A 57,671-nucleotide genomic window follows, 5' to 3' on the forward strand; every position below is an offset into this window, starting at 1 on the left:
TGTCCGTTTTCTATATTCATATAGACTATGTAGTTTTCAGGTCCGGTTAAGTTGTATTGTACGAATCCTGTTGTGTTTTTGTCTAATTCGACAGTTATGGTCACATATTCTTCATAGGTTGTTATGTTTGCGTCAATTGTTGTATTTTTAAGTTCTTCAGCGGTTAATGCAGTGCTTCCTAGTTTGTAATTGCTTTTTAAAACATTTCCATTCTTAAGGGAACTGTCTCCAGTTGAATCATAAGCATAGTCCTGAGTCAATTCAACTGCATCATTCAAATCATTAAAGGTGTCTGTACTATTAGTAGATACTTTATTGTCATCATTTTCAATATTCAAAACATTTTCGTTTGAATTTTCTTCTAAAATTATTTTTTCATTTTCATCTATACTGATAATGTCCGTTGCATTATCATCAGCAGCGCTTACTGCTGAAATGGCTATTAGGCCAATGACAATTATCAGAAATAGATAAATCTTTTTCTTGAACATATGATTTCACCAAATTCTATTCATTTATTATGTGTGAAGTTATATTTTTTTTAAGTATTAATAGTATTCCATTAAACTCTCGCGGTGTGAGGTTTTTTTTACCAAAATTAGAAATGTGGTTAAAAAATAAGCTTTTTTAGGTACGGGTGAAACTGTAAAAAAAATAAAATTGTAGATGAATCAATTCATCTACTCGATTAATCAAGAAGTATTTCAACAATCTGATTGAATGCCTCTTTTGCTTCTGGAACCATCGGATAGAGGGGATATACGTGGCTCATTTCCTCACCGACAATCAGTTCGGCATCAACGCCATTATCGTGCAGTTTGTTGTAAAATTCGACAATATCAGGATATATTATTTCGTGAGTCCCTACGAATACTGTGGTTTTAGGAAGCTTGTCCACTTCTCCAAACAGTGGACTTACCTTATAGTCTTTAGTGTCCAAATCTCCGGCCCATGCTTTGCCTATTTCACGAGCACCCTCAATTCCAAGCATAGGGTCATATTCAACATCGTCATAGTCTCCGGACATTGACATGTCAACCCATGGTGATATCAGAATTAGGTTTTCAGGCTGAGGCATATCCTTAACTGCCAGATATTCGCAGAATGCTGCAGAAAATCCTCCTCCGGCTGAGTCGCCCATGATTATAATTGGCTTTTCGGTTGTCAGGAGGTGATTATAGAGCTTTTCAACAATCTCATATGTCTCTTCGTAGGTATGGTTTGGAGCGAGAGGGTATATCGGAGAGAATACGCATGCATTGATTTTTTTTGCAAGCCTGTCGCAAAAGGAAATGTGGGGCAGTCTGATTTCGTTAACGTATCCTCCTCCATGAATATATATGACCATGCGCTCTGTATCTTCAACATCGTTGAAAGTCAGCATCTGGCATCCGAACAGGTTCTTGCTTTCAACATTTGTGTGATAGACTTTTTTTGGTATTTTATAGGTTTCATCCTCTACAGCGGAGCGTTCCTTCAAATGCTCTTCGGCCGCATCGGCATCATCCATATATTCCCGATGATTTTTTTCCAAAATCTTTTCTACAATTTTTGATCTCTTTGACATTTTGATACCTTTTGTGTTGATTATTATGAAGTATATTTATTAAATTATATAAAATCTAATAAATTCTGTAAAAATTGGACTCTTTCAAAAACGTTATTGATTTGAAATTTTTGATTAGAAAAAGGAGTTAAATATTATCTGCAGTCAACTCCCCATTCAATCTAAAATTACTTGAACAATGTGCTTGAATGCTTCCTTTGATTCTGAAACCAATGGGTAAATGGCATAAACGTGAGTCATTTCTTCACCAACATTAAGTTCGGCATCAACACCATTATCTTTTAGTTTGTTGTAGAATTTTACGACATCCGGATAGAATATTTCATGAGTTCCTACGAAGAGTGTTGTTTTTGCAAGATTTTCTACTTCTCCAAAGAGTGGACTTACTTTATAGTCTTTCGGATCAAGTTCGGCTGCCCATGTTTCACCCATTTCACGCAGTCCATCCACTCCAAGCATTGGATCAGCTTCCACTTCATCATAATCTCCAGACATTGACACATCAAGCCAAGGGGATATTAAAATTAAGTTTTCAGGCTGAGGCAAATCAATAACATCCAAATGTTCAGCAAATGCTGCAGACAATCCTCCTCCGGCAGAATCTCCCATGATTATGATAGGCTTATTCATTTCAAGCAAATGTCTATATAGCTTTTCAACGATTTCGTAGGTTTCTTCATAGGTATGGTTTGGAGCAAGAGGATATATTGGAGCAAATACGCATGCATTAACCTTTTTTGCAAGTTTATCGCAGAAATTAATGTGAACAGACTTAATCTCGTTAACATATATTCCACCATGAAGATATATGACCAGGCGTTCACAGTCTTCAACTTCATTAAAGATTACCATCTGGCATCCGAACATGTCTCTTGTTTCAACCTTAGTGCGATATATCCATTTTGGTATTTTATAAGGTTCGTCCTCTTCAAGAGAACGCTCCTGCATATGTTCATCAGCCTTATTGGCATCGTCAACATATTCACGATGCTTTTTGTCCAGTGCAGTTTCCACAATCTTTGACATCCTTGATATTTTTCACACCACAAATAATTTTTAATTGAATTTAGTCTCTAGATTCTTTGATTTCATCTAATTTTTCTTTAATTGTCTTTTTTTTATTCATCTGAGATAAATTTCATCTTTATATTAATATATATGTTTAAATTAAATAATAGTTGTTACTATTTTTATATTGCAGCTGTCGTTTGGTTGATTTTTCTACTGGTCAAATCAAATGAAAACTTTTAACTTCAATTTCTCCTGTGTTTTGACATTAACGGCAGGGCTTTAAAAATCGCAATCTCATTTTAAAAATGGATTATATGTAAGCATATTTTTAACATTGATTTCAAATGTAATACTGTGAATTTGACAGTTATTAATGCAAGTCCAAAAAAAGGGGAAACACTGCAGAGCTATGCAAAAATGTGGTTGAAGGGGCTCAAAACAACGGAACTAATGTGGAATACATTGATTTGTATAGCTATGATTTTAAAGGATGCATGAGCTGTTTTGCATGTCATCATAAGACATGTTTTAAAAGATTATAATAATTTTTGACATTAACTGCAGGACTTCTGAAAAACTGTCAAAGTTAAATATTCAATATTATTTCAGGCTTTTGAAATCGGCATCGTCAATGTCGGATAGGCCATGTTAAATGCCTTTGATTTGATTAGCATTCACAAATCAAATCAGATAGGCACATTTGGAATTCTTTCGTTAGTGTTTTGTCTAGCCCAATTAGGACCCATACTTTTATAATAATTCTTAATTTCAGTTTTGACTTTTTTAGACAATTTATAATTAAGTTTAACGACCAATCCAACACCAGCAAATTTTGCTTTGAACTTGCTTAATGACACCCAGCCTGTCGGAATTCTGGAATTGCCGCCAACATTATATGCTCCATAGGAATTGCTCACTAAAATCTTTTTGCCGTCCTTGCTCACATCTATAACAGAAACGTAATGGTTAGGCAGGAATGCAATCAGCGCAACTCCACCTTTGGACAGCTGGCTTACGCCGCTGTCCACGGAATAATAATAGGATGCCTTGAACCCGTTATCTTCCAAAACGTTTTTAAGATCTGGAATGTTGATTCCGTCAGTCACATGAGCCTCTGTCTGGAAATATTTTTCAGAATAATACTTCTTCAGAGCCTGACTGCAGACACTGGCAGATGTAGGTCCGCAGGTATATCCGTAGTTTTGAATATCCCTAACTTCGGAATATGTAAGAGATTTGCCCTTAAGGGATGCGGTAACTGAACTTGGCCAGTAGTTATAGCCGTTCTTTTTAACCAGTTTGATGTTGATTGCCTGTTCAATCACGTTCCATTTGCTTCTATGGAGAATATGGTAAGTTTTAGGAGCTGATTTTGATTTAAAGCAGACATATTTTGATAGTTTTCCATATAAAAACAAAGCATAACTGTCTCTTTTAAGCACTTCCTGATATTGCTCTTTTGTGAGAGTGTATTTGGCATCGCCAATTCCCTTGACAAAATTTGAAGGCATGGAATCGATATCCGGAGCGCCATTTACCATTGCAACTTTTGTCTTGAATGGATTTTTTACATCACCCTTGATGCATTTGACCTTTTTGGTTTTGGAATACTTGTTGATATCTACGGTAACTGTGTATTTTTTGGCACTTAACTGAGGTTTTATGACAACGAATCCCTCTACATTTGCCTTTTTCTTAAATACCTTGCCGCCAATGCTTATTTTAACTGTATTGTTTGCAATGAACTTTTTGGAAGCTGTAATATATATTTTCAGGTAGCCGTTGGTGAGCAGTTTCGCATTTGCGATGTTGATTGAAAGCATATTGACAGTATATAGTTTATATGACTTTGAAAATGCATTGTAGGTCTTGTCCCCATTAAATGTGACCTTCAATGTCCCTGAAGTTGAGGTTGTCTTGGTTGCAATTCCAAATTTGCCATTGGAATCAGTAGTTTTTGCATATGTTTTTCCGTTGAAGCTTACGCTCAATTTTTTATTTGCAACTGCCTTGCCGTTAGAAGTGGTCAATTGAAGAGAATATGTATTGCCCTTCTTAACAAAATTAGAACTTTTAACGATTTTCAAATCTTCCTTTGTCGAATTCGAAGCGACTTTATTTACATTTTTGCTGTCTGCTGATTGTGCTGATGCACCCAAAACATCACTATCTGAAATGTTTTCCGTTTGTTGGACAGGTTCAACATTTTCAGTGCTGTCTATTGAAGTTTCATCGGATTTTGTTAAATCCAACGTTTCATTGACTGAATTGTCAGATGCATAAGCAAAGCTGATGCTTAAAAACAATACAGCAAACAATATTGCTATTTTAACATACTTCATTTATTCACCACTTATTATTAATTTAAAGTTGCCCAATCAGGAATTGGGTTCATTATATAAAATTATTTGTTCAATAATATATGTTTTATTGTTTAGATATTGGTTGTGATATTGGAATATTAAAAGAATTTTTGAATAAAGTTTTGACTTTACTCCACTTATATTGACATTGCAATAGATATATTAATATGAAATACAAAAAGCTACTTTTCGCTTTAATTTTACTGGTCCTAACTATTGGGGCGGTCAGTGCAGGCGATTCAAACAGCACTGATGAAACAGTTAGCGATACATTGGAATTAAGCGATGAAAATTCAAATCTGGAGACAGGCAGGGGAACTTTCACTGCTCTCAATCAAAGCATTGCCAAAAGTTCAACTGTAACATTGTATAATGATTACGAATACGACTCCACTGAAGACAGCGAACTGTTTGGCGGAATAAGCATTGACAAGGACATGACAATCAACGGTAACAATCATGTAATCTACAGTAACTCTGCACGTACATTCGTAATTTCCGAAAACTCAAAAGTAACAATAAATGACCTGAAAATAATAAGCTCAAACCAAAACAAATTCTATTCCGGAGGAGCCATCTTCAACATGGGGTCTTTGACACTGAACAACTGTACAATTGAAAACAGTACCGCCGCAAGAACCGGAGGCGCAATATATAACTCCAATCTGCTTTCAATAATAAACTGCCACTTCAACTACAACACAATAAAAGTTGTCGATGATGAAGATGAGGCCATCGGAGGTGCAATCTACAATACCAAAACTTTAGTATCCATTGGAAACTGGTTTTTCGAGAACAGCGCCCAATTCGGTGGAGCTATTGCAGATATGGGAACCTCCAGCATATTGAACACCAATTTTTACATGAACATAGCCCGAGCAAGTGGAGGTGCCATCTACAACAATAGAGATACCAAATGTTATGTCAATGATTCCGTATTCATGCTCAACAAGGCAAAATTCGGAGGCGCTTTATATAGGTGTGATGCTGTTTCCTGCGTATTTTTGTCAAATACTGCTGATTATGGAAACAACATGCTGTGGGGAAGTGCGGACAACTGCACCGAGTCAAGAATCGACAACGATTATGTAAATGTAACCATGTTGCCTGAATACAATAAGAAGGTCACAATCACCCAATCCGGAAACTACAAAAACGACAAAAAGATATCCATTAAGGTCGTTGACAAAAATGGGGATCCTGTGGCATATGAAGAGATGGACATTTTCATCTTCAAGGAAAACAATATGGATGAAATTTATCTGACTGATTTTGAATACACATTGTCAAACGGAATAGCAACCTACAGGATGAATTTGAACCCTGGAAACTATGTTGTTGCATCAAGATGTGCTGATGAAGATTCAAACATTGCAATTCTTACAAACGTTAAAATCTCTAAAAAATCAGTCACCCTAAAGCCGACAAAGCTTACAACAACATACCAGTCCGGAAAATCATTTGCAGTGAAAGTGGTTGACAATAACAACAAGCCTGTAAGCGGTGTGACAGTGAAACTTAAAGTCTACACAGGCAAAAAGTACAAAACAGTTACTTTAACCACTAATTCAAAAGGAATTGCATATTATGGAACTTCATCACTTGCCGTAGGAAGTCACAAGGTTGTCATAAGCGTTGGAACCGGATTCAGTGCAAAATCTGTTTCATCCAGCATAAAAATCAACCCTAAAAAGTTAAAAATTATAACACATACCTCTGCTTCAAAGGATTCAAGCCTACTTGTCTGTGGAATATATGACAATGGTGCTAAAATGTTTCTAAACAAAGTAAAAGTGCAGGTGAAAGTCTACACCGGCAAAAAGGCCAAGACATTCAATCTGGTAAGCGGCCCGGAACACAAGCTGGTCAACAGCAATGGAATCTGTGCAATTCAGACAAACAAGTTTTCAGCAGGCACACACAAGGTCAAAATCATTGTGAAAGGCCCTAAATACACTGGATCTGCCACTACAAAACTTGTAATCAAAAAATCCGCAAAAAAATACCCACAATTCAACTATGCCATGACAAACGGTGTGGGAAGATATGTTAAATAACTTGACTTTGACTGGTCGCTTCCGGCACTGTATCTCATACATTCAAGTTGAGCGACATTAACGCAAGGTTATTTCAATGCAATGTAAATCATTGCAACTTTTTTTATTTTTTTCCATATGGGATGATTCTTGAGACATTAACGCCAGCGTTTTTGGAATTTTGAGTGATTTTTGCTCCTGGATATATATCCTCAAGTTTTTTGAATTTGAATTTGGGAATTGGTGACGTTAATGTTAATGTATGTCTGATTAAAGTGGAGTTGCGTTGAATAATTTCAATGTAATCAATCATTTACAAAATAAGAATAAAGCTCGTCTTTTACTTCTGTGTCTATCTTGAACTTGAAATTGACGATTGGCTGATCCTTCCCGTTAATGTTTCTGTAAACCTGCCTGTAGGAAATCGGAGTCAGTTTGCCGATGTAGTAGAATTCAATACCTTCATCATTGCTTTTCTGAATGAATAACTGAGTATCGACTCCATTGTAGTTAATCAGAGGTTCCAGTTCCGGTGAAGAGGTTTTCCTGTTGTTTCTGCTCATCCAATTGAACACTTCCTTTGAAATGAAATGATCTTCGTAGTTGATTGTTTCTGAAATGTCTTCCGACTTGTTGTAGGTTACAAAAATCGGACAGGTGTCGTATTTGATTTTGTATCCGCCGATGTTTTGTCCGTTCATGAACCTTTCCCAGTTCATGAGCCTCAATACGTCTTCCCTTGAGTATTTTTCATATAATTTGAACGGCTTTTTGTCTGCATAGACATTTTCATACTTGTAAAATCCGTATTTGATTGCATCCTTTATCTGGCTTAAGGAAAATGGATTTGTTATCGCATCCCTGAATGTGTCGGATATTTCAAATCTGTAGTCTTCATTGTCCTTGAGGTTGCGGTAGATGCTTTTGTCGAATTTGAAGAACAGATTTTCAATGTCAATGTCATCCTGTGATACGAACTGTATGGTGTTTGCCTGATAGTCGTCGCTTGTCTCCTTTCTGTAGAAGTTCATGCTCAAGATATTGATTGCGCTTTTGATTGATTCGAACTGGTTTTCAAGTCCATAAGTTTCATATAGGTATTTTTCCACCTGGCTTACTGTGAAATACCTATTGTATATGAGGCAGCTTAAAATCACAAGCTCGTGGGGTCTTATTCCCTTGATTAGCTTTTTTGAAATGAATCTCAATGCGGCAAGCTCCTCATCTTTAAGTTCGCTTGAATAGTCATCTTCGACATATTTCAGGAATGTGTGGAATGTGTCAAACTTGTTGTGGTTGAGGATGATTTCGGGATTGAATTCTCCTTGAATTGCGAAGTCATATAATGAAGGAATTCTTCCAAGTTTGTATTTTAATTGATTGTACTTTTCTTTAAACAGTGCCACTTTTGAAAATGATGAGTTGTTGATTGAATCATATATACGCTTTTTAGAAATTTCATCAAAATTGATTGATGAAGCTCCGGGAATGATCTTGTTTCCCTCCATCACATATTTCCTGTACTTGTCCTTGTCATATGACCTGTCACCGGATAGGGCAATAGGAATCATGAAGTTGTTCTTGTAGTTGCCGATGAAATCCAGAATCACCACAAACTCCTTGTTCTTGTATTTTCTAAGTCCTCTTCCAAGCTGCTGGATGAAGATGATTGGAGACTCGGTTGGCCTTACAAGCAATACCTGGTTGATTTCTGGAATGTCCACACCCTCATTGAAGATATCAACCGTGAAGATATATTCAAGCTTATTTGGATTGCTGTCGTTTGTAAGGCGGTCGATTGCTTCAAGACGCTTTTCCTGCGGATCATCACCTGTCAGTACAATTGAAGGGTGGCCTCTTTTTGTAAATTCCTCTGCTAAAAGTTGGGCTTCCTTTTTTCTGGAACAGAATACTAGTGCCTTTATCCTGTCTCCCGAATATCCGTAAAACTCGGACTTTTCCAGAAGGTAATTGACTCTCTTTTCCGATGCAAGCAGATTGAAGTCCCTGAAATCATCATCGATTGTGTTATCGTCAAATTCCACGTCAGTGATTCCGAAATAGTGGAAAGGACAGAGCAAATCCTCTTCCAAAGCTTCCTGAAGTCTGATTTCATGAGCGATGTTGTTGTCGAAAAGGTCATAGATGTTGAAGCCGTCAGTCCTTTCAGGTGAAGCGGTCATTCCAAGATAGAATTCCGGCTCGAAATAATTGAATATCTTTTGATAGCTCAATGCACCTGCCTTGTGAACTTCATCAATGATGATATAGTCAAAATAATCTTTGTCATATCTGGTGTAGACGTCATCCTTGCTCATTGTCTGTATTGTCGAGAAAAGATAAGGCTTTTCAAAGTCCTTTGAGTTTCCAGATAATAAACCGAACTTGTTATGGTCTGTAAAAACGTTTTTATAGGCTTTTATAGACTGCTTTGCAATCTGTTCACGGTGAACCAAAAACAGAAACCTTTTTGGCTTGAAGTCATTTACCGCAAAGGCGGAAGCATAGGTTTTTCCGGTACCTGTGGCAGAAACAAGAATCGCCCTGTTTTCACCCTGTTTGATGAGATTTCTGACATTGTCCAGAAACTGCTCCTGCATATAGTTCGGCGTTAATGTGACGTTAGTTTCCTTGATGCTCTGGGTGATTTTTCTAAGGTCTGAGAATTTCCTGCTGTCATCGTAAATCTTTTCATATTCCGGAAGCACGTCGTCCAGATTTTCCGCCTCATCCCACAATGAGTTGAATTCGGATTTCAGGTCACTCAGCATTTCCCCTTCTGTTAGTGAAGTAAACTCAACGTTCCACTCCTTGTTGACGGAAAGTGCATTCATGGTCAGGTTGGAACTTCCCACAATTCCTCTGTAGATATTGTCCTTTTTGAAGAGGTATCCCTTGGTGTGAAATCCTTCCTTTTCCTGAAGGTAAAGCTTTACTTCAATGTTTTTAAAGCTCTGAAGCTTTTTCAGCGCTTTAGGTTCGGTGAAGTTCAGATAATCAGTCGTAAGGATTTTTCCCTTGATGTTGTTTTCCTCAAGGTAGCGAAACTCCTCCAGAAGCGGTGTTATGCCTCCCATGGTGATGAATGCTGATGAAAATATGAACTCGTCGCAGTTTCTAAGCTCATCCCTTATTGAGTTTATGACCTTGGAATTTCTGTCATTGTACAATAACTTTGGCTTAAAGTCAGAGCTGGAGCTGATGTGTTCGTCAATGAAAGCTGTTCTTGCTCCGTTAATGATGTCGTCGGTGTTCAGGTTATTCATTTTCAAGATGTTCTATCAGTTGGTTGATTTTGTCAAGCTGCATTTGGAATTCCTCTTCCCTTGGAGTTCCCTTTACTTTTTCGAGTTTGCCTTCAAGTTCGGCCTTTTTGTCTTTTGCCATTTGTAATCTGTCCATGCTAATCCTCCATGGTCTTTTTAAGATAATCCACAGCCTCAATGTCGGCTGGAATCCAGTTAACGTCGTCAAGTTCGTCTTTGGAAAGCCACTTTGCATCGTTGTGTTCTAGGAGTTTTGGAGTTCCTTCAGTTATTATAGCTTCAAAGCAGCTCATCTTGAGATAAAAAGTAGGATATTGATATTCCAGATTCAATGCGAATTTTGTGGGTTTTATTGTGCAGTCAAGCTCTTCTTTTATTTCCCTTATTAGAGCTTCTTCTTTGGTTTCGTTGGTCTCTATTTTCCCGCCCGGAAATTCCCACATGTTAATGAACTCGCCATATCCTCGTTTTGTGGCCAAAATCTTATTGTCCTTTTTGATAATGGCTGCTACAACATTTAAAGTTTTCATGATACTCTGGTTAAATATTTGGCAGCTTACGTTATAAAGTTTCAGGAAAAAATAACACAATGACATTAGGGAAACATTAATGACTATGGTTTATTATCTAAATTTATGACATCAGTGATGTTCAGTCATGTCAAACATGACGAAATTTGTGGAAAAGGATGGGATTTTCCCATTCTTAATGTTAAAACTTTTTTTCCTAAAAAACAATTATATTAGTCTTAAAATTTTATTTTGTTGTAAAGCTTCCGATAAATTCTTTAATTTACACTATCCCAACTAAATGGCATCAAACCATGATTGAATAGAAGTGTCTTAAGAACTTCTTTAATAAAAATTGCTAAATTATCTTCTTCAACATCATCATTTCCAGGGGTTAATGAAAATGCTCCAACAGATGGAATAATCAATTCAGACTCTCTAAATCTTTTTGTTTTGCTTCCAGGATATAACACATATGACCCTTCAGTTTGTAAAATAGAATCTTTATAAGTGTGCATTTTATATATATCTCCATCTTTAAAGACATATTCCTTTTCTTCAAGTTCATCTCTTTTATTGATTTCTTTATCTAACTCTTCATTGGATTTTCCAATTTTTGAGTAAAAATCGATGATTTCAAGTTCTGAACGGTATTTGGCATCGAAATGAATATAATGCATATGTTCACCGATTGTGACCATTAATGTGTAATCTGGTCTAAAAGCAAGTGAATATGATCTGTATGGAGAATTATCTGAAAATCTTAAATTGTAAAACAGTTTGATTTTAATGTCATTGCCATCGAAATTTAATTTAAAGTTTTTTGCTGATTGAACTCCTTTTTTAATAGTTATAGACCAGTTGTCTTTATTGATTTTGAAAACATCTTCAAAACTTATTTTATCAACGCTTAATTCATTTAATACTTTTAATAGTTTGAAATAACACCAATATTCATATAACTCTGATAATTTTTTCTCAAATCCTTTAAATTGATCATTTACTTCATCCCAACTTAACCTGAATGAAAATTCAAGCATTAAAAAGTAATGAAATATTTCTCTGTAACCCTCCTTTTTCTGCAAAATTTGGGAGTTGAAGGGAACATAGTCCATTGCTGAGATATGATTAAAGAATTTGTTTGACAGATAATATTCAATTTCATCTCTAAAATACAATAATTTATCTTTAATGTATCCTTCTTTTGAGCTTTCAAGTAATTTTTCAACCAGATTTTGAATCAATTCCAAAAAGTATTTGAAAAATCTGTTTTCGGGAATGTCAATAATATCCTCATGCTTGATTTGGTCTATATCACGAGGAATATAACCATTTAATTTGTTAACAATACCAAAATCAGCATCAGACTCGAACAAATTGCTGGGTTTTGATACAATATTTCTTAAAGTATTCTGATTAATATTTGATGCCAATGACAATGGTACTGTTTCAACATGGCTTTTGAGTTGTGAATGCAGATTTTTAGACAAATATTCAAATATTGACGGTAAGTTGTCCTCTCTAAACAAATATTCCAAAAACATGAAATCTTCATAATATGTTTCCTTCTGATTATAATCAAGTTCAAATTCCTGATACAATGGGGAATTTACTTCAAAAATTAGGCTTAATGCATGTTGGGATAAATCAGCTATCATTGCTGAATATTGGGTAAAATAATCTATTTTTTTAGATCTAACTTCAATAGGAATTTTAATTGAATTAATTCCATTTTTTCTTACATCCAAAAATGATTTGCCGACGTAACTTCTGAAATTTAGTGTTCCAGCTATTTTAAATTTGTTATTGTCTCCCAAATCAAATCTGAATGGTTTAAAATGACTGTCATTCATTTTGACAAGTGAATATAATACATCATAACTTGCATTAACATCTTGGGATTCAAATAATATCTGATATTCTGTTTCCTCTAAAAACATCAATTTGGCAAAATTTGTGGAGATGTTTTCACAATATTGGATTGGAGTTTCATTATCGGGGTTGTCAACAAAGGGAATGTTTTCCAATGTTATCGATGAAGATAATTTCTCTTTTGATTCTTTATCCAATCTGTAATCAATAGAGCTGACACTCAGCATTCCAATTTCACTGGAGTTCTCATCAGTTAAATGAATAATAACTTTTTGCTCAATCATCTGAATCCTTAATTTATAAATGAAACATATCTTTGGTCTGATAATACTTTAGACATGTTTTGAAGCTTTAAGGCAGAAGTGTAATATCTGCAATTGTTTTTGTTAATGTCAAAGTTTTTAGGGTTTTCGTTATTGTTTCTCTCTTCCAAACAAAGATTGAATAAACTAGTCAGGACATTACCAATAGCCTTTTCAGATCCATGTAATTTTGGAAGGATTTTTTGTTTTATTTGTGCATCAAAATATCTTTCCCAATTGTTCCATTCATCAGGAGAGTTTTCATATCTCCATGCCACTATCATAAACCTCAATATTTCATTGATTACTCTAAATCCAAAGTCAAAACTTGAATCTTTAAGGTTTTCTTGAAGCACAGTAAGTTCCATTGCCAATGTTTCCCATAGTGTATCGCCATTGTAATTGATGTTTGACAATATTTGCTTTAAATCATCAATGTTTAAGTTGGATATTTCTGAATCGATTAACGGGGATTGTAAATAATCAATATTTCCTTTGAAATCGTCATCACTTGTATCAGATACCATATAATCCCAAGCGGTTAACGTTTCAAATTCTATTGTATTTGCTCTGTCTAGAACTTTAGGTGAAAACATGTAGGTTGTTTCATCAACATTGACTGTTCCAATAGTAAAAAGATTATCTGGAAGATTTAATGATTCATTATTGCCGTATAGTGGAATTTCTTCATAGCTTTCAATAGCTGATAGGAAATCTGCAAAATATCTTTCGACATGAGATAAATTCATTTCATCTAAAATAAGGAAATATGGATGGTTTGGGTCGTCTTGAGCTTGTTTAATTAATTTATAAGCGGGTGTTGGTTGATAATCTTCTGTAATTACATTATAATAACCCACAATGTTGGTGTTGTCTGTCCAATTGGCTCCAACTGGGACAATGATATATTTTGAATCAGCACACTCCACATCTAAAGATTCTGTTTTTCGAGATTTAGAACAATCCCAATCAGATATAAAATCTTCAAAATCAAATGATTTTATCTTTAATTCGACATTTACTTCTTTTCCATCATTATCTTTTAAGTAATTCTGCAATTTATCATTCTTTTTATAGGTTATTTTTGGAGTAATTCTAAGTTTTGCAGTTGATTTGATACCATCAACAATAACATTGCATTTTGAATATCCTGAATCAAAAGGGTAATAATTAAAGATATTTTTATGAGCAAACCATTGTCTTTTTTCAAACGCTGACTGGTTGGATTTTTGTTTTAGTAAGATACTGCCATTGGGTTTAATATAATCTTTAGAAATAAATTCTTTTAAATCATCACAAGAAACTTTTAAATCAACAGAACCATTAGGATTTTCATCATACAAATCTTTAAAATGTTGTTTAAGTTTTTCACTGTCATAGTATAATTGAACTAGTGTTTTAATATCTCCTTTTGCAGAAATACCGTCTACAACCATATCGAATTTAGCACCACATTCGTTAATCGGTATGACACTTGAAATTTCATCCTTTTGAAGTGTCCAACCATTATTTTCCCAAGAAGAATAATTAGTTTTAACTTTCAAGGTGAAATAACCTTTATCATTGTTTTCTTCTTTTTTTAAGTTGATATCTCCATTTATAAATTTAGCAAATAACTGGGATAATTTTGTTTTTCCAGTCCCTGAATTTCCAGTTAAAATTTCAAAAGGTTTAACTTTTAAAGATAATAAATAATTTTCAATTAATTCTTTATCAAAATAATATCCATTAGATATTAAGAATTTATAAAATGAGTCAACTTTTGATTTTTCAGACATAATACTACCTACTCAAAGCAATTTTACCAATTAAATTCAATTTTTAATAATCAATACAATTTATATATAAACATATATTAAAAAATGATGATTAGAAGAAATACTTAAATTATAAATAACTTGTTAATAAAATAATTATATTATCTAATGAACAGGTTGAAATTATGAAATTTAAAAAAATAATAATTATTTCATGTTTGATTTTAGCTATTTTAACAATAGGTAGTGTTAATGCAATAGACAATAATAAAACAACAGAAATAATAAATTTAGAAGATATTCCGGATAGTACTATTAATAAAGTAGATGATGAAATTATGTCATTAGAAACAGATGATGGTTTTTTGAAAGAATCAAATTTGGACATTTACAAAAAAAGTGTAATGGATGATGATGTTCATTCAACAAAGGAGATTACATTTACATCCTCAAAAAGTTCATATTTTTGTTATTATGGAGAAGGCTTTGATTTAGATTATGAATTTTCCCAATATTCAGATGATGGGGATAATACCGATTCTAAAATTGAAATAAGAATTTATGATGGGACATACTGCAAAAAATCTTATGATATTGTAGACAAAACAGGCATGCCTCATTCATTCTCTATAGAATCATCAACATATGTCAACTGCCAAAATATTAAAGTTGGAACACACAAGCTTGAAGCATATATTGATGGACAATATGCATTTACAAAAAATTTAATTATCAAACAAGTTCCAGTAGGATATGATGGTTATGGCCATGCAAGCGCACAATATAAAAAAAATACTTTCTATAAGATAGAAATATTCAATAAAAAGTCATATGAGCCTGTTAAAAATACCTATTTCAAAGTAAAAATATATACTGGTTCAAAATACAAAACATATAAAATTAAATCCGTAATGTTTGAAGAGTGTAGTTGGATAAAAATTCCTACAAAAAATTTAAAAGTTGGAGCTCATAAGATTATCATAACTCCTTATACAAACTCCTATTCTGGAACATTTAAAAGTAAAATAACAATATATAAAGTTGGTAACTCTGTTAAGAAAACATCTACCACAAATAAAAAAACTACTCAAAAGAAAAAGGTTGCATCAAAATACAAAATTGTAACTATTAAAGCAAAAAAACAATATACTACTAAAAAAGTCGGTAAGTTTAAAATTCAAACAATAATTTTTGATATGTGGAGAAGTTACATTGGTCATTATAAATATGTTGATACATTTTTATATAAAAATGGTAAATTAGTTCCAAACACAAAATATTATACAAAATATAAAATCAACGGTAAATGGACTAATTGGAAGAAAAATCAGGTAAACATAGGAACTAGCCATCATAGATATCCAGTATACACCAATATTAGAACTGCAATAGTAAAAATAAAATTCCATAAATAAATTCAATGGCATTGTGTTAAAAAATTAATTAAAAACTTTTTGGTACATAACAAAAATTGTGAAATAATGGTCAATCTTCATTTATTTCATTTTTTAAGATTTAAAAATTTGGAAACATTAGATAGAACTAGGTAGATGAAATGGATTCTAAAAAAATTGCTATGTTAATTTTAATTTTTGCCATTATATGTGCAGCTGCATTTATGATAATGACACAGCACAATTCGACTCAAAAAAATATAACGTCAACAAACAACACTACAAACATTACAAAAAATACGACAAATGTTACAAATGTCACCAATGCAACTCCCGAAGAGGATTCACATCAGACATCTCCTGAAAGTTCTGCATCTACACATGAAAGCGATCCTGAGTTTGGAACTGACGAATATGTAGACAGATGGGATGAATCCCAAAAAGGTGATGATAGCTGGGCGTACACTCATGACCAGCCTGTCAAAAGTGAAGGGGGGCATGACTATAAGAGAATGTATAATCCTGACACCGAGGAAAGCTATTGGTATCAGATGAGATAGATTTCCACGTAATGAATATCAAAAAAATAGGGGACATAATGAATTTGTCCCCATATAAAGTACTAAAAAATCACCAAAATCCTCCTGTCAGAAGGGTTCCAATGAAAAATCCTGCAAAGATTACTGCTCCGCAAACGATAATGTTGACGATAAAATAGGTCAGTGCTCTGTCGATGCCCTGTCTGTCAATGATTGCCAGGATAAACATGGCGATAGAAACAATTCCAATCATCCCATACATCCATGTCCTGTCATCGACCGGAGATATGGTATGGGTTACCTGAACTGCACTTCCAACCATAACCGCCGCAAGGATTATCAGATACTTCTGAGTGAAAGATAACTTTTTCAATTGATTCACCTCCCGATTTGAATTGCAGTGTTGCATGATACTGGATTTTCATCCTATAATCAAGCATAGATATGTTTAAAAAGGTATTTAAGTAAGTTAAATGAAAACCTTTAATTCATACACAGGCAAATGATAATCCTAGTTTTTTTCATTCTCCAAAATATGTATATAATTCTCTTTTTTTCTAATTAGGTGGATAATATTCGCCATATCCAAAATATTATATGTAAAATTTAAACATGTTACATATCATTTAAAAAGAAATGTCTTGGAAACAAAAATTACAATGCAGCAAGCAAAAAAGTGAAACTGACTGTAAAAACAGTATTTAAAACAATAGCCAAGAAAGCAAAAACCACGAAATGGTTAAAAAAATCCAAAAGGCACTTATAAGCAAGGGATACTACAAATCATCTTCCGGCAAAGTTTATAAGGTCGATGGAAATTATAGGGATTTCACTGTAAAGGCAGTAAAACAATTCCAAAAGGCCAAAAAACTTGGAATAATTTAGTGTTGAATTGTCTCGGTCTTTAAAGGCCGGGGCAGTTCAATTTAAACATTTTTTTTGCATTTAGGGAAGTTGTTTTCACGACATCATCTTCAGCCATATCTAACTCTTGGGCTATTTTTCTGATTATATATTTTAAATTAAAAGGAGTATTCACCTCTCCCCGCTTTTCTTCGGGACTTAAATATGGGGAATCAGTTTCCAGAACGATATTGTCAATGCCAACATTTTTAAGCGTTTTTTTCACTTTCTTGTTGTTTTTGTGGGTAACCGGTCCGCCTATTCCAATGTTAAATCCTATCTTGACGAATTCCTTAGCCATTTCGGCTGAACCCTGATAGCAGTGCATGGATCCCACAACGTCATGGCTTTTCAGGATGTCGAATGTGTCCTGCATTGATTTTCTTGAATGCACAATCACGGGAAGGCCGTGCTTTTCTGACAGCTCCAGCATTTTTTCAAAGAGTTCCTTCTGTTTTTCCTTGTTTTCTTTGGTGTGGTAATAGTCGATGCCTATCTCTCCCACTGCAACCACATTATTGTTTTCAATCTGCTTGTCCAATAATGTGATGTCTTCATCACTCACTTCGTCTGCAAATGGGTATAGGTATCCCAAGGCGGCATGGACATTGTCATATCTGGAAGATAATTTCAATACTTCAATATTGCTTAGGGGGTCGGTACCGTTCAATATTAGTTGGATGTCATTTTCTGCAGCTTGCCTTATTATTTCATCTGCATCTTCCATTTCACTATCATAAATATGGCAGTGTGTGTCTATTATCATTAAGATCATCACTAAAAATGTTGTTTAATCAATCGAATCTATAAAATTATTTGGGCATTAACTTTTTATTGTTTTATTATATAATTAGTTATATATCTTAATTAATTTTTGGTGACTTTTATATGGAAGGGAAGTTTTCAAGAACAGAAATGTTAATTGGAAATGATGGAATGGAAAAACTGGCCAATGCAAAGGTTGCAGTTTTCGGCATTGGCGGTGTCGGATCTTTTGTATGTGAAGGACTTGCCCGAAGCGGAGTGGGCAACTTTGTTTTGGTGGACTTTGACAAGATTGATGAAAGCAACATCAACAGGCAGCTAATTGCAACAACAAAAACAATCGGCAAATATAAGGTTGACCTGATGAAGGAGAGGATTTTGGACATAAATCCCGATGCCAATGTTGAAACCTACAAGGAATTCTACATGGATGACTGTGAGCTGGACATCATCACAAAAGATTTGTCATATGCCGTTGACTGCGTGGATACGATAATGGCCAAGATTGCAATCATATGTGCCTGCGATGAGATTGGCGTTCCTGTAATGTCTTCAATGGGAACCGGAAACAAGCTTGACCCGACAATGTTTGAGGTTGCCGACATATATGAGACTTCAGTCTGTCCCCTTGCAAGGATAATGAAAAAGGACATGAGAAAGAGAAATATCGAGAAACTGAAAGTGGTATATTCGAAGGAACATGCAATAAACACAAATGACTGTCCTATAAATCATGACCGAAAGTTTAAGGTGAAAGGCAGCGTTTCATTTGTGCCTTCAGTTGCAGGTTTGATGATTGCCGGTGAAGTGATAAAGGATATTGCAGGGGTCTGATTTTTTCAATATGTCCTGATAAGTGAACTATTTTATTTTGTTTTAAGCGAACAGTTCGTATTATTTCACTGATTTGATTCAAAACTGTTCAATATTTGCTTAAATTTGTTGAATAACCTTCTTATTATTCCGTTTTAGATATATTTATTAACTGATAATTTAAAATATAACTGTATAAAATTCGGAGTTCCAAAATGAAAGAACAAAAACCTATCCAAATTTTCTCCAACTTGAATGATGATGTTGGGGTAAACGTAATCAAAAGTCCAGTAAAGCTCACTATTTTGGAAATGCTTAGAGATAGTGACATGGAATTTGAAGAGATTGTTAACAATACCGGTAAATCAAAATCAACCGTTTCAGTTCACTTAAAAAGCTTAAGAGAAAGTGGAGTAATATCTTACAGAGTACACCCGGTAGATAACAGAAAAAAGATATTCTATCTCAATTCAAAATACATCGGCTCCGTCAACTATACCGATCCAAAGGAAATCAAGGAAACCCAGACAGATTACCTTGTTGAAAATCTTATAAATGATGATGCCGAGTTTTCAACATTGCTCTTTCATACTTTAAAGTCAATGCTTATACAGGAAGGAATTAACATTGATCCTATTATGCAATCCACAGGAAACAGCATAGGAAATTCCCTTTTCGATAAATTATATGATGAGGATTTGGAGGTTTTCATGGGAAACATTGCGGAATTCTGGAAGAAAAAAGGTTTAGGCAGGGTTTCATTTAAAATAGGTCAGATAATTAAAATAACAACCTACGACTGTTTTGAATGCGAACTGCTTCCAAGAACAGGAAAGCCTGCATGCTTTTTAGACACAGGAATATTTGAAGCATTATTCTCACAATACTTCAAAATGCCCGTCAGCGTAATAGAAACCCAATGTTACACCATGGGTGATGAAAAATGTGTCTTTGAGGTCGAGCCTCTTCCGATTAAAAACTATTAGTCATCACTGAATTTTATTATTGTTGTTGTAAGGTAAGGCTTTTCATTTGAAAATCCTTCAATTATTTTTTCGTTTTCTCTTGTACAGTTTTCAACTGAATAGATTTCTTTAGGTCTGTTTTTCTCTTCGATTGTATTTTCCAGTTTTGAAGTATTTCTTGATGCTTTCATAAGCACGATTGAGTCGCTGTAATCCAATACCTCTTCAAGCCTATCGTCTATTTTAGGCACGATTGTTAAAATGTCGTTCTGTTCCACAAGAGCTTCGTTACGTGCTGCAGCACATGCTGTAAATGAAGTAATTCCAGGTATTGTTTCGATTTCGTATCTTCCAATAAGTTTCTTTTGAACGTATGAGTATGTGCTGAATATTGAACTGTCTCCAAGGGTTATGAAAGCTACATCCCTTCCGCTGTCAAGGTATTGGGCAATCATTTCAGAAGCGCTTGTCCAGACTTTTTCAAGCTCTTTTTTGTCTTCAATCATTGGAAATATTGGTTCAACAAGCATGAGTCTTTTGTAATCTTTTCTTTTTTCAAGAACCGGTCTGACAATTGACAGTGCAATGCTTTCTTTTTCCTTTGATGATTTTGGTGAGAAAACTACAGGCACTGTTTCCAAAACCTTTGCCGCTTTCAGGGTAAGCAATTCAGTATCTCCAGGTCCAACACCAATTCCAATCAATTTTCCTTTTTTTGCCATATAATCACTCTAGTTAAGAATTATTAAATCTGATATTATTTTTTCAAATATGATTTCTATAATTTATTTATAGTATATCAACTAATATAATGTTAATGTCTAATTCTATGTTTTGTCCAAATTGCGGTATGCTTAAAAGTAATTGTACCTGTAAAACAAGTCGTAAAAATAAATCAGAGGGTCCTACTAACCTGTTTAGTTTTTCCAAAAAAAGAACATCTTCTATTTTGGATGATGAGATTCCTGAAGTCTATTCGGTTGATGACCATAAGCTTGATGAAGGAACATCAGCATATCTCAAGGAACTCAATCCTAATATCGACGATATAATAATAGAAAATTTTCCCTTTGAACAGCCTAGGCTGGGTCAGCTTGAAATAATTCAGGATATCTACGATGCAATAAGAAAAGGGTACAAATATATTGTTCTTGAGGCAGGAACAGGTACCGGAAAATCTGCAATTGCAACCACACTTGCCAAAATGTATGAATCAGCATACATCCTGACAATGACAAAGCAGCTGCAGTCACAGTATTCCACCGAATTCGATTTTCCTCTGGTAAAGGGAAGGGGAAATTTCGCCTGTCTTAATGACAATCTCGAGACTACCTGCGATATGGGAACATGCAAGACAACACCAAATTCAAGCAACTTCTTCTGTCAGTATGGAGTTGCCAAAAACCCGACACTTGATGCGGAACTTGCATTCGAGGATTCATTTGGTGGATCTGTATTTTATCAGTCCGGAAGCCATTGCCATTACTGGAATCAAAAGGCAAATGCAATCAACTCTCCGATAACTCTGATGAACTATGACTATGCGATAATGGAGCTCAACTATGTAAAGCACTTCGGCACAAGGTCACTTCTGATTCTTGACGAAGCACACAACATCGAAAACAAGCTCATGGCAACAATGGAAGTCACACTGTACAACAGAACCCTTGAAAAGGACATTAACAAGGCAATATCCAAGGAAACATTGAAAGATGGTGAACTGGAAGATTGGAAAATGGAAATTGAAGCTATCGGCGACAGCTATGAAGACATTGACCTGAAGGAAGTCACCAAAAACAAGGCCGACAGAATCCGCTCAACAATTTCCAGGCTTAAAACCCTGAGAAACAACCTTGAAAAGGAGCCTAAAAACTGGGTCATCGACACAGATGAATTCGGAGTTACATTCAAGCCGTTGAGGGTTCACCACTATGCCAAGGATAACCTGTTGAAATATGGGGATGTAGTCATCTTCATGAGCGCTACAATCCTTTCCCACAAGATGTTTTCAAAATGGCTGGGCTTGAATCCTGCTGAAGTCTATCACATCAAGGTGGACAGTCCTTTCACAAAGGAAAAAAGGCCTATCATTCTTGATTTGGCAGGAAAGATGTCTGCAAACAGAATCAAGAACACCGCTCCAAAGACAATTCCGATTCTGCAGGAAATCCTCAAAAAGCATGAGGGCGACAAGGGTCTTATTCACACCCACAGCTACAAATGCCAGCAGTACATTACCCGCAACCTTAACAACTCACGTCTGATTTCCCATACATCACAAAACAGGGAACAAATATTGAATTTCTTTGAAAAGGATGAAAATCCGTTGGTTCTCATTTCACCGTCAATGAGTGAAGGAGTCGATTTGCCTTACGACAAGTGCAGATTCCAGGTAATCTACAAGATTCCTTTCCCGTATCTTGGAGACAAGCAGGTCAACATGAGAATGAAAAGGGATAAAAAATGGTATGCCTATAAAACGGTAATGACCCTTATGCAGGCTTACGGCCGTGGAATGAGAGCTGAAGACGATTCATGCTATACATACATTATCGACAGCGACATCAACATGCTCTTTAAAAGTCCGATGTACAGATCACTGATTCCTGACTTTTTCAAGGAAGCAGTTGTTCGCGTAAAAAAATGAGCGGACCTGGAGGGATTTGAACCCCCGATCTCAGGATCCGAAGTCCTGCGTCATTCCTGACTAGACCACAGGCCCTAAAAAAATAATAAAAGATAAAAAATTTATTCTTTTTTACCTTCTTCTTTAGAATCAACAGATATTATAGGAATGTCCTCAATACCCTCAACTTCAGCAAAAATATCATCAATAGTTTCGTTTTCAAGTTTAACTTGTTCGTATTCTATCTCTTCGATTTCCTCACTTGTCAAACCTTTTCTTTCAGGTGGTTTTTCACGAGCAGGTGGAATATCATCGATATTTTCTTGAGGTGTGGTTTTTTTAGGTTTAGAATCAGATTTTGTTTTTTTGAAAGTATTTTTTAATTCGCCGAAATTGAATTCGCCTATCTTGAAGGAATCCTTATCCAATGGAATGTTGCTTTTCGGAAGGATATTTTGATCCTTTTCTTCCATTTTTTCAGCAGGGGTATCATTTTCATTATCTAATGAGTCAATACTCTTTGAAATATCTTCCAATGGGTTTCTCATTCCAATTACTTTGTATATTCCATAAATTAATAATACTAATCCGCATACGATAAATATTACTGTAATAAAACTATTTTCTCCTGAAATAACATTGTCCACAATTCTATCACTGCGTGAACTGAAAGTAATTGCGCCCAATACGATTAAAATTAATCCTAAAATGGTGCTCACTACACCTATAATTGGGGTTCTGCCTATTTTGGCATTAAGAACATTGTCAAAGTTTTCACTGATTTCTCCTGTGATGACTTCATTATCATCATTCAAATCGATATCTTCCTCATTCAAACCATTATCACTTTCTTTTGGTGTTTTAATTAGGAACTCATCATCGATTGGATTTTCTTCTAAATTAACAGCATTTTTGGTATCCTCATCGGGATGATAGATGAATTCGTCATCAATTTCCAAATCCCCATAACCTTCTCTGTCTTCATTAAGGTATCTGATTAATTCTTTATCTTCTTCGATATCGTCATAACTTGTGTCTTCATCTTCATTGACATTATTGATCATATCCTTGAGATTGGAAATTCTATGCTCTTTATCTTTAGAATCTTTCATAAAAAAACCTCAGTCGTATGCTCTCCAAGTATGTTTACATTTGGCACAAGTAAAAATACGTGTAGGTGCTTCATCAGCACTACGGGTTTGTAATAATTTGTATGTAGCTTTATCATGTCCACATTCTGGACAGGTTTCGTTTGTGATAGGACCAACGTCTACGTCTTCACCGAGCATTTTGACATTATCGCTTTCCTTAATGTCTTCAGAAACCTCATATTCGTTGTTGTCTGAGAGGTTTTTTTCATGCCCGCATGAATTGCATTTTAGTATACCGTCTTTTGGAAGTAACATTGCTCCACATTCTGGACAAAATTCCATTTAACTCCTCCATTATATATCTATTAATCTTCCTTATATCTTGTAATATTTTTTTCAATATATTTAAATATATACCTTAAAAAGTGGTTTTGACCTTTTTTAAACAGTCTCTTATTATTTTATCATGGTCAAATGCAATATTGATTTCATCTAATTTTTCGGCTGAAAAAATCTTCACTTCCTTTGCATCGGTGTCGGCTTTCATCTTGCTCATGTCTCCGGTGGCGGTGAAAGCTACTGTTATTGTGTGACCTCTTGGATCTCTATCAGGGTCAGAATAAACACCAACCAAGTCTTTCAGTGTTACATCAATATTTGTTTCCTCTTTTGCTTCTCTTATGGCACCGTTTTCAACACTTTCGCCATATTCAACAAAACCTCCAGGCAATGCCCAGTAATCCATAAATGGGTTGTTTTTTCTTTTAACCAGTATGAAGTTAATCTCTTCGTCAAAAATAAAAATATCGGCAGTGACTGAAGGAGTCTTATATTCTGTCATTAAATCACAATAAAAAAAATAATGAAGCTATAAAGCTTCGTCAATGAGTTTTTTGAATTCAGCACTTTCTTTTTGAAGTTCTTCTGCTGCTTTTTTCAATACGATTCTTGGTCTTTTTCCCCTTTTTGTCTTGATGGTCATTTCAGGTTTTCCAGTGAGGGGGTGATCGATATTGTAAACAGCATATTCGACATCAGGGTCTTGCATTAGAATGTGCCTGAGTGCATTGAAAACACCATGACTTTCATTTTCTACTCTAAATGTTAATTCTAATGTTTTTTCTTCAATAATTTTAAAATTCTCATCCATTATATCAACCTTAATTAATTAACGTAGTTTTTAGATATTTTTCTTTTTTCTTTTTTGTTACAAGTATTGCATTGGAGTTCGTTTTGTTTTTTTGTAGTGTGCATATAATCTCTGCAGCGTGTACACATAGCTTTTAAAACTCCACAGTCATCATCAACGGTGCCCAAATCAACATTGTCTCCAGTAATTTTTACTACTTTTGCCTGGACTATGTCTCCTATTCTAAAAGCATCAGACAATTTTTCCAAATAATCTTTTTTTGCCTGTGAAATGTGAATGGCACCCATATACGGTAATGCTAATGGTCTTGCATTGTCTTTTATGCAATCAATTTTTACATTAGCTCTTTGAGGTTTAATGTCGGTTATCTGTCCGTAGACTACATCTCCGACTTTCAATAAAGCCGGTTTTGCATCTGATTCAACGGATATAACCTTCATTTTTTGATTAATTTTAACGTTACCAAGTACTGATGATTTAATCTCTCCATTGTCATCGTAAGTACCTTCTCCCGGCAAATACTGTTCGATGATTCCTAATTTATCGCCGGGCATTACAATTTGTTCCTCTTCTATACTCATATTAAAATCACCAAAATAAAGATTTAATAAAAAAATTTTTATTTAATATAATAATTTTATTGATATTACTATTTAAATCATTGGTATCGTTCATGGAATAATATTTCGTCTAATTGATAATTTTCCCATTCCCTTTTATTCAATACAATTTCCAACTCCTGTGGAGTCAGTAAAGGTTTTTTATACATTTGAGAATCGTCAATAGCTATTCTCGGACATGCACTGACGACAAAAGCATCCAATTCCAGATATGGCAAAAGCACATCCGGATTCACATTGTCCACCAGAATGATGTAGGCTTCCATTCCATTTTCTTCAAGAAGCTTTTTTGTTTCCTTTGCGAGCTTCATCCTGTATTGGCCTTCCTTGGAGGATACGATAATTCCCCATTTCTCAGCACTTCTTGCCTTTGTTATTCTTGCAAATCTGATTCTCAATATTCTGTCTGCATATTCATCCATTCGTCTAAGCTCATTGTTGTACGGATCCAATGCAAGAACCGGTGTGTTTGAAAAGAGGTTGATTCCTAGAGGGTGGAAGTTTCCGCTTCCTATAAACAGGAATATCTCAGCATCCAAATCCTTGATTGACGAGAAGTTGCATCCCAGAACCTGTCCCTTTCTGGTTGACTTTGATGAGCCGAGAACAACTTCCTTGCCGTTGTCCTCCAGATAATCTCTGATTTCATTTAAAAGGTGCAGGTGCTGTGTTGTGGTTACCAACGCTACTTTCGAATAGTCCTTCAAGGCATCCAGGCATTTTTCCAAATCCTTCTTGAGGTCTATCTTTGCAAAGGCTTCAACAAAAATTGTGGGAACCTCATACTTCAGCGGAAGAGGAGTGTGGCCGTAATGGACTATCAAATCTACAGATCCCTTCATCTTATAGTCGCTGACATCACATGCTCCAAAGCACGGGTCACCGGAGATTATGACTGTTGCATCAGTTTCGGATTCAATCTTTCGGGCAATCTTGATTGCCTGCATCTTAAGACCTTCCGGAAACTGGAGGCCTACATTTTTCGCATCCTTTGAGTTAATCTTGCTGATTACCCTGTCCAGGTCCATGTTGTACATTGACATTTTAATCTTCAATTGTGCTTTCGATAACCACTTTGCCGTCAATGACGTCAAGCTTTACAAGTGACAGTACATCTCTGCCGGTTTCCTTTTTAACTATTTCCTTGCCTTCTCCCTTGTCGATTATGGCTACCACGGATTTCAAATCAAGGCCCATATCCTCAAGGGTTCTGATAAGTGCCACCATTGTTCCGCCGGTACTTACAACATCATCGATGAGCAGTATCTTCTCGCCTTCGTGCAGGTCATTTACATAAAGGTTTGATGAGCCATAACCGGTTTTTTGATAAACTTCCTTTTCACCCGGAAGGCCGTATTGCCTTTTTCTAATCACTACGAAGGGAATGTCGGTTGCAAGGGATAATGCGGTAGCCAAATGGATTCCCATTGCTTCAACAGCAACTATTTTATCCACATCTAAATCAGCATACTTATGAACTGCCAATGCCAATTCCCTAAGCATTAAAGGGTTCATTGCAGGTACTCCATCACTTATAGGATTAACAAAATAATTGTATTCACCTTTCTTCACGATTGGTGAGGATTCTAATGATTTTTTTACTTCTTCTAACATTGTATCACACAAAAATTATAAAACATTTATTAGATATAAATATAACTTAATACAATTATATAATTTTGCTAATATAAAATATTATTAAGAGTGATTAAAATGGCAATGCTCGGAAGTTTAGGTGAAAATCTTACTAATACGATGAAAAAATTAGTAGGGATGTCTGTCATTGATAAAAAGACAATTAAAGAAGTTGTAAAAGATATACAACGTGCCTTAATTCAATCTGACGTTAACATTAAACTAGTTTTAGAATTATCAAAAAAAATCGAATCAAGAGCTCTTGAAGAGGAACCTCCAAAGGGTATCACTCCAAGAGAACATGTTATAACTATCATTTATGAAGAGATGGTGAACCTGCTTGGAAGCGAAGCAGCAGGTTTGGATATCAACGAAAAGCCATACAAAATTCTATTTTTAGGGCTTCAGGGTTCCGGTAAAACTACCACCATCGGTAAATTATGCAGATACCTTCAAAAAAAGGGTTTCAATCCTGCCGTTGTCTGTACAGACACATGGAGGCCTGCAGCATATGAGCAGTTAAAACAGCTCACAGAAGAGATGGACGTTCCGCTGTATGGAGACCCGAACAATAAGGATGCGCTTGACCTTGCACAAAAAGGTCTGCAGGAATTCAAAAACAGAAAGGTCATCATTTTCGATACTGCAGGTAGGCACAAGAATGAGGAAGACCTTATTGCAGAGATGGATGAGCTGGACAACATCATCAATCCTACCGAAGCTATTCTCGTTATCGACGGGACAATCGGTCAGCAGGCAGGTGAACAGGCAAGAGCGTTTTCACAGGCAACCGATATCGGTTCAATCATAATTACCAAACTTGACGGTTCAGCCAAAGGAGGGGGTGCAATGTCTGCAGTTGCAGAAACAGGAGCTCCTATCAAGTTCATCGGTACTGGTGAGAGAATCGATGACTTTGAACTCTTTGACCCTCAAAGGTTCATTTCAAGACTCCTCGGTATGGGGGATATCCAGTCCCTTATAGAAAAGGCTGAAGAAAACATCGATGAGGACGTTGCAGAAAAGACCATGAACAACATGCTCACAGGTAAGTTCACACTGATGGACATGAAAAACCAGTTTGAGATGATGAACAAGATGGGTCCGATGCAGCAGGTGCTCAACATGATTCCTGGTATGGGAAACAAGATTTCCAAGGAAGCCTCCAAGATGACCGAGGACAAGATTGACTCCTATAAAATCATGATGTCTTCAATGACTGAAGAGGAAATGCTGAACCCGAAAATCATCAAGCAGTCACGTATTCAAAGAATCGCCAGAGGTTCAGGTGTTGATGAAACTGAAGTAAAAGAGCTTTTGAAATATTACAACAACACCAAAAAGACCATGAAGGGAATCGGAAAACGTAGTGGTCGTTTAGGTGGCGGTGCAATGAACCGTATGATGGGACAATTCATGAACAGATAACATGTTGGAATTAGCTAAACAGATTTTGGATGAATGTGACGGCAAAATCTGCAGGAATTGTCTTGGCCGCAAACTGTCAAAAACAGTCGAGGGTTCAAACAACATAGAAAGGGCAGACAAGGTCTGCAGCGAACTTGGAATCACTCTGGACGGAGAATGCATAGTTTGCGACAACCTCTTTGACAAGCTCAACGACGATTTATATAAAAAGATTGACGATAAGATCAATCAGCTGGGAGTCGAGTTCGATACATTTCTGGTAGGTTCAAAAATCAGCAAGGACATTCAAAAGAGGGATGAGGAGCTGTCTGAAAAATTCGATTTGAACGTTGAAACCATAAAAAAGGAAGTTAACAGGCTAATTGGTCTTGGAATTTGGGAAATATATGGCAAGGAAGCAGAATTCGAAAGCCAGGACATTGTCTTTAACGTTGATTTAATCAAAGAGCCAAAGGTAAGAATTCAAATCAATCCGTTGTATGTTGAAGGAAAATACAACAAATGGAAACGTGGAATCCCTCAGACAAAATGGCCATGTACAAAATGCAAGGGAAGAGGATGTGAAGAGTGCAATTTCACAGGCAAGCAATATCCCGAGTCAGTTGAAGAACTGATTTCCGAGCACTTTTTAAAACTGACAAAAGGAAGGGAAGCAAAATTCCATGGTGCAGGCCGTGAAGACATTGACGTTTTGATGTTGGGTTCTGGAAGACCATTCGTTTTGGAAATCAAGGAACCGAAGATAAGAAAACTTGATTTGCCAACACTTGAAGAAGAAATCAATAGGATTAATGAGGGAAAAACCTCCTATCACAATCTTCATGTCTGCGAGAGAAGAAGAAAGGCGGAAATAAAGCAATCCTCTCCGGACACTTATAAGGTTTATAATGCACTTGTCAAATGTGACGGTGCCTTTGATATAAATAAGCTTGATGAGCTGACAGAATTAAATGAAATTCATCAGCAGACTCCGGTGAGGGTTTTAAGGCGTCGTGCCGATAAGGTGCGCATAAAGCATGTGTTAGACCTTTCATGTGAAGTCATTGACGATTATTCATTCAACATGAAAATCAAAACCGAAGGTGGTTTGTATATCAAGGAGCTGATTTCCGGTGATGACGGAAGAAGCCAGCCAAATGTCAGTGATATTTTAGGTGTTAAGGCAATCTGTGAGAAATTGGATGTAATTGAAGTAAGCGAGAAGTAGGTATTATGGGAGACGAATTTACACATTTAACAGAAAGTGGAGTCCACATGGTTGAAGTTGGCGAAAAGCCGGATCAAAAAAGAAGAGCTATTGCAAGCGGCAGTATTTTTTTAGATGAAAATACCGTGGCAATGATTCAAAATGAAGAAATCAAGAAAGGTAATGTACTGACAACCGCTCAAATTGCAGGAATTCAGGCGGTAAAAAATACCTCTTCAATAATTCCCCTTTGCCATCCGTTGGCATTGACAGGTATAGAGCTTAATTTTGAAGTTAAAACAGATGAAATCATAGCAACATGTGCCGTAAATACTTTAGGCAAAACCGGTGTTGAAATGGAAGCAATAACTGGTGTCAGCGTAGCGTTGCTTACCGTATGGGATATGGTAAAGGCTGTTGAAAAGGATGAAGACGGACAGTACCCGGACACCAGAATCAGCGATATCAAAGTTATCAAAAAAGAAAAAATCTAACCTTTATATACTATGAAAAAAATAGATATATACAATTATTTTTATTAATTAACTTAATAGGAGATTACTATGTCAAAAAAAGATAATAAGATTTCCATGCCTCAGACAGGTGCTGGATTAGTAAGATATTTTGATGAAGAAAGTGTAGGTCCAAAACTTTCTCCTGAGCACGTTTTAGTCGCTACTGTTATTGTAGCTATACTTTGTTTCGTTTTAAGATATTCCGCTTAAAATTATTGTTTTTTTTAAAAAACGATACTACTTTTTTTTATTTATTTAGATAATATGTTAACTAAAAGAATTATTCCTTGCCTAGATTGTGACTTGCAGGTTCCGGAAGGACGTGTTGTTAAGGGAGTGGAATTTAAGGAAATAAAATATGCAGGAAACCCTGTAGACCTTGCTACACGCTATTATGAGGAAGGTGCAGATGAAGTTGTAGTTTTAGACATCACAGCATCTCATGAAAGAAGAGCCACCATGGCAGATGTGATAGACAGACTGACTGAAAACGTTTTCATGCCGATTTGTGTAGGTGGAGGAATAAGAAAAGTTGACGATTACATTAAAATGCTTAAGGCTGGAGCAGACAAATGCTCAACAAACACTGCTGCAATCAAAAATCCGGAGCTTTTAACAGAAGCTTCAAAGGTTGTAGGTTCACAGGCTGTCGTGATTGGGATAGATGCCAAAAGAAGGTATGTTTCACATCCTGATGATGCGCCGGATAAGACAGTCATAGAAACCGATAACGGCTATTGCTGGTTTGATACAAGCATTTACGGTGGACGTGAATTTACAGGCATTGATGCAATCCAATGGGCTTTAAGGTGTCAGGAATTGGGTGCAGGTGAGATTCTCCTAACCAGTATGGATGGGGATGGAACCCAAAACGGATATGACATTGAGCTTAACAAGACAATCAATGATGCAGTTGACATTCCAGTCATAGCAAGCGGAGGCGTTGGCGAACCTAAACATATTTTGGAAGTCTTCGAAAAGACCGATGTTTCAGCGGCTCTTGCAGCAAGCATTTTTCATTTTAATCAGTATTCAATAGGGACCGTTAAAGAATATCTAAAAGAAAATAATGTGGCTGTTCGCTTATGATTCTTAGGACACCTATTGATTTGGAGTTAACTCAACTGTCCGGTCAGACTTCACAGCCTCCATGGTGTGAAGTTGACGGTACTTTTTCCAATGTTGTTGATGTCAATGGCAATCAGGCTATTTTTAATGTCAAGCAATCCGGCGAATTTTTAGATTTCAATTATTCTGGAGATATTTCAGACAAGCAAGCCATTGACAAATTGAATTACATTTTTGACTTGAATTTTGATTTGGATAAATTCTATAAGTATCTGGGCAATCATGCAGAATTGGCGCAAATGCCTGAGTTCTGCAATGGTTTGAGACTTTTTCTGGCGAATGATCCCTTTGAATGCATAATCTCATCTATATGCTCTGCAAACAATTCAATCAAAAGATGGACCAAATCGATTTCTCAGATAAAACAGAACTGGGGAAATCAGCACGGCAATTACTATACTTTTCCTAAAAGCAATGATTTATTAAATGTTTATTTGGATGATGAGGATGAATTTAATTCGTCAGATATTCAAGATATTTCAATGTGCACTAATAATCTCAAAAGTTGCGGCGTAGGATATAGAGCACCATACATGAGGAGGGCATCTGAGATGTTTACAGATGAAATCGACCTCCACGAAATTTTCAAGATGAGCTATGATGAAGCCTTTGAAACAATACTTGAAGTTCCGGGAGTCGGTCCGAAAGTGGCTGACTGCATATTGCTTTATGGATTCAACTTCAGGGAAGCTTTTCCATCGGATGTATGGATAAAACGCATTGTTTCTCATTTGTATTTTGAAGGAAAGGATATAAGCGTTGCCAAGGTTCGTGAATTTGGAATGGAAGAGTTCGGCAAAAATGCAGGTTATGTCCAGCTTTACATGTTCCACTATGCAAGAATGAGCGGACTGATGAAAAAATTGAAATGAAGCAAATGGCTATTTTTTAAAAATTAGACATTCAAGAAATCGGCACTAACAGGACAACATTATTAAAAAACTTAATTTTACTATTTTTCAATTTTTTTGCTTTTTATCAAAAATAAAGAGAAAATAATAATAAAAAAATTATAAAATAAAAACAACGCATATTTCTTTAAATCTAAAACTTATGCCTAATCCATAGAACTGAAAAATTAGAAAAATTAATAATAATTAGAATATTTCATTTTTCCCTTAAAAAAATAGGAAAATGAGCATTTAAAATGCTCTAAAAAAATCTATTCTAATGAATCGCTTCCTTTAGCTTCTTGGTCTCTGTAGAATTGAACTATGTCTGCAGCGTCAGCACCATCGTTTTGTCCGCCTACAATAACTCCCCATTGGTCGTAGTAGAAGTTGTATTCTGCGTCATAATAAAGAGGCTCATCAGTATTATTGTGGGTTTTACTTGCATTGGTGTCCTCGTATTTGATTGTGCTTGCTGTTGAGTTGACATTGGTTTTTTCTGTGTTGGATGAACCTTCCACGATTTTAATGGTTTCTTCCAATTTTGAAGGATTATATTTGTTGTCTCCATAATAGTTGACAACTACTTTGTGATCTCCTAATTCTTCATTTGTTAAAACCAAATAAAATTTACCGTCTTTGTCTGTCATGACAGAATAATTTTCGTATTTGCCGTTTGCTTCAAAACTAATGTTTACTTTTTGAGATGCAATTGCTTTTCCTTGTGCATCTTTAAGCTGGAATTCAATGTCATCTCCATTTTTTAGAGTTTTTTCACTTAACATTTTTATTTCGGTGTTTGTCTTTGCTTCAGCAGCTACTGCAGCTCCAACAGCTACTGCAACAATGAAAATACTCAAGATTACTAGTGTAATTTTTTTGTTCATGTAATCACCATTTATTATTTTTTTCACTTTGTTCATTAAATAGTTATCCTTTTAATTGAAGATACAATTATTAATTAAATTAATGTCGTTATGGTTATATTGTTGTCAAAATATAATTATTAGTTTATTTTTTTGATTGGATTAACTCTAAAATGCCATTGATTTTTCGTATTCATATTAATTTCTCGGCTTTTTCACCGAACCAGCCTTTTCTAGTTCCCACATAATATAGACCTAATGCTGAGACTGTAGTGACAATGATTGTTGAAGCAAAGTCGAAAGGACCAATTATGGATGAAGTTACTTCAAATCCTATGGCTGTAAAATATGCACTGGTTAAATTATTCACACAATGGAGTGCAGAACTGGCTTCCAAACCATTGCTGCGCCAGGTTAAAAACCCTAAAAGAATTCCTTGTATCAATACTCCCACTACTCCTAAAATACTGTAGGGGTGCATTGATGCAAAAATCACGGACTGAAGAATTATGGCCACGATAGGTATCTTAAACCATGACCCGAAAGTTTGCATAACTAGCCCTCGCAGAAAGTATTCTTCCGCAATGCACTGTAAAGGTATTATGATTAGGCATATTACAAAGAATGTTACTGTCAGAGTATTTGGACCAACAGGACCATGAATGATTGAAGTTATGATTTCATAAATTAGATATACTGCTAATGGAATAGTCAATGATTTAAAAAATAGTTTCCAGTCCCATCCTCCCCGTGATGAGGAATAGGAAGAGAATGGTCTGTCTTGAACGATTTTTGTTGCAATATATAGTGAAGGAAGAAAAATTGCCACAGACAGATAGCCGATGTAGCTTCCAGCTTCAGAATTCAACGCTTCGTATCCTTGTGTCATTAACTGGAAAATTGTATTCCAGCCGTATGCCATGCCGAAAATTGCAAATATTGCAACTTGCAGTATTACATATACAATTGCTCCGATTATAAATACTAGTATGGGCTTATACCATCTGTAATTTTCAAAAGTTCTTGGGAATGTTATATATTCCGGAGTATTATGTTCGCTCATGAAATATACTATATTCTAAAAAATATTTAAAGCCATTCATAAATATATAATATTGATGGATAAAAAAAATTTACTCTTATTTATTTGTACAGTATTGTCATTTTTCACTGTTTTTGCGGTCAATGCAGTTACCATTGTCATTCCCTCAATTGCAACTGAATTTCACATGAGCAATATTGTTCAAAACTGGGTAACTATCATTTTTTTACTTGTTGTGGCTGTACTGTCGGTTCCGGCAGGTCAGATTTCAGCAAAATACGGCCTCAAGAAAGTCACTATAATAAGCGTTGTTTTATTTATCATAATCTCCATTGCCAATGTGCTTGTAACATCACAGGAACAGTTTCTGGCTTGCAGATTGATTTTGGGAATTGCTCTGTCTTTCATTAATGTCACTTCAATGGCAATGATTGTGAATGCTTTCCCGCCTGAAGAGCGCGGAAAGGCATTGGGGATAAACATCACAGGCGTTTATGTGGGGCTGTCCCTGTCTCCGGTTATTGGTGGAATCTTGAATTATAATCTTGGATGGAGATCTGTAGTATTGTTCGGCGTTCCGTTCCTGTTTGTTATTCTGGCCCTGCTTTTAACAAGAATTGATGATGAGTGGAGTTCCTTTGAAAACCTTCCTCTGGATTTGAAAGGATCATTTGCCTATGGAATCGGAATGGTACTGTTCATGTATGGATTCACCATTCTAAACACTCAGCTTGGAGTAATATTGACAGTTCTTGGTGTAATGATTCTTTTAATATTTGCATGGATTGAGCTGAAACAGAAATATCCGGTATTTGACATCAGATTTTTCAAAAATCACAAGTTTTTGTCCGCCAATTTCGCATCACTGTGTGCATATCTGGCAACTTATGCCGTAACAACAATCCTAAATTATCACCTGCAATACATTAAAGGCTTTGATTCACAGACTGCGGGAATGATATTGCTTGTAGCACCATTATGTCAGGTGATTTTAGCTCCAATTGCCGGAAGATTGTCTGACAGGTTCGTGCCGCAGATCCTTGCAGCTATCGGAATGGCTTTAGGTACGTTATCATTATTCCTGTTTTCATTTTTGGACAGCGCAACATCAATTGAATTTTTATTCGTGGCAATGATACTCTATGGAATCGGTTTCGGATTGTTTTCACCACCGAATACGAATGTAATCATGGGTTCCGTTCCGCCGAAGGACACATCAGTCGCTTCAGCAGCTGTTGCAACAATGCGTACGGTTGGCCAGGCAATGAGTATGGGAATACTGACATTGGTGTTTGCATTTGTAATGGGTGACGTTCCTATTATTCAGCAGTATTATCCTCTATTGATTCAAAGCTGTCAGATAACATGCATTATCTGTGTGGTATTGTGCATAGCTTCCGTTTTTGCTTCATTTGTTGGAATCAAATCTGATAGCTAGTTTAATTCATTGAGCAAATCAAATATCTCTTTAGATTTCATATGGCATCTATTAAATGTATGTTTTATATTTTTGGGATTTTTAGAATCATAATCCACCATATTGCGATATTTTCTTAATACATTAAGGTTTTGAGCTATTTTTGCACCAGCATTATTTCTATTTAAGTTGGGGTGCTTTTTAAATATGGATCTGGTTTCTTGGTGAACTCTGCCTGAAGTTGATTTCATGATTTTTTCATTGAAAGGATTTAAAAATATATTGTTTTCCAAAATGAAATCTCTAGACTCTAGAAAAGATGAATAATAGTATCTGCCAATTCCAGTTCTTAATTTTGCATTGTCTTCTTCATCACTGTAGCTATTGGCAAGTTCATAATATTCATACCAATCGAAATTATTGCTATTCATATTGTTCCACCAAAATTATGTACTCAATTGTTGTTTTAGGATATTTGTCAATTAACATGTCACAAAGCAAATCCTCTTTTTGAAGTAATTGGTCGGATTCCAAATCGGAGTAAATTACTATTTCAAGAATTTTTTCATTTGGATCGGTTTCCTTCATGAAATCAATAGAAAGTTTTCTGTATGGCAATTCCTTTGATAGGATTTCAGGCAAATTCAGGATTATTTTTTCCATTTCTTTGTCGCTGATAATGAATTCATTAATTTCATCAAAATTATTTGATGGAAATTTAAAATGATTTTTTAGAGATTCGTCAGGTGAAATGTTTTCCTTTTGCATGTTTTCTAGTCCGGTATATGTATTCTCCTGTGGAATTTGCATTTCCAATCTTTGCGGGTAATTTCGGTGCATGGTTTTATCCTCCAGAATTTTTTTTAAATTCAATTTATCCTTTGTTTTAATCATTATTTAAAGTTTTACATCTTAATTGAGGTCAATTTTTCTATATTGATATAAAATTTTAATTATATTTAAAATAAAAGCTTTTACGGTCGAATCAATATTGCATTGAATCTGTAATTTTTTTAAAATCAACGTTGAAGTTCAAACAAAGATATTTTTCTAATTAATGGATTTGTTGTCCCAATATATAAAATACGCAGTTTAAAATGAGAACAATTTTTAAAACTCGTACAATTTTATGGCAACGTCTTTTAAATTGCTTTAAATTCATAAAATTGCTCTTACTTCGTAAAATTATCTTTAAATTAAATAAAATAATTTATACTGTTGACTGAAATATATTTGAATAATCAAACTCTTGATCCATGGAGGTGATATTATTTTAGGTAGAATAATATTGCCAATAGTAGGATTTAAAACAGATGTTTTAATGAATGCTCTCTTTGGCAAAACCACTAATTCAACAGGAGGAATCCTTATGGGTATCCGAGAGAAATTTTGGATTGGAGTGCTCATACACACCACATTTCATGGTGTCTTGCATTCTACCTCATATGGGTTATATATTAAGTTAGCATGAGGCCATAGGATTTCACCTTTAAATTGTAGAAAATAATCAAATATTATGATGATTGTTTATCAATGGCCTTAAACAGCCATATTTGGGTTTGTTTATTCATAATCGACACTTTCTACAATTTATAAATTAAAATTAATAAAGTTTATATATCAATTGTTTCATATCATATCATAGAGTTTAAAATCCACTCTTTGGATACAATTAAATTCTAACGAATTAGTGGTTTAATTCAATGTCTATCTACCTAAACATGTGTAAACATGTTATAGACATTGAAATAACTAATCACCAGTCTTCAAGATTCATGTCATTATTCAAACTATTTTTTCCAAAACACATCTATTTTTGATATTGATATATTGCTTCTTAATGTAATTTCTATTCTGAAATCATGTGCTTAAGTTGGGCATAGTCATCATGATAATTTTAGATGTACCTTTAAAATGAGAGCAATTTTTTAAAATTCGCACAATTTTTTCTTTAAAAATAGTTTAATAAGTTAAAATAAAAAAAGAAGTTGAAAGATAAGTTCTATCTTTCTTCAATGGTCACTTTGTTCATGACGTCTCCTTGTTGGATTGCATTGACAACGTCCTGACCTTTAATTACCTGACCGAATACGGTGTGAACACCGTCTAAATGTGGTTGTGGGGAGTGAGTAATGAAGAATTGGCTTCCACCAGTGTCTTTACCTGCGTGTGCCATTGATAATGCTCCGGTTCCGTGTCTGTGTGGGTTTCCTTCAGTTTCACATTTGATGGTGTAACCAGGTCCTCCGGTACCGTTACCTTTAGGACATCCTCCTTGAATTACAAAGTTTGGGATTACTCTGTGGAAAGTTAATCCATCATAAAATCCTTCGTTTGCTAATTTTTCAAAGTTGGCTACAGTGCCTGGAGCTTCATTCGGGAATAATTCCAATTCAATATTTCCTTTATCAGTTTCGATTATAGCGACTTTCATTTTATCACCTATTTTTAAATAATATTAATATTATAAATATTAATGATTAAATAGTTTATGGAGGCATTATATGAATACTCGGGAATTAATAAAAATAGAAGATGATTATTTCATAAACACTTTCACAAGACAGCCTATCGTACTGGACCACGGTGAAGGTGTAAAGGTAACTGACATTGATGGAAACGAATACTTGGACATGTTTGCAGGTATTGCCGTAAATGCTTTAGGCCATAATCATCCTAAACTCGTAAAAGCAATACAGGAACAAGCAGAAAAACTAATTCACATTTCAAGTATCTATTACAATGAACCTGCATTAATCTATGCAAAAAAATTGATTGAAATGACAAGCTTTGACAGAATCTTTTATGCAAACAGTGGTGCTGAAGCAAATGAAGGAGCTATCAAACTTGCAGTGAAATACACCGGAAAAAGCGAAGTCATATCAACTGTCGAATCATTCCACGGAAGAACAGTCGTGACACTTGCTGCAACCGGACATGAACATTATCACGAACCTTTCAAGGCAATACTTCCTAAAGGTTTCATAAATGTTCCATACAATGATATTGAAGCAATTAAAGAAGCAATAACCGAAAATACTGCAGCAATCATTGTCGAACCTATTCAGGGTGAAGGTGGAGTTAACGTCCCTGATATCGAATACCTCAAGGAAATAGAAAAAATCTGTCATGAAAATGACATTGTTTTCATTGTAGATGAAGTTCAGACAGGTTTTGGAAGATGCGGAACACTGTTTGCACATGAACTCTTTGACGTAAAACCTGACATCATGACAATGGCTAAAGGTATCGGTGGAGGAGTTCCAATGGGTGGAATCCTTGCAACAGAAAAGGTTGCCGGAGCATTTGTCCCTGGAGATCACGGAACCACTTTCGGTGGGGGACCTCTTGTCTGTGCTGCAGCAAATGCTGTTTTGGACACAATCGTTGATGAAAATATCCTTGACAATGTCAATGAGGTTGGAGACTACTTCATTTCAGAGCTTAAGAAATTGGACAAGGATGTAATAGCTGAAGTAAGAGGAAAAGGTCTTATGGTTGGTCTTGAACTCACCAAACCTGGGGCTGAATATGTGGACAAACTTCGAGAAGCAGGATTTTTAATCAATTGTACTGCGGATAAGGTATTGAGATTCGTTCCACCACTTATAATTACAAAAGAAGAAGTCGACGAGTTTGTAAAAGCTTTAGATGAAATTTTATAAAAAATTAACAAGAGGTTTTGTTTATGGCAAGGCGGGTAGAATATTTATGCAATACTTGTGGATATACTTACACTTCCATAGATGAAATATTTTGGATTGATGAAACAGGTCAGGTTAACATAAAGCCGTTGGTAAAGTCAACATCTGCAGAAAGCTCAATCGCACCGGTCAAAGGATTTTTTGCTAAATATTATTGCTATGAATGTCAAAAATTCGTAAATAAATTCATAATATATAAAAAATCCTCTGAAATGGATGACGGTGAGATAATTCAGATGATTGAGGATTCCAGTGATGATTCAAAAATCATTCAGTTTGACGATGAGTTTCAAAGATGCATAGAATGCGGAAGCGAACTCGCTTCAAAGGCCGATTACTCATTTGCACTGGATACTGATGATGAATTCCACATTGGTGAAGACGATTATGACTTTTCTGCTGGCAATAAATTCAAATTTGCCGGAATCTATCATGGTTATTTCTGTTCAAACTGCAAAAAGCAAATCAACAAATTTGTAATAACTGAAAACAATGCAAATTTCACAGATTCTGAAATCACGGCCATTCTGAACGAGCATACCAATGACCTGACAATATTCATTCGCCGTGATTTTGATATTTGTCCTGATTGCGGTGAAGAGGTATACTACTTGAATCAGAATTCCACATGCCCGAAATGCAGAAAAGATAGTTTAACCGTCGTAGGTCATATGATGGTGGACTAAATCTTTCCTTTTCTTTTTTTCAATACTTTCTCAAGAGATGTAGAAATCTCCAATGTTTCAATCTTATCCAGATTGGCCCACATCCAGTCTGTGTGCTCTTCGCTTATTTTCACATCACCTGAAACATCATCAAGATACATTATCAGCTGCACGGTTCTTTTGTGCATGTAATCGTTTTGAACGGCTTCACAGAAGTCCCCCACTTCACAGTCAAGATTTGTTTCCTCCTTGATTTCTCGGATAAGGGCATCTGCAAAGTGCTCTGCCTTTTCAACTTTTCCTCCAGGAAGTTCCCACATCTCCGGGTCGGTTCTGCTTTTCGGATGTCTTTTTACAATCAATATTTCATCATCACTGTTTTTGATGATTCCCCTTACTGTTAGTCCATATGCCGGCTTCATTGTATCACTACATTATCTTTTCAAGGTACACATTAATAACTTGAACGGAAATTCCATTTCCTTGAAAAATTTTAAATAAAGCGAAATCCATAATTATAAACATAATGTAACTTTTTTAGGAGTTTTAATTATGGATTTAAATATAAAAGTTAACGACAAAAACCACCTTGATATCGGTGGAGCAGATGCAGTTGATATTGCAGAAGAATTCGGAACTCCAACCTTTGTGATTGATGAAAACAGGATAAGAGAAAACTATAAAAAATTTTATGGTGCATTTTCAAAATATTATCCTGACTTCAAGGTGTTCTATGCATGTAAAGCAAATACCAACATCGCTGTCATGAAAATTTTGGAAAGCGAAGGTTGCTGTATTGATGCAGTATCTCCTGGTGAAGTTCATATCTCCAAAATGGTAGGATTTTCCGGAGACAGAATTCTTTTCACAGGTAACAACATCACAAATGAAGAGCTAAAATATGTCCATGACGAAGGTGTTGTCCTAAACATCGATTCAGTTTCAGCATTGAAAAGATTAGCTAAAATGGTTGATCCTGAAGGATTAAAACTTTCATTCAGGGTAAACCCAATGGTAGGTGCAGGACATCACGAACACACCATTACCGGTGGTGTAATGAGTAAATTTGGTATAATGGACAATGAAGCTGTTGAAGTATACAAATTAGCTCAGGAATTAGGATTCAACCCAATCGGTATGCATTCCCACATCGGTTCTGGAATCTTGGACCCTGAACCATTCAAATTGGCTGTCGAATCTACTATGGACATTGCAGGACAAGTCCATGAAGAAACAGGAATCAACTTTGAATTCATCGATTTCGGTGGAGGTATAGGTGTTCCTTACACTCCTGATGAAAAACTTCTTGATTTGGATAAATTTGCAGAAGTCAATATAGGATTGTTCAAAGAAAAATTGGAAAAATACGGCATGGAAGAACCTACAATGTTTTTAGAACCTGGAAGATACCTTGTTGCTGATGCAGCAGTACTTCTTGTAACTGTAAACAGTGTAAAACAAAGCTACAGAAAGTTCATAGGTGTGGACGCAGGTTTCAATACACTTCAAAGACCTGCAATGTACGGTTCATATCACCATATTGTAGATGCAAGCAGAATGGATGCTCCTAACACCCAAGAGGTTGACGTTGCAGGTAACGTATGTGAATCAGGAGATCTCTTTGCACGTGACAGACCACTTCCAGACATAGAAGAGGGCGACATTTTAGGAATCATGAATGCAGGTGCATACGGATTCACAATGTCTTCAAATTATAATTCAAGACCACTTCCATCAGAAATACTCGTAACTGATGGTAAATGCGCAGTAATTCGTGAAAAACAAACCTATGAAGATTTATATGCTAAACAAAGCATTCCACCACACTTAAAATAAGTTGATACCATGGTAGATTTAAAAGGATTAAAATTTTCAAAAATGCACGGAATCGGGAATGACTTTCCTATAATTGATGAAAGCAAAGGCAAAGTAATACCTGAAGAAGATAAACCTGAAGCATGCAGATTATTATGCCACAGAAACTTTGGAGTTGGTGGGGATGGTGTATTATTTGTAGAACCATCTGATGTTGCTGATATTGGGTACAGAATGTTCAATCCAGATGGAAGCGAAGCTGAAATGTGTGGAAACGGAATAAGATGCTTTGCAGATTTCGTATACAGAAAAGGCATTTTAAAACAGGAAAAAATGACTGTTGAAACTCGTGCAGGAATTAAAACTATAGAAATTACATTGGAAAATGATGAACCTGCATTATTTAAAGTTGATATGGGTTTATCTACCTTTAAAACTCCTGAAATTCCAATGACTGCTGATGTTGATGAATTTTTGGACGGTGAATTGGAAGTTGTTGATACTACATTCAATGTTACTGCAATCAGTGTTGGAAATCCTCACGCAATAATCTTTGTTGATGATGTGGATGCCATTGACATCAACAAATACGGTCCTGCCATTGAAGCACATGAAGTTTTCCCTGAAAAGATCAATGTACACTTTGTTGAAGTCATTTCAAAAAATGAAGGTAAAATGATTACTTGGGAAAGAGGCGCTGGAGTTACCCTTGCATGCGGTACCGGTGCGACTTCCACAGCTATTTCCGGTTTCAAATTAGGCTTATTTGATGAAGATGTCTTGCTTCATTTGCCTGGTGGAGACTTAAAATTCAATATTTATGAAAAAGACGATGAGCTAGGAGCATTCATGAATGGTCCTGCTGAACTTGTCTTTGATGGAGAATTCTAATTCTCCTACATTCCTCTTTTTTTACGATATAGTCCTATTGCAATATCTGCAATGGCCAGTATGAAAATTAATATTGTCCATATTGTTATTTCTTTTCTGATTATTGCAAATGCGGCTCCTAAAGCCATCAATATGACACCAACATAAACTGATTTTTTCCATTCTTCCATTTTATCACCTGTATTATATTTTATAAGCATTAATTAATGTAATATCTTCGAAAAAGAAATGTTCTGAAGCAGCTATTTCGGCTATAAATCCCATTTCATCCAATCTTGCAAGAGTTTCATCATTGCCTGAAAGTGAAGACTGAATCATCTGGACAATTCCACCATCATTTAAATGATTCCCCACTTCATTTAAAAATAAGTCAATGACTTTTCTTCCATTTAATCCACCGTCGAAGGCATAATTTATTGTGTTGTCTAAAACTTCATCATCTTCGGTAGGTAGATATGGAGTATTGAATAGAATTACATCAAACTTTCTATTTTCCACAACTTCAAAGAGATTTCCCCATAGGATTTCAATGTTTTCAATTCCGTTTTCGGCGAAGTTCTTTCGGGCAAGCTCGCAGGCATCGAAATTGATGTCTGTCACTGTGATGTCATCGGTTAATCTTGAAGCGTACATTGCAACGATTCCCGAACCTGTTCCTATTTCCAAAACGCTCTGTCCTTTTTTGATTTCCAGATTGTCGGCCAAAAGGTAGCTGTCTTCTGCCGGAACATAAACATTGTCATCAGTATTTATAATAAAGTCAGGCATAACATCACTCATTAAAAATAGGATTCAATTTCTTTGATAAAAACAATATCTCTTCTGGAGTCAGCTCAACAACTCTTTTTGAGAGATATTCATTAAGTTCATCGTCTTCAATTGCATTCAACCTTTTTTTGAGAATCTTTTTGTCGATATTGCTTATTATGTGTCTTGAATCAATCAAAGCATTTTTGATTTTCTTGTTTCTGTGTTGAAATAGCGCTTTTGTAAAATTAGAGTATATCTTAAAGTCATCATCGGATATTCTGTTTTCCTTTGGAGTCAGCTTGACGACAGTCGAGTCAATTTTTGGTTTTGGAATGAAGCTTTCTGCACTGACGTTTGTCAGAGTTTCGACATTGCACTTGAAATATAACATTGCTGAAAGCCTTGAATAGTTTTTACTTCCGACTTCCCCGTTCATGCGATCGGCAAATTCCTTTTGATACATTAAAATGGCCAGATCAAAGTCGTATTCTAAAAATTTGAATGTGATGGGTGATGAGATTTGATAAGGTAGATTTGAAATGATTTTGTTGAATTTCGGAAAGTCAACTTTCAGTGCATCATCATTGATTAGCTCTACATTATCTATTTTTTCATCTTTAAGTCGTTTGGTTAGAATCTTGCAGATGTTTTCATCTTGCTCAATTGCAATTACTTTTTTGGCTTTTTTTGCAAGTTCAATTGTTAGTGTACCTATCCCGGTTCCTATTTCCAAAACAACATCGTTTTTATCAACATCCCCAAAGCCGATGATTTGATTTCTTTTGTTTTTGTCAATCAGATAGTTTTGGCCAAGATTTTTATTTAATGTTATCCCATGTTGATTCAAAATGTTTTTGGTTATTTTAGATAAGGATTGGGAGGTATCACTAGTCAATTTATCACTTAGTTTCTTGGTTTTCTCTGTGGTTTCCTCTGACCTCTTGGAGGTTGTGTGAAAAGATTATACTTATTTTTACCTCTTTTTGGTGTGGAGGTATCTAATTCTTGCTGTACTCTTTTTACAATCATTCCTGCAGGGTCTGCTAGAGTAGGGAGCCTTTGTGAAAAGTCTTCAAAGCTTTCAAAAGGTTTTTCTTCCCTTGCTTCAATAATTTCCCACATGTATTTTTTACCAATTCCAGGAATTAACTCTAATTTATGAAGTCTTGTACTTAATGCTTCAGCAGTATTAAAGAATTCAACATATTTGTCTTCTTGTGATTCAACAATGTCTCGAATAGCATATTCTAATTCTATTCTACTTGTTGCAGTTAAGTTTTCATAATCTAATTTTCCAAGAACTCTGTATATCTTATCTCTTTTGCCTTTTCCAATATACACGGTATCCTGTATTTCTAAATCTACTCCAGTCTTAGGAGCTAATTCTAGTAAAGTGAATTGTTCTGTACCAATAGCTTGAGCAATGGCTTTTCCACCAAATTTGGACATGTCGGATTTAACATATCCACGACTTAAATAGTCAAGTACAACAGCATGTTCCTCTTTTTTTACTGTTGACGCTTTGTTATTTTTGTTTTTATTCTCCATTTTATCACTTCACTATTGTTTTTTCATAATCAAAAAATTGACTAAAGATAATCTTAATATAAATTATTGTTTTTAAATGTAATAAACATATCTAAAAAAAGTTAGTAGTTTATTGAAAAATAAGTAGATAAATAAAAAAAGAGAAATAGTTTAAGAACTATTCCACAACATCATATTGTTCTAGGATTTCTAAAATTCCTTCCATTTCTTCTTTGGTAGGTTGATATGGTTCTTTAGCAAAAATTAATCTTAAATCTGCTAAATCTTCAGGAACTAAATCCACAATATGAACTATTGCCCTAGTTCTTAAGTTAGGTAATAATTCTTGAAGCTTTTCCATAATCTCTTCACTGTCTTCCACAGAATATCTTTTGAATCTTGAAAGATGGTTTAAGGTTAAGTTTTGTTCATAGTTTAATTCATTGTCCTGTGAGAAGTCTTCAAGAATTTCTTTTACTTTTGAGCTTGGTATTGCTTCACTATCAATTATTTCTTTTCCAATCATAAAAATCAGTTTTGTAATTTTAAGTGGTCTGGTCTTACGATTAAATCTTTAGCTTTGTTTCCATCTTTTAAGGATACGATGTAAGCTTTACCTTTTTGACCAGTGATTTTACCAGTTTTACCATGGAATCTAGGAGCTGGTTGTCCTTTTTGAATACTTGGGTTAATGGTAATGTGAACTAAGTCTCCTTCTTCGAATCTTTGGAGTCTGTTAGTAATCGGGTTAGTTCTGCCCGGTCTTTGTACTTTAGTCATTTTTTTTCTTGATCTACTTTTTAATCCTCTTGATCTTTGCATTTGAATAACCTCTTAATCAGTAGTCTGGGTATAAATCTATGTTATCAGCGACCTAGTATTAAAAAGCCCATAAATACTAGTAACATAGAATGTTAAAATAAAAATTATCATCCAGTGATATGATAATATTATATTTTTAGTTTAATCTTATTAATATACTTTTAGTTTTTCATATCCAATTTTTGAAAATTCAAAACTAAAATAAAAAAAGAGAGGAAAGTTTTTCCTCTTAAGCTTTAACTTTTAAAGTTGTTTTGATGGTGTTTCTATTGACGCTAAATTTTATTGGGTATGTCTTTCCCGCTTTGAGCTTGCTGATAAACTTTTTATTAAAGGTAAATATGGCGTTTCCATGTTTATTGGTTTTTATTGCATATGATTTACCATTTAATTTGAGCATTACCCATATGCGATCAATAGCAGTTTTGCCGTTTTTAACTGTTGCTTTTACAGTGAGCTTTTTAGCGGATTTTTTCACTGTGAATTTTTTTGTTTTAAGGTTTTGTTTTACCTTAACGGTCTTTTTGATAGTTTGGCCTTTGTAGGTAGCGGTTAGTTTGTATTTTCCAGGTGTTGCTGTGTCAGGTATTTTTAAGGAAATATAACCTTTGGCATTTGTTTTTAATTTGTAGTTTTTCTTGTTAAATTTGACTTTAACTACCTGATTTTTACCGACAGCCTTACCGTCATTTCCAATAATTTTTGCTTTAAACTTATGTCCGTCAAAGTAATACATTACAATGTTTTTAGCATCCCTGAACCTTGAAACAACTTTGATTTTGGTTTTCTTTACTTCTTTGGTTTTTGGATTTTTAACGGAAATTGCTTGTGTTTTGGTTAATTTTTTAAATTTAAGGGTTATGTATCCGTTTTTGTCAGTTGTATATGTTTTGGATTTACCATTAATTGAGACTTTAGCCTTGGTTTTTGCTAACGCTTTTCCAGCAGAATCCACTAATTTCACTTTATAATTATAGTTGCTTTTGTAGCCTCTTACAACATTTTTTGAAATTACTGTGTGCTTTATTTTGACATAGCTCACAATTTTTGTGTTGTTGAAAATAGTTGTAATTTTGTATCCTCCTGGTTTGGCGTTTATACTAAGCTTAGCCAATCCGTCAGCACCTGCTGTTCGGGTATATTTCTTTTTGTTGAATATGAAAGTAACCTTTTCGCCCGGGCTTACTTTTGCAGTAAATTGTTTTGTATTTTTATAATATTTCACCAAGTTTTTAGTGACTTTAATATCGTCAATTGTGTATGCTTTTACAATAGCTATTTGGTTAACGCTTTTAAGGTCTTGCCAGGTTTTTCCATTATTGGTACTTGCATAGCTTTTTCCGGATTCAACAGGAATTCTGGTTTTAGAAACAGCAAACATTTTATTAGAGAATCCTACTACAAATTTATCTCCTTTTTTGACTTGGATAAGACTATTCAGTTGGATTGTTTCATATCCTCCATATTTGCTATTGCCTTTTTGTGTATGCATTTCAATACCATTTACAATTATTATCACTTCATAGGCCATGCCTGCTTTTAAAAATTGGGTTCCCACAGCTGCAATCAATGTGTCTTCTGCAGCGACAAATTCATTGAAATACGCTGAGACCTCATTATGATAATAATTTTCTCCACCGATATCATGCTGATAAATCCTATCGTAGGACTCGTTGGTAATAACGTAGGCAATGCTGGTAGCATCTTTTCCCATGGAAGTGTCGTAATAGGAAAGATAGAAATATCCTCCGTCTCCCCAGTCGCTTCCCCAACTGTTTTTAACTATCCATGCACCATCGCCAGGTGGTGTGATAAGGAAGTTGTGTTTGGAATAATTGTCATCCCATCCGACAATACAGACTCTGTGGTCTGTTGAATTTTTGCCGTTATAAAATTGTGCATTTGTAACAGGATTATAGTATATTGATTCATTAAAGTCTGCATAATGGTTAACCGCTACAGCTCCATATTTTACTAGAGCGGTTTTAATTGCTTTTTCACGGTCTCCAGGTTTTTTACTGTCAGGAATAATAACAACATTTTGAATGTGAAGGTCATCGGAAGTTGTTGACACTGGGGAAATTTTACTAAGTTCATCATACTCCTCATATTTATCAGGGAAAATTCCTAACCAATTGACCAGATAAGACCAGCCTACAAATTCACTTGCGCCTTCAGTTGTGCCTTTTTTTCCATATTCCGAATATTGAAGCCCGATATTTACACCATTATTTACGGATAATGAATATGTTTTGTTTGTATATCTGAGTAATGCAGATTCTAGGGCTGCAAAATTACCGAATTCCCAACATGAACCCATAAATCCTTGGTTTTTAACAGGTGTGACCCAACCGTAATCTCTTAAATCATATTTCTCTGCTCCTATTTCACCAGTAGTGTTGTCGACTATTTTAAAAGGTTCTGCTGTATTTCTGAAATTGTAAAAGTTATTTTTATTGTTGAATGATCTGACGTCATTGAAGTAACTGTTTTTTGTATTTGATTTTATTTTTCCATATACTGTGTATATGCTTGTGACATTGGAAGGATTGTTGAATGCATTGTTTTGTAAAGATAAAGTGGTATCGTATGCATAGAGTGTAGAAACGGTTGATCCAAGGTTGTCTCGGAAAACATTGTTTTTAATAGTTACGGTTCCCATATCAAAATAACATGCTCCTCCGTAGGATACTTTATCTAATAAACTGTTGGACCTGAATAGTGAGGTTGAAATGCCTACATTAGCATAACTTGTATAGATTGCACCACCATCGTATTCCGCTGTATTGTAAGTGAAATTTGTATCGGTAATTCTTAATTTTCCACCTAGCTGAAGGATGGCTCCTCCAAATCCAGAGTAACAATTATTAAATTTGGTGTTTTTAATTGTAACTAGTGCATTTTTGATATCATTTTCGTCTGCGGGGATATCTATAAAAATAGCACCACCATTATTGGTACTGGATATATTGTCAAATTCACAGTCAGATATTGTTAATTTATTACTTTTTTTAAAACAAATTGCTCCTGCAGTTCTATTTGCAAGCAGGTTTTTGAATTTTGATTTGGAAATTGTTACATTGGAATATTCCTCAGCAAATATTGCAGTTGAATATTTGGAAGTTGTATTCAAAAAGTTGGAATTTGATATTTTTGCTATTGCGTTATATATGTAAATTTGACCTTTAATTGTTTTATTGGAGCTACTGATGAATGTGCACTTGTTAATGTTCAAGTCACTTCCATAAGATGTTATTGAAGCACCTTCTTCTCCGATGTTGTCAATGAAGTTACAATTTTTAATATCTGCTTTGTATCCCTTAACAAAAACGGCTCCGACTTTAATATCGTCAACGGTTCCATTACTATTACAATTTATAAAAGTTACATTATCTAATATTAAATTGGAATAACTTACGATTGCTGAACCTGAATCACATAATCCGTTTTTAATAATTAAATTCTTTATTGTAAATGTTCCTTTACCGGAAAAATTAAATGCTTTTGCCTGATTGTCACAGTCAATTACATGATTATTACCGTTGATTTCAAAGCTATATTTATTTATATTAATTCCTTTATCATAATTCACATCGGTTGTCTTGTTGAACTTGTAATCTGTATCTAGATCTAGTTTTGACTCTGATATACCTACATCAGCCCATAAATCTAGAAACGTACTGCTTTTTACATTATCTTCCTTTAAAACATTCTCTGCCGTGTTGTCAGTGTCGTTCAAATCAGCTGCCGATATTGCAGAGATTGAAATCAATAAAACAAACAACATGAGAGTGAATGCTACGACTTTGTTTGATTTCATAATACTCTCATCCATTATATTTACAATTGTTATATATAACAGATTAAAATATTTAAATCATTCAGTTTTGATGTGGAAATTGTTAGGTATATATGCTGATGGTTCAGTGATTAAAAAAAATAAGGTGGAAAAGATAACTAAATTTAGTTATCTTCAAATCTTCTTCTGTCAATTAACTCTTGACGTTTACCTGGGTTCCATCCACCGGAAGCGGATTTTGCACGGCCTACTTGTTGTACGTATCCGGTAATTCTGTCATACCATTCTACGTCTTCACTTTCGCCGCAGGTAGGACAAGTGGTATTTAATCCTTTCATTAAGGTTTTACATTTTAAACAGAAGCTTAATGCGGAACTGTAAGCCCAGAATCCGATATCGGATTTTCTTGCAATTTTGTCGGTTAAGCTCATTAATGAATCAGGGTCTGAGTAGGATTCTCCCATGAATGCATGGAAGATGTGTCCACCTGGAGTTAAGCTGTGGTACTGCTCTTCAATCTTGATTTTTTCAATTAATGATGCGCCGGTGTCTACTGGTACATGGGAAGAGTTGGTGTAGTAGTTAGCGTTTCCTTCACCTTGTACAATAGCCTGATCGCCAAATTGTTTTTTATCAAGAGTTGCGAATCTGTATGCGGTTGATTCTGCAGGAGTTTGGAGAACACTCCATCTGAGTCCAGTTTCTTCCTGTAATTTTTTAGCCCTGTCATTGACGTATTCGAGACATTTTACACCAAACTTGTTTGCATCTGGGTTTTCAATGCCTTCTCCGAATAAGGATAATAACATTTCGTTAAGTCCAACGAAACCGAAGGATAATGTTGAGTTTTGGATTCTGTAGTAGGAATCTTCAGCTACTTGCTGTTTTAAGAATGGTAATATGTGGAAATCGTTTAAACATTTTAATCCTTGTTCTCTTCTAAGCATTAATGTTTCAGTTGCTAGGTCCATGTATTCGTCTAGGTATTCAAATACTTGGGTTTCATCTTTGGATTGGTATCCGATTCTTGGGAAGTTTAAGGTTACGTATGCGAGGTTACCTGTTCTTAAACAGTCTTGATCCCAGTCACCAGTCCAGGTATCTTGTAAACAGGTTCTGCAACCCATGTAGTTTGCCATTTTTCCTCTGTATTTAGGGAACATGTTTACAAAGTAGGATGAACCGTATTTTGCAGATAATTCATGTACCAAACGGATGTCATCATCATATTCGCTGGTCATTGTTTCAGGTCTTAAGGTGTAAATTGTATTTGGGAATAAATGAGGTTTGCCTTCATTGTCTCCAGCGAGTAAGGTTTCAGTAAATGCTCTTTGGATTAATCTGGTTTCTTCTTCAAAGTCAGCATAGGTTCCGACTACTTGACCTTTAGGTCCGTATGCGGTTTCATCTTTTAGGAAATCAGGAACACCGAATTCCAATGCCATACTTGTAAATGGAACTTGTGAACCTCTTGCAGCGTAAGCCATGTTTAGGTTGTAAACGAGCATTTGAACTGCTTGTTTGATTTCATCGTATGTTCTTCCTCTTGCAAATGGTGCTACAAATACGTTCCAAAGGGACATTCCTTGTCCTCCGGACATGTTTTGTTGTGCTGCAAGCATGATTTCACCAGTGTGGTTCATTAAGGTTTCCATGTGGTTAGGTGCGCCTGCAATGGAGGTGTGGTCACCAGTACCGTCAACTTTAAGTCCGTATTTGATGAATGTTCTGATGTCGTGTTGCATACAGTTTAGAGGTCTTCCTGCGAAGAATTCCAAATCGTGAATGTGGATGTCACCTGCCATGTGTGCATCTGCCAAGTGTGCTGGTAACATTTTTAATAATGCGTATTGTTTTAAAGCTTCGTCTGCTACGTGTTTGTGAATACTTTCAGGGTTGTGAATCATGTTTGCATTATCTCTGTTACCGTTTTCGATTAAAGAGGTAATGTTGTATACAGGAATACCTAAACGGGTGTAACGGCTTCTTAAGTCTTCCAATCCGTATTCGATTAATTTTGTGTTAACCATTTCCCTGATCATTGGAGCGGTCAAGTATTCGACGTTTAATTTCTTGAGTTCTTTCCAGGTTTCAGTAGCGATTTCAAAAGCGGTTTCTTGGCTAGCACCGGTTTCTTCAATTAAAGTGTTTGCAATTTTTGATAAATCGAATGCTTCGATTGTATCTCTTGATGTACGAACTTTTAATTGGGTGCTTGCTAAGTATTTGTTTGCAATTTCTGTGTCGATGTCTTCAAGACATTCGTAAACGATTTTTTTGATTTCTTTGGTTGTAATTCCATCATATAATTGGGATACAACGGTTGCTACAATCTTATCAGATTCAAAAAAAGGAGTTTCAACCATTACTAAAGATTTTACTAATTTTTCGTAGCTGAATCTCTCTTTTATACCATTATTTTTCTCTACGTTTATTTTAACGGATTCATTTAAATTATTTCCGATTTCTGAACTTCTTTCCATATATTATCCACCTTATTCATTCTATATTAATTAATATTGAATTTAATTGTATAATTATTGTTCGTATTAATACGAACATAGTTACACTTAATTCATTTATCTTTTTTAGTATATATATTGTTCGTCTTGATACGAACAATGTTTGTGCTCTCTGAAATTTACTATATTATTAATATTAAAAATATGATGTCCGAGAGCACATGAAAAGTAATCATGATTTAGAAGAAAATGTCCAATGAACTCTGCTTGGACTTGTCACTTTCAAAAAGCGAGTTGATACCAAATTCCTGAATCTCCAATCTCTGTTCAAGATAATGTGAAACGGGGTATCTGTTAACCAAATCCCTTGAGATTTCAAGGTACTTTGTAACCGATCCTTTTGAAACGGACAATATCAGATTGCCTCCACATTTGCATTTTCCGGTAAGGGGCATTCTTCTATACTTTGCTCCGCATTTGGTGCATCTGACCTTCTGCTTGGAAAATGCCCTTGAGTTACCCATAATGTCCGGCAGGAAATGGGAAGATAAAACCTTTTCAACAACTCCCCTTTGATCCACTGCCCTAATCTTTTCGGCAAGGGTGATTTGAGCCTCTACCTTTTCTCTCATTGAAGGCAGTCTCTTGTAAAGACACACTGTAGGACCTGCATGAATGCTTGAGGTGTGGTGTGAAAACATAAGTCCTTCATATTGCTGTGGTGTTCCCAAATGCATCTCCACATTGTCAATGTATTCCAGAACGTCAGCCGGCTTGTGAGGGGTATAGGTTTCCTCATAGAATTCAACAGGGAACCTTTCGAAAATGTCCAGGTTGTGGGATTCGTCGTCTATCTCCTCAGGATCAATTCTTGAAGATAAAACCAATGGAGCATCCATACTTCCACCTCTGGTATTCGGAAGGTATGTCTTTGAAAAGTTAATCAGGGCATCCAAAAGAAGCATTACAGCATCTTCGTCACTGTCACAGTTTCTACGTTTTGCAGAATGGAAATACGGGTGGGCATAACATCCGAGCGCCTTTGTAAATCCGACGATTCTTCCAAGAACTCCTGCTGATGTGTGCGGCGCAAGGCCTGCAACCAAATGCCCAATCAAATCGCTTCTTTCCTTGACATTGTAAAACGGCTCCATATCATAGTAGCGTACAAGTTCATCGTCAATGAACTGGGCGGTTCTGAGAAGATACTCTCCACAGTTGTCTGAAATAACGATGTCCTGAACCCTGAGTTCAATGATTTGGTCTTCACTTTCAATAGGATTTCCATAACAGTCCTTTTCATAGCCCATTTCCAAAAGCTTTTCAACTGTAACTCCAATTTCTTTCGGAACGAAATGGGTTAGGGGCAGGTCAGTTGAATCGTGACGAATTGTTCCGTCCTTGAATGTAAACACTTCATTTTTAGCTCTCAATATTCCCTTTTCAAGAGGTTCGGGCAGCTTTGCCTCTGAAATCATTCCGACAACACCTTTAACCTCATCAACCCTTCTGACCTTAACGTTGTCTGAAGCTTTTTTGAGCATGCTTGCAAGAGGAATGCTCTTTTGGCTAGGCTTTCTCATTTCGGTCGGATGGCCACATTCCGGACATAATGAATTGTATGAGCTTACTCCACATTCCGGATTGGTACATTTTCTTCTTGACAGTTCAATTTTGATGTTTCCCTTCTTGGCTGCGGTAGCTATCAGTCTTCTGGAGCCTCCATAATTACCGATAGGAAAGAGCCCATGCGGTGCAGGTTTCATCAGTCTTTCCTTGGATTTTTCAGGCCTACCTACACGGGTTCCAATATATGCTGGAGCCTTGTTCTTGATTTCAACAGGGGAAATCTCATTCAATGCCTCAATTGTGGTTGTCTTTTCAGGCAGTTTTTTGGACAGTGTAATTACCAGAGCGTATGAATGATCCTTGTCGATAATGATTTTATCGTCACGTACAATATGGGGAACACCGATTATTTCCAGTGTTCTTTTCTGATAGGACAAATCCAATTCAAGCTCCTCATTGATCTTGTAGGTTGATTTGGCCTGATTTATCAAGTCAATCAATGAATTCAAATCTGCGATTGTAACGTCATTATAACAATAAGTGTATTTTGGGTGAAGCGGGATGTCATAGTCCTTGGAGAGTGTGAACGCTTCGATTGCGGTAAGATATTCATACTCGAGCTTGTGCATATCAAGGTCGTTGTTGTCTGCATCGAAGTTTTCGCTTCTAGTGAGCAGCTGTATCCACCACTCTTCACACCATCCGGACGGATACAAAGGCTGGTTGTTTCTTAAAAATTCTCCGAACGCAACGAGCATATCTCCTAAAAAGAGTATTTCAACTACGTCCTTTTTAAGCTCTCGGGCTTGTTTGATGCTGTCGATTGCCACGACATCGCCGTTTTTAAGCTTGACTATAGGTCCTTCAATGGAATCGACCGGAACGACACAGTTACCTTTTCCGGGATACTCGATTTTGAGTTGTGTTCCAACAGCCAAAAATTCAAGCAGAGCCATTGTTGCCGGATGAACTCCCATTGTTGCAAGGCCTGTATTTCTGCTTCTTCCATATCTGAGTCTGAATCCTCCCTTCTCTGAAGGATATCCTAAAATAGGCCTTCCGCCAATAATATCCTGGATGTATTTAGGTTCACTGACAATATCTGAATCGTCTCCGTCATCTCCTCCGGAATCGTCTTTTTTAGGTTTGGAATATTCGGTAAGCCATTCCCAGTTAAGGCCCAATTTATTGGAGATTTTATGAATCTTTTTTGATTTCTGGATAACTCCCTCAACCATCGCAAGAAGTGCTCCTCCACGAATGTTGTTGGTTTCTACACGTTCCAAATCCCTGTGTGACACTTCAACCTGGTCGGTCTGCTCTCCTGTTACTTCAACCGGAATGTTGTTTGCAGCGAATCTCACTTCTTCTGGTGTTGGTGAGTATTGAAGGTTTGTAACTTCGGATTCGTAAAGCTCGACCTCTTCTACGTATCTTTCGATTTCATCGTCTATCGGCTTGAACCTGTCGATGTTGATTGCCTGTCTGATTTTATCTCCTAAAAGAACTGCAAGTGCTGCAGCTGTACCTCCGGCACTTCTGATAGGGCCTGCAAAATAAACTCCAATGTATTTTGTTCCGTCAAAATTGTCCTTGATTTTAACATCGGAAATACCTTCCAGAGGTGCTGCAACCACTCCTTCTGTAAGGATAGCCAGCGCAGTCCTGAGACCCTGATCTGACCTTTGCTCTTCGTTCCATTCAGCCTTTTCGCCGGTGAGCGTAAATTTGCCTGATGCAATTTCAGCGGCAATTTCAAAGGCAACGGATTCCCTGTCCATATCTTTTTCCAATTCCTTGATACGATTTGCAACCCCTTCCGGACCAACAAGCCCTTCGACTCTTTCTGCTAAATCCTTTGCAAGAGGCACTTCAGTTTTTGTTTCAACATCTAAACCTTTTGACCTAGCCTCATTAGCTATATCGTATAGGTGATGGGTATCAGCTTCTAATCTGTCAAAATAATCCATTTTATCGCCACAAATTATTAAAATTAATTCAGTATATAATTATTGATTTTCATAATATTAATAATATTTGCAAGTGTGAAAATGTGGCTTGGAATTTTGACAATCTTTAAATATGGTGTTAAAGAAAAATTTAATTTTAGTATACTGGTGGTCGAATTTTGTTTTTATTGCTATTTTGGTGATATAAATGTCTGATAAAAAACCTGTTAATGCTATGTATGGCACTAAAATGAGTTTAAATCTTGATAAAATTAAAAATAAATCTAATGATGAAGTGGTTGAAGAGACTCCTGCTGTTGAACAAGTTGAAGAGCCAGTTGTAGAAGCTCCAGTTGAAGAGACTCCTGTTTTGGAAGAAGAGGAAGTTGAGGAAATTGAAGAGGCTCCTGAAGAAGTTGAAGATCCAGTTGAAGAGGCTCCTGTTTTGGAAGAAGAGGAAGTTGAAGAGGTTGTTGAAAAAACACCTGCTCCTAAAAAAGAAGATAAGGGTGTAGAAGAATCTGTTGAAACCTCTGTTGATTACAATGTAGTTTCCAAATTGAAAAAAGAGCTTTCTGAGAAAAATGAAAAACTTTCAAATCAATCAAATGAGCTTAATTACTTAACTAATAAAGTCATTCCAAGACTCAAAAAGGAAAATTCCGAATTGAAAAGCGTTAAGATTGAATTGACTGATGCTTTGGAAAAAAGTACAAGGAAATACTTCGACCAATTGGATATCAATGAGGATTTAAGTAATGAGATAGGAAAACTCGGTGCAGACGGTGCAGTCAATAAAGTAAGGGCTGATAAATTAGAAGCAGAATTGGAAACAATCAAATCCGATTACGAATCTAAAATTTCAGATTTAAAAGACGAATTGAATTCTAAAGATATTCATGAAGTTGACAAACTCAAAGAACAAAATAAAACTTTAAAACAAAGAATTGAAGATTTGAACAATGATATTGACTCATTGAAAGATGAAAACAATGGTCTCAATTCTGAAATTGCCGAGTTAAGAAAAGACCTAATTGAAATCGGTAATTATAAAGAAGAAGTGGATAAACAAAACAAGGATGCCATTTCCAAATATAAGGAAGAAATTTCTTCACTTAAAACTCAATTGAAAGTTAAGGAAAGTAGCTACGATAAGTTATCCAATGAAAACAACAAAACAATTACTGATTTAAGAAAACAAGTTAAAAAACTTGAAGAACAATTGGAAAAAGAATCCAACAAAGGATTATTCAATAGATTCAAATAGATGATTGATTTCATCTATTAACTTATTTTTTTTATGAAAACTGATGCTTATTTTATGGATGAAGCCATTAAAGAGGCTGAAAAATCTTTGGCTGAAGGTGGAATTCCAATCGGTGCCGTTCTTGTCAAGGACGGGCAAATCATTTCAAGAGGCCATAACAGGCTGATTCAAAACGATTCTGTATTATTGCATGCCGAAATGGATGCAATTGAAAATGCAGGGCGTCTTGATTATGATGATTACGTGAAATGCACACTGTATACCACTCTTTCGCCATGTCCGATGTGCTCTGGGGCGGTGATTTTATATAATATTCCTCGTGTAGTAATCGGTGAAAACACCACTCTTATGGGCGCTGAAGGATTGCTTGAATGCAATTGCGTTGAAGTGGTTGTCCTGAATGATATGAGATGTAGGGATCTCTTCTTGAGATTTGCATGCAACAATCCGGGCGTTTGGGAAGACGAGCTTGCAAAGGTAGGAAACACTACGGAGGTTAAAGATGGAAATAATAGTGACTGACGAGCGTGATGAACGCTTTGTTGAATTTTGCCGGTCATTCGGCTGTGTGGTCGATGACCCTCAGGTAGTTCTGCTTTTAAACAGATTCGGCAAGGTTGTGGGATGCGCCAGCTTCAAGGTTTATGATTCCGATTCCTGTGAAATCACTACGTTGTTTTTAAATTCCTATGACGACAGGGAAAAGATTGCCTACAAGCTGATAAGACAGCTTGAAAAGATTGCCATGGATTATGAATTCAAAAGTGTTGTCGTCAGCTTCGATTCAAGGGAAGA

Annotated in this window: 58 protein-coding genes and 1 tRNA gene (1 of these 59 running past the window's edge); 23 read left to right on the forward strand and 36 right to left on the reverse strand. The window is 35.6% G+C overall.

From position 1 onward, the window contains the following. The 3 genes from QZN45_RS00900 to QZN45_RS00910 form a co-directional block, all read right to left on the reverse strand. A partial coding sequence (locus QZN45_RS00900; RefSeq protein WP_296810542.1) for a hypothetical protein occupies positions 1–491 on the reverse strand: 491 nt, incomplete at its 3' end. A 197-nt stretch (positions 492–688) separates the two neighbouring features. After that, on the reverse strand, positions 689–1,567 hold the full coding sequence (locus QZN45_RS00905) for an alpha/beta hydrolase (RefSeq protein ID WP_296810545.1): 879 nt from the start codon (positions 1,565–1,567) through the stop codon (positions 689–691). A gap of 156 nt (positions 1,568–1,723) precedes the next feature. Further along, the gene (locus QZN45_RS00910) at positions 1,724–2,593 is read right to left on the reverse strand and encodes an alpha/beta hydrolase (RefSeq protein WP_296810547.1); all 870 of its coding nucleotides are present in this window, start codon (positions 2,591–2,593) and stop codon (positions 1,724–1,726) included. Between the two features lie 339 nt (positions 2,594–2,932). On the opposite strand from QZN45_RS00910, the gene QZN45_RS00915 reads away from it, so the two are divergent. Beyond that, complete coding sequence (locus QZN45_RS00915) at positions 2,933–3,076, forward strand: hypothetical protein (protein ID WP_296810550.1); 144 nt, start codon at positions 2,933–2,935, stop codon at positions 3,074–3,076. Between the two features lie 188 nt (positions 3,077–3,264). Here QZN45_RS00915 and QZN45_RS00920 read toward each other — a convergent pair whose 3' ends face one another. Continuing rightward, entirely contained in the window at positions 3,265–4,920 is a 1,656-nt protein-coding gene (locus QZN45_RS00920; RefSeq protein ID WP_296810553.1) for a hypothetical protein, read from the reverse strand. Positions 4,921–5,108: 188 nt separating this feature from the next. Here QZN45_RS00920 and QZN45_RS00925 point away from each other — a divergent pair, with 188 nt between their 5' ends. After that, positions 5,109–6,998, forward strand: coding sequence for a hypothetical protein (locus tag QZN45_RS00925; protein WP_296810555.1), 1,890 nt, complete (start codon positions 5,109–5,111; stop codon positions 6,996–6,998). Between the two features lie 103 nt (positions 6,999–7,101). Here QZN45_RS00925 and QZN45_RS00930 read toward each other — a convergent pair whose 3' ends face one another. The 6 genes from QZN45_RS00930 to QZN45_RS00955 form a co-directional block, all read right to left on the reverse strand. Then, positions 7,102–7,290 carry a hypothetical protein gene (locus QZN45_RS00930; RefSeq protein ID WP_296810557.1) on the reverse strand — a complete coding sequence of 63 codons (189 nt, stop codon included), beginning with the start codon at positions 7,288–7,290 and terminating at the stop codon, positions 7,102–7,104. Continuing rightward, positions 7,283–10,243, reverse strand: coding sequence for a DEAD/DEAH box helicase (locus QZN45_RS00935; RefSeq protein ID WP_296810670.1), 2,961 nt, complete (start codon positions 10,241–10,243; stop codon positions 7,283–7,285). Before QZN45_RS00935 ends, QZN45_RS00930 begins: the two co-directional genes overlap by 8 nt. Continuing rightward, positions 10,236–10,379 (reverse strand): hypothetical protein, encoded by a 144-nt coding sequence (locus QZN45_RS00940; protein ID WP_292883566.1) that lies wholly within the window; start codon positions 10,377–10,379, stop codon positions 10,236–10,238. The genes QZN45_RS00935 and QZN45_RS00940 overlap by 8 nt, the downstream gene beginning before the upstream one ends. Before the next feature lies 1 nt (position 10,380). After that, on the reverse strand, positions 10,381–10,773 hold the full coding sequence (locus tag QZN45_RS00945) for a (deoxy)nucleoside triphosphate pyrophosphohydrolase (protein WP_330048361.1): 393 nt from the start codon (positions 10,771–10,773) through the stop codon (positions 10,381–10,383). Positions 10,774–11,030: 257 nt separating this feature from the next. Then, complete coding sequence (locus tag QZN45_RS00950) at positions 11,031–12,908, reverse strand: DUF2357 domain-containing protein (protein WP_292607654.1); 1,878 nt, start codon at positions 12,906–12,908, stop codon at positions 11,031–11,033. An 8-nt stretch (positions 12,909–12,916) separates the two neighbouring features. Then, the gene (locus QZN45_RS00955) at positions 12,917–14,704 is read right to left on the reverse strand and encodes an McrB family protein (RefSeq protein ID WP_292607651.1); all 1,788 of its coding nucleotides are present in this window, start codon (positions 14,702–14,704) and stop codon (positions 12,917–12,919) included. A 164-nt stretch (positions 14,705–14,868) separates the two neighbouring features. Here QZN45_RS00955 and QZN45_RS00960 point away from each other — a divergent pair, with 164 nt between their 5' ends. Both QZN45_RS00960 and QZN45_RS00965 read left to right on the forward strand, forming a co-directional pair. After that, a complete protein-coding gene (locus QZN45_RS00960; RefSeq protein ID WP_292607649.1) occupies positions 14,869–16,098 on the forward strand; it encodes a hypothetical protein in 1,230 nt (409 codons plus the stop codon). A gap of 140 nt (positions 16,099–16,238) precedes the next feature. After that, entirely contained in the window at positions 16,239–16,637 is a 399-nt protein-coding gene (locus tag QZN45_RS00965) for a hypothetical protein (protein WP_292607646.1), read from the forward strand. 70 nt (positions 16,638–16,707) lie between these two features. On the opposite strand, the gene QZN45_RS00970 is transcribed toward QZN45_RS00965, so the two are convergent. Next, complete coding sequence (locus QZN45_RS00970; protein ID WP_292607643.1) at positions 16,708–16,989, reverse strand: hypothetical protein; 282 nt, start codon at positions 16,987–16,989, stop codon at positions 16,708–16,710. A 362-nt stretch (positions 16,990–17,351) separates the two neighbouring features. Here QZN45_RS00970 and QZN45_RS00975 point away from each other — a divergent pair, with 362 nt between their 5' ends. Then, positions 17,352–17,501, forward strand: a complete 150-nt coding sequence (locus tag QZN45_RS00975) for a peptidoglycan-binding protein (RefSeq protein ID WP_292607640.1) — start codon at positions 17,352–17,354, stop codon at positions 17,499–17,501. Positions 17,502–17,520: 19 nt separating this feature from the next. Here the strand turns inward: QZN45_RS00975 and QZN45_RS00980 are convergent, their stop codons facing one another. Next, positions 17,521–18,285, reverse strand: coding sequence for a TatD family hydrolase (locus QZN45_RS00980; protein ID WP_292607638.1), 765 nt, complete (start codon positions 18,283–18,285; stop codon positions 17,521–17,523). A 122-nt stretch (positions 18,286–18,407) separates the two neighbouring features. Between QZN45_RS00980 and QZN45_RS00985 the strand changes: the two genes are divergently transcribed. Together QZN45_RS00985 and QZN45_RS00990 are read left to right on the forward strand one after the other, a co-directional pair. Then, on the forward strand, positions 18,408–19,118 hold the full coding sequence (locus tag QZN45_RS00985; RefSeq protein WP_292607636.1) for a tRNA threonylcarbamoyladenosine dehydratase: 711 nt from the start codon (positions 18,408–18,410) through the stop codon (positions 19,116–19,118). A gap of 194 nt (positions 19,119–19,312) precedes the next feature. Then, complete coding sequence (locus QZN45_RS00990; protein ID WP_292607633.1) at positions 19,313–20,083, forward strand: V4R domain-containing protein; 771 nt, start codon at positions 19,313–19,315, stop codon at positions 20,081–20,083. Here the strand turns inward: QZN45_RS00990 and cobI are convergent. Further along, on the reverse strand, positions 20,080–20,784 hold the full coding sequence (cobI, locus tag QZN45_RS00995) for a precorrin-2 C(20)-methyltransferase (RefSeq protein WP_292607630.1): 705 nt from the start codon (positions 20,782–20,784) through the stop codon (positions 20,080–20,082). The genes QZN45_RS00990 and cobI overlap by 4 nt on opposite strands. A 95-nt stretch (positions 20,785–20,879) precedes the next feature. Here cobI and QZN45_RS01000 point away from each other — a divergent pair, with 95 nt between their 5' ends. Further along, positions 20,880–22,709 (forward strand): helicase C-terminal domain-containing protein, encoded by a 1,830-nt coding sequence (locus QZN45_RS01000; protein WP_296810566.1) that lies wholly within the window; start codon positions 20,880–20,882, stop codon positions 22,707–22,709. A 1-nt stretch (position 22,710) separates the two neighbouring features. Here QZN45_RS01000 and QZN45_RS01005 read toward each other — a convergent pair. The 8 genes from QZN45_RS01005 to hpt all read right to left on the reverse strand — a co-directional run bounded on the left by QZN45_RS01005 (position 22,711) and on the right by hpt (position 27,163). Beyond that, positions 22,711–22,784, reverse strand: a tRNA-Arg gene (locus QZN45_RS01005). Between the two features lie 26 nt (positions 22,785–22,810). Then, positions 22,811–23,800, reverse strand: a complete 990-nt coding sequence (locus QZN45_RS01010; RefSeq protein WP_292607623.1) for a DUF308 domain-containing protein — start codon at positions 23,798–23,800, stop codon at positions 22,811–22,813. A 9-nt stretch (positions 23,801–23,809) separates the two neighbouring features. Then, positions 23,810–24,121 carry a transcription factor S gene (locus QZN45_RS01015; protein WP_292607620.1) on the reverse strand — a complete coding sequence of 104 codons (312 nt, stop codon included), beginning with the start codon at positions 24,119–24,121 and terminating at the stop codon, positions 23,810–23,812. A 76-nt stretch (positions 24,122–24,197) separates the two neighbouring features. After that, on the reverse strand, positions 24,198–24,620 hold the full coding sequence (locus QZN45_RS01020) for an NUDIX hydrolase (RefSeq protein WP_292607618.1): 423 nt from the start codon (positions 24,618–24,620) through the stop codon (positions 24,198–24,200). Positions 24,621–24,647: 27 nt separating this feature from the next. Then, complete coding sequence (locus QZN45_RS01025; RefSeq protein WP_292607615.1) at positions 24,648–24,929, reverse strand: DNA-directed RNA polymerase subunit L; 282 nt, start codon at positions 24,927–24,929, stop codon at positions 24,648–24,650. Positions 24,930–24,943: 14 nt separating this feature from the next. Then, positions 24,944–25,510: an exosome complex RNA-binding protein Csl4 gene (locus QZN45_RS01030; RefSeq protein ID WP_292880898.1), complete on the reverse strand. Its 567-nt coding sequence runs from the start codon at positions 25,508–25,510 to the stop codon at positions 24,944–24,946. A 77-nt stretch (positions 25,511–25,587) separates the two neighbouring features. After that, entirely contained in the window at positions 25,588–26,592 is a 1,005-nt protein-coding gene (gene dph2 / locus QZN45_RS01035) for a diphthamide biosynthesis enzyme Dph2 (protein WP_292607609.1), read from the reverse strand. Position 26,593: 1 nt separating this feature from the next. Next, a complete protein-coding gene (hpt, locus tag QZN45_RS01040; protein WP_292607607.1) occupies positions 26,594–27,163 on the reverse strand; it encodes a hypoxanthine/guanine phosphoribosyltransferase in 570 nt (189 codons plus the stop codon). Positions 27,164–27,262: 99 nt separating this feature from the next. On the opposite strand from hpt, the gene QZN45_RS01045 reads away from it, so the two are divergent. From QZN45_RS01045 to QZN45_RS01070, 6 genes are all read left to right on the forward strand, one after another. Continuing rightward, on the forward strand, positions 27,263–28,612 hold the full coding sequence (locus QZN45_RS01045) for a signal recognition particle protein Srp54 (RefSeq protein WP_296810571.1): 1,350 nt from the start codon (positions 27,263–27,265) through the stop codon (positions 28,610–28,612). 1 nt (position 28,613) lies between these two features. Then, positions 28,614–29,819 (forward strand): tRNA pseudouridine(54/55) synthase Pus10, encoded by a 1,206-nt coding sequence (locus QZN45_RS01050; RefSeq protein WP_292607604.1) that lies wholly within the window; start codon positions 28,614–28,616, stop codon positions 29,817–29,819. A gap of 5 nt (positions 29,820–29,824) precedes the next feature. Then, positions 29,825–30,292 carry a cyclic pyranopterin monophosphate synthase MoaC gene (gene moaC, locus QZN45_RS01055; protein WP_292607601.1) on the forward strand — a complete coding sequence of 156 codons (468 nt, stop codon included), beginning with the start codon at positions 29,825–29,827 and terminating at the stop codon, positions 30,290–30,292. Positions 30,293–30,361: 69 nt separating this feature from the next. Beyond that, positions 30,362–30,523, forward strand: coding sequence for a preprotein translocase subunit Sec61beta (locus tag QZN45_RS01060; RefSeq protein WP_292607598.1), 162 nt, complete (start codon positions 30,362–30,364; stop codon positions 30,521–30,523). Positions 30,524–30,577: 54 nt separating this feature from the next. Further along, the gene (gene hisF / locus QZN45_RS01065; protein WP_292607596.1) at positions 30,578–31,402 is read left to right on the forward strand and encodes an imidazole glycerol phosphate synthase subunit HisF; all 825 of its coding nucleotides are present in this window, start codon (positions 30,578–30,580) and stop codon (positions 31,400–31,402) included. After that, positions 31,399–32,313: a DNA glycosylase gene (locus tag QZN45_RS01070; RefSeq protein WP_292607594.1), complete on the forward strand. Its 915-nt coding sequence runs from the start codon at positions 31,399–31,401 to the stop codon at positions 32,311–32,313. The genes hisF and QZN45_RS01070 overlap by 4 nt, the downstream gene beginning before the upstream one ends. 290 nt (positions 32,314–32,603) lie before the next feature. On the opposite strand, the gene QZN45_RS01075 is transcribed toward QZN45_RS01070, so the two are convergent. Together QZN45_RS01075 and QZN45_RS01080 are read right to left on the reverse strand one after the other, a co-directional pair. Further along, on the reverse strand, positions 32,604–33,218 hold the full coding sequence (locus tag QZN45_RS01075) for a hypothetical protein (protein WP_292607591.1): 615 nt from the start codon (positions 33,216–33,218) through the stop codon (positions 32,604–32,606). 172 nt (positions 33,219–33,390) lie between these two features. Continuing rightward, positions 33,391–34,260 (reverse strand): CPBP family intramembrane glutamic endopeptidase, encoded by an 870-nt coding sequence (locus tag QZN45_RS01080; RefSeq protein ID WP_292607589.1) that lies wholly within the window; start codon positions 34,258–34,260, stop codon positions 33,391–33,393. A 55-nt stretch (positions 34,261–34,315) separates the two neighbouring features. Here QZN45_RS01080 and QZN45_RS01085 point away from each other — a divergent pair, with 55 nt between their 5' ends. Continuing rightward, positions 34,316–35,677 (forward strand): MFS transporter, encoded by a 1,362-nt coding sequence (locus tag QZN45_RS01085; protein WP_292607587.1) that lies wholly within the window; start codon positions 34,316–34,318, stop codon positions 35,675–35,677. Here the strand turns inward: QZN45_RS01085 and QZN45_RS01090 are convergent. Further along, positions 35,674–36,087, reverse strand: coding sequence for a hypothetical protein (locus QZN45_RS01090; protein ID WP_292607584.1), 414 nt, complete (start codon positions 36,085–36,087; stop codon positions 35,674–35,676). The two genes, QZN45_RS01085 and QZN45_RS01090, sit on opposite strands and share 4 nt — an antisense overlap. Then, on the reverse strand, positions 36,080–36,496 hold the full coding sequence (locus QZN45_RS01095) for a hypothetical protein (RefSeq protein WP_292607582.1): 417 nt from the start codon (positions 36,494–36,496) through the stop codon (positions 36,080–36,082). The genes QZN45_RS01090 and QZN45_RS01095 overlap by 8 nt, the downstream gene beginning before the upstream one ends. 448 nt (positions 36,497–36,944) lie before the next feature. On the opposite strand from QZN45_RS01095, the gene QZN45_RS01100 reads away from it, so the two are divergent. Then, positions 36,945–37,127: a hypothetical protein gene (locus tag QZN45_RS01100; protein WP_296810577.1), complete on the forward strand. Its 183-nt coding sequence runs from the start codon at positions 36,945–36,947 to the stop codon at positions 37,125–37,127. A gap of 531 nt (positions 37,128–37,658) precedes the next feature. On the opposite strand, the gene QZN45_RS01105 is transcribed toward QZN45_RS01100, so the two are convergent. Continuing rightward, on the reverse strand, positions 37,659–38,090 hold the full coding sequence (locus tag QZN45_RS01105) for a peptidylprolyl isomerase (RefSeq protein WP_292607580.1): 432 nt from the start codon (positions 38,088–38,090) through the stop codon (positions 37,659–37,661). A gap of 70 nt (positions 38,091–38,160) precedes the next feature. Here QZN45_RS01105 and QZN45_RS01110 point away from each other — a divergent pair, with 70 nt between their 5' ends. Together QZN45_RS01110 and QZN45_RS01115 are read left to right on the forward strand one after the other, a co-directional pair. Next, positions 38,161–39,321 carry an acetylornithine transaminase gene (locus tag QZN45_RS01110; protein ID WP_292607577.1) on the forward strand — a complete coding sequence of 387 codons (1,161 nt, stop codon included), beginning with the start codon at positions 38,161–38,163 and terminating at the stop codon, positions 39,319–39,321. A 23-nt stretch (positions 39,322–39,344) separates the two neighbouring features. After that, positions 39,345–40,046 (forward strand): hypothetical protein, encoded by a 702-nt coding sequence (locus tag QZN45_RS01115; RefSeq protein WP_292607574.1) that lies wholly within the window; start codon positions 39,345–39,347, stop codon positions 40,044–40,046. Here the strand turns inward: QZN45_RS01115 and QZN45_RS01120 are convergent. Continuing rightward, positions 40,043–40,447, reverse strand: coding sequence for an NUDIX domain-containing protein (locus tag QZN45_RS01120; RefSeq protein ID WP_292607571.1), 405 nt, complete (start codon positions 40,445–40,447; stop codon positions 40,043–40,045). The two genes, QZN45_RS01115 and QZN45_RS01120, sit on opposite strands and share 4 nt — an antisense overlap. Before the next feature lie 130 nt (positions 40,448–40,577). On the opposite strand from QZN45_RS01120, the gene lysA reads away from it, so the two are divergent. Next, a complete protein-coding gene (lysA, locus tag QZN45_RS01125; RefSeq protein ID WP_292607568.1) occupies positions 40,578–41,861 on the forward strand; it encodes a diaminopimelate decarboxylase in 1,284 nt (427 codons plus the stop codon). Positions 41,862–41,870: 9 nt separating this feature from the next. Beyond that, positions 41,871–42,731, forward strand: a complete 861-nt coding sequence (gene dapF, locus QZN45_RS01130; protein ID WP_292607565.1) for a diaminopimelate epimerase — start codon at positions 41,871–41,873, stop codon at positions 42,729–42,731. Between the two features lie 5 nt (positions 42,732–42,736). Here the strand turns inward: dapF and QZN45_RS01135 are convergent, their stop codons facing one another. From QZN45_RS01135 to polC, 9 genes are all read right to left on the reverse strand, one after another. Beyond that, complete coding sequence (locus QZN45_RS01135) at positions 42,737–42,901, reverse strand: hypothetical protein (protein WP_292607562.1); 165 nt, start codon at positions 42,899–42,901, stop codon at positions 42,737–42,739. Between the two features lie 13 nt (positions 42,902–42,914). Next, positions 42,915–43,499, reverse strand: coding sequence for a HemK2/MTQ2 family protein methyltransferase (locus QZN45_RS01140; RefSeq protein ID WP_292607775.1), 585 nt, complete (start codon positions 43,497–43,499; stop codon positions 42,915–42,917). A 4-nt stretch (positions 43,500–43,503) separates the two neighbouring features. Beyond that, on the reverse strand, positions 43,504–44,376 hold the full coding sequence (rsmA, locus tag QZN45_RS01145; RefSeq protein WP_292607560.1) for a 16S rRNA (adenine(1518)-N(6)/adenine(1519)-N(6))-dimethyltransferase RsmA: 873 nt from the start codon (positions 44,374–44,376) through the stop codon (positions 43,504–43,506). An 8-nt stretch (positions 44,377–44,384) separates the two neighbouring features. Beyond that, positions 44,385–45,029 (reverse strand): DUF655 domain-containing protein, encoded by a 645-nt coding sequence (locus QZN45_RS01150; protein ID WP_292607557.1) that lies wholly within the window; start codon positions 45,027–45,029, stop codon positions 44,385–44,387. A 157-nt stretch (positions 45,030–45,186) separates the two neighbouring features. Further along, positions 45,187–45,534 carry an RNA polymerase Rpb4 family protein gene (locus tag QZN45_RS01155; protein ID WP_292607555.1) on the reverse strand — a complete coding sequence of 116 codons (348 nt, stop codon included), beginning with the start codon at positions 45,532–45,534 and terminating at the stop codon, positions 45,187–45,189. Positions 45,535–45,539: 5 nt separating this feature from the next. Then, complete coding sequence (locus QZN45_RS01160; protein ID WP_292607552.1) at positions 45,540–45,830, reverse strand: 50S ribosomal protein L21e; 291 nt, start codon at positions 45,828–45,830, stop codon at positions 45,540–45,542. 229 nt (positions 45,831–46,059) lie between these two features. After that, positions 46,060–49,650, reverse strand: a complete 3,591-nt coding sequence (locus QZN45_RS01165; RefSeq protein WP_296810586.1) for a C1 family peptidase — start codon at positions 49,648–49,650, stop codon at positions 46,060–46,062. A gap of 143 nt (positions 49,651–49,793) precedes the next feature. After that, positions 49,794–52,112, reverse strand: coding sequence for an anaerobic ribonucleoside-triphosphate reductase (gene nrdD / locus QZN45_RS01170; RefSeq protein ID WP_292607547.1), 2,319 nt, complete (start codon positions 52,110–52,112; stop codon positions 49,794–49,796). Between the two features lie 218 nt (positions 52,113–52,330). Beyond that, positions 52,331–55,630 carry a DNA polymerase II large subunit gene (polC, locus tag QZN45_RS01175; RefSeq protein ID WP_292607543.1) on the reverse strand — a complete coding sequence of 1,100 codons (3,300 nt, stop codon included), beginning with the start codon at positions 55,628–55,630 and terminating at the stop codon, positions 52,331–52,333. 187 nt (positions 55,631–55,817) lie between these two features. Here polC and QZN45_RS01180 point away from each other — a divergent pair, with 187 nt between their 5' ends. The 3 genes in view from QZN45_RS01180 to QZN45_RS01190 are tightly spaced (at most 33 nt apart) and all read left to right on the forward strand, a layout consistent with a single transcriptional unit that may run on beyond the window. Next, positions 55,818–56,876 (forward strand): hypothetical protein, encoded by a 1,059-nt coding sequence (locus QZN45_RS01180; RefSeq protein WP_296810591.1) that lies wholly within the window; start codon positions 55,818–55,820, stop codon positions 56,874–56,876. A gap of 33 nt (positions 56,877–56,909) precedes the next feature. Continuing rightward, the gene (locus QZN45_RS01185; RefSeq protein ID WP_292880945.1) at positions 56,910–57,398 is read left to right on the forward strand and encodes a nucleoside deaminase; all 489 of its coding nucleotides are present in this window, start codon (positions 56,910–56,912) and stop codon (positions 57,396–57,398) included. Further along, a protein-coding gene (locus QZN45_RS01190) for a GNAT family N-acetyltransferase (protein ID WP_296801997.1) crosses the window boundary here: on the forward strand, positions 57,379–57,671 show its 5' portion. The gene runs 85 nt beyond the window's last position; only the first 293 of its 378 coding nucleotides appear in the window; the start codon lies at positions 57,379–57,381; its stop codon lies off the right edge, out of view. The genes QZN45_RS01185 and QZN45_RS01190 overlap by 20 nt, the downstream gene beginning before the upstream one ends.

This window comes from uncultured Methanobrevibacter sp. (assembly GCF_900314695.1).
Lineage (GTDB): Archaea > Methanobacteriota > Methanobacteria > Methanobacteriales > Methanobacteriaceae > Methanocatella.

Bases quoted from the DNA above. Each gene is read 5' to 3' on its own strand.
- QZN45_RS00905 (WP_296810545.1), bottom strand. From the start codon at position 1,567: ATGTCAAAGAGATCAAAAATTGTAGAAAAGATTTTGGAAAAAAATCAT.
- QZN45_RS00910 (WP_296810547.1), bottom strand. From the start codon at position 2,593: ATGTCAAAGATTGTGGAAACTGCACTGGACAAAAAGCATCGTGAATAT.
- QZN45_RS00920 (WP_296810553.1), bottom strand. From the start codon at position 4,920: ATGAAGTATGTTAAAATAGCAATATTGTTTGCTGTATTGTTTTTAAGC.
- QZN45_RS00925 (WP_296810555.1), top strand. From the start codon at position 5,109: ATGAAATACAAAAAGCTACTTTTCGCTTTAATTTTACTGGTCCTAACT.
- QZN45_RS00930 (WP_296810557.1), bottom strand. From the start codon at position 7,290: ATGATTGATTACATTGAAATTATTCAACGCAACTCCACTTTAATCAGA.
- QZN45_RS00935 (WP_296810670.1), bottom strand. From the start codon at position 10,243: ATGAATAACCTGAACACCGACGACATCATTAACGGAGCAAGAACAGCT.
- QZN45_RS00940 (WP_292883566.1), bottom strand. From the start codon at position 10,379: ATGGACAGATTACAAATGGCAAAAGACAAAAAGGCCGAACTTGAAGGC.
- QZN45_RS00945 (WP_330048361.1), bottom strand. From the start codon at position 10,773: ATGAAAACTTTAAATGTTGTAGCAGCCATTATCAAAAAGGACAATAAG.
- QZN45_RS00950 (WP_292607654.1), bottom strand. From the start codon at position 12,908: ATGATTGAGCAAAAAGTTATTATTCATTTAACTGATGAGAACTCCAGT.
- QZN45_RS00955 (WP_292607651.1), bottom strand. From the start codon at position 14,704: ATGTCTGAAAAATCAAAAGTTGACTCATTTTATAAATTCTTAATATCT.
- QZN45_RS00960 (WP_292607649.1), top strand. From the start codon at position 14,869: ATGAAATTTAAAAAAATAATAATTATTTCATGTTTGATTTTAGCTATT.
- QZN45_RS00965 (WP_292607646.1), top strand. From the start codon at position 16,239: ATGGATTCTAAAAAAATTGCTATGTTAATTTTAATTTTTGCCATTATA.
- QZN45_RS00975 (WP_292607640.1), top strand. From the start codon at position 17,352: ATGGTTAAAAAAATCCAAAAGGCACTTATAAGCAAGGGATACTACAAA.
- QZN45_RS00980 (WP_292607638.1), bottom strand. From the start codon at position 18,285: ATGATAATAGACACACACTGCCATATTTATGATAGTGAAATGGAAGAT.
- QZN45_RS00985 (WP_292607636.1), top strand. From the start codon at position 18,408: ATGGAAGGGAAGTTTTCAAGAACAGAAATGTTAATTGGAAATGATGGA.
- QZN45_RS00990 (WP_292607633.1), top strand. From the start codon at position 19,313: ATGAAAGAACAAAAACCTATCCAAATTTTCTCCAACTTGAATGATGAT.
- cobI (WP_292607630.1), bottom strand. From the start codon at position 20,784: ATGGCAAAAAAAGGAAAATTGATTGGAATTGGTGTTGGACCTGGAGAT.
- QZN45_RS01000 (WP_296810566.1), top strand. From the start codon at position 20,880: ATGTCTAATTCTATGTTTTGTCCAAATTGCGGTATGCTTAAAAGTAAT.
- QZN45_RS01010 (WP_292607623.1), bottom strand. From the start codon at position 23,800: ATGAAAGATTCTAAAGATAAAGAGCATAGAATTTCCAATCTCAAGGAT.
- QZN45_RS01015 (WP_292607620.1), bottom strand. From the start codon at position 24,121: ATGGAATTTTGTCCAGAATGTGGAGCAATGTTACTTCCAAAAGACGGT.
- QZN45_RS01020 (WP_292607618.1), bottom strand. From the start codon at position 24,620: ATGACAGAATATAAGACTCCTTCAGTCACTGCCGATATTTTTATTTTT.
- QZN45_RS01025 (WP_292607615.1), bottom strand. From the start codon at position 24,929: ATGGATGAGAATTTTAAAATTATTGAAGAAAAAACATTAGAATTAACA.
- QZN45_RS01030 (WP_292880898.1), bottom strand. From the start codon at position 25,510: ATGAGTATAGAAGAGGAACAAATTGTAATGCCCGGCGATAAATTAGGA.
- dph2 (WP_292607609.1), bottom strand. From the start codon at position 26,592: ATGTCAATGTACAACATGGACCTGGACAGGGTAATCAGCAAGATTAAC.
- hpt (WP_292607607.1), bottom strand. From the start codon at position 27,163: ATGTTAGAAGAAGTAAAAAAATCATTAGAATCCTCACCAATCGTGAAG.
- QZN45_RS01045 (WP_296810571.1), top strand. From the start codon at position 27,263: ATGGCAATGCTCGGAAGTTTAGGTGAAAATCTTACTAATACGATGAAA.
- QZN45_RS01050 (WP_292607604.1), top strand. From the start codon at position 28,614: ATGTTGGAATTAGCTAAACAGATTTTGGATGAATGTGACGGCAAAATC.
- moaC (WP_292607601.1), top strand. From the start codon at position 29,825: ATGGGAGACGAATTTACACATTTAACAGAAAGTGGAGTCCACATGGTT.
- QZN45_RS01060 (WP_292607598.1), top strand. From the start codon at position 30,362: ATGTCAAAAAAAGATAATAAGATTTCCATGCCTCAGACAGGTGCTGGA.
- hisF (WP_292607596.1), top strand. From the start codon at position 30,578: ATGTTAACTAAAAGAATTATTCCTTGCCTAGATTGTGACTTGCAGGTT.
- QZN45_RS01070 (WP_292607594.1), top strand. From the start codon at position 31,399: ATGATTCTTAGGACACCTATTGATTTGGAGTTAACTCAACTGTCCGGT.
- QZN45_RS01075 (WP_292607591.1), bottom strand. From the start codon at position 33,218: ATGAACAAAAAAATTACACTAGTAATCTTGAGTATTTTCATTGTTGCA.
- QZN45_RS01080 (WP_292607589.1), bottom strand. From the start codon at position 34,260: ATGAGCGAACATAATACTCCGGAATATATAACATTCCCAAGAACTTTT.
- QZN45_RS01085 (WP_292607587.1), top strand. From the start codon at position 34,316: ATGGATAAAAAAAATTTACTCTTATTTATTTGTACAGTATTGTCATTT.
- QZN45_RS01090 (WP_292607584.1), bottom strand. From the start codon at position 36,087: ATGAATAGCAATAATTTCGATTGGTATGAATATTATGAACTTGCCAAT.
- QZN45_RS01095 (WP_292607582.1), bottom strand. From the start codon at position 36,496: ATGCACCGAAATTACCCGCAAAGATTGGAAATGCAAATTCCACAGGAG.
- QZN45_RS01105 (WP_292607580.1), bottom strand. From the start codon at position 38,090: ATGAAAGTCGCTATAATCGAAACTGATAAAGGAAATATTGAATTGGAA.
- QZN45_RS01110 (WP_292607577.1), top strand. From the start codon at position 38,161: ATGAATACTCGGGAATTAATAAAAATAGAAGATGATTATTTCATAAAC.
- QZN45_RS01115 (WP_292607574.1), top strand. From the start codon at position 39,345: ATGGCAAGGCGGGTAGAATATTTATGCAATACTTGTGGATATACTTAC.
- QZN45_RS01120 (WP_292607571.1), bottom strand. From the start codon at position 40,447: ATGAAGCCGGCATATGGACTAACAGTAAGGGGAATCATCAAAAACAGT.
- lysA (WP_292607568.1), top strand. From the start codon at position 40,578: ATGGATTTAAATATAAAAGTTAACGACAAAAACCACCTTGATATCGGT.
- dapF (WP_292607565.1), top strand. From the start codon at position 41,871: ATGGTAGATTTAAAAGGATTAAAATTTTCAAAAATGCACGGAATCGGG.
- QZN45_RS01135 (WP_292607562.1), bottom strand. From the start codon at position 42,901: ATGGAAGAATGGAAAAAATCAGTTTATGTTGGTGTCATATTGATGGCT.
- QZN45_RS01140 (WP_292607775.1), bottom strand. From the start codon at position 43,499: ATGCCTGACTTTATTATAAATACTGATGACAATGTTTATGTTCCGGCA.
- QZN45_RS01150 (WP_292607557.1), bottom strand. From the start codon at position 45,029: ATGGAGAATAAAAACAAAAATAACAAAGCGTCAACAGTAAAAAAAGAG.
- QZN45_RS01155 (WP_292607555.1), bottom strand. From the start codon at position 45,534: ATGATTGGAAAAGAAATAATTGATAGTGAAGCAATACCAAGCTCAAAA.
- QZN45_RS01160 (WP_292607552.1), bottom strand. From the start codon at position 45,830: ATGCAAAGATCAAGAGGATTAAAAAGTAGATCAAGAAAAAAAATGACT.
- QZN45_RS01165 (WP_296810586.1), bottom strand. From the start codon at position 49,650: ATGAAATCAAACAAAGTCGTAGCATTCACTCTCATGTTGTTTGTTTTA.
- nrdD (WP_292607547.1), bottom strand. From the start codon at position 52,112: ATGGAAAGAAGTTCAGAAATCGGAAATAATTTAAATGAATCCGTTAAA.
- polC (WP_292607543.1), bottom strand. From the start codon at position 55,630: ATGGATTATTTTGACAGATTAGAAGCTGATACCCATCACCTATACGAT.
- QZN45_RS01180 (WP_296810591.1), top strand. From the start codon at position 55,818: ATGTCTGATAAAAAACCTGTTAATGCTATGTATGGCACTAAAATGAGT.
- QZN45_RS01185 (WP_292880945.1), top strand. From the start codon at position 56,910: ATGAAAACTGATGCTTATTTTATGGATGAAGCCATTAAAGAGGCTGAA.